This window comes from Shewanella sp. 1CM18E (genome assembly GCF_023161665.1).
Lineage (GTDB): Bacteria > Pseudomonadota > Gammaproteobacteria > Enterobacterales > Shewanellaceae > Shewanella.
On the sequence record NZ_JALNTW010000026.1, the window covers coordinates 1 to 43,270 of the forward strand.

The following is a 43,270-nucleotide window of genomic DNA, read 5'->3' on the forward strand; positions in this document are numbered from 1 at the left end:
CGAACTCAGAAGTGAAACGCAATATCGCCGATGGTAGTGTGGGGTCTCCCCATGTGAGAGTAGGTCATTTCCAGGCGTCAAATACGAGAAAGCCCGCTACGATGTAGCGGGCTTTTTTACGTCTGCAATTTGTGCAAATCCTGCTTTTTATAGACAAACAGCTATCCAAGAAATAGCACTTCGCTATCCCTTGCTGTCATCAGCTCTCAACATTCAACAGGTATTTAAAATACCTTGCTTCAGTTCCATGTGTACGCTGCAGGAACCGAGGGCGATTATATGCTTAGCATAATCGACTCTTCGGACATCCATTTAGGCCATAGGTCATTTTTTATCGTTTGAATATCGATATTGTCCTAATTTTTGTTATTCCTGAGCCATAAAGGCTTTATGATGTCTGTAGGTTGGTGTGTTTAATAGAAGGTTTGCGTGAAACAGTTGGATTTTAACTTACTTAGGGTGTTAGAAGTGTTGCTTGAAGAGCAAAGCGTAACCGCTGCTGCTTCGAGATTGCACTTAAGTCAGTCGGCTGTGAGCAAACAACTGAATAAATTACGAGAAACCTTTGATGACCAACTGTTTGAACGTACAGCTTATGGATTAAAGGCAACACCACGTGCGTTAGAGCTAGCGCCTGATTTACATGAGGTATTGCAGAAGCTAGATCAGTTTACTCGACCTAATACGTTTGAACCTGCTGAAAGCCAAAGGCGGTTTAAAATGCATGTGGTTGAGACTGCATACTCGCTGAGCTACCCACATTTCATGCCTAAATTATTGAAAGACGCACCACTCGTCAGTGTTAATAGCCAGACTTGGTCACATGACAGTATGGATAAGTTATTGCGCTGTGAAATCGATATGGGGATTATTTGCCGTGAATGGGATAATCGCTCTTTGCTGCATATGAACAATTTGCCCGAAGAGCTTGGCTATGCTGAGCTGATCCGCGACTATCCTGTCTGCTTAGTAAGGCGCAATCATCCTTTACTTAAAGAGTCTTGGGATCTCGACACCTTTTTGAAGTATCGTCACTTGCAGGTAACGTTTGGCGGTTTGGAGCATTGGTTGCTAGATGACGTACTTAAATTGCAGCACTTGCAGCGTGATATCGCGGTAAATATGACAGATTTTAATAGTGCATTAGATTTGTGCGGACATAGTGACTTGATCTTATGTGCACCGCGCAAATACGTAATGCAGATGATTGCCGACTATGATTTAGTTTGTCTAGATGTTCCTATAAAGGTTGAACCCGGTGCTTATGTGCTTGTATGGCATAAACACTTTAATCTGGATCCGAGCCATAGCTGGCTTCGTAATCTGATCATTAGTGGTGTACAACCCCATTCTGAAGTAGCGCTATTAAATAGCTTTTAGAAAAGCATTGATAACCGGCTCTTGTTGGCGCTTTACTTTACAGCAGCAGCCGAGTTCAAATGGCGGAATTTCTATTGGTGAGCTTAATAACTGAATGCGGTCACGTACTGGGCTGTTGTTAATTACCACCTCTGGAGTAATGCTCACCCCACATCCAAGTGCGACCATCGAAGCTATCGCTTCCTGCCCTGATACTTGTGCGTAAATATTGGGTATTAAGCCTAATGATTTAAACCAGTTATCAATGCGTTTTCGGCCGGGTCCATGTTCAGGAACAATAAAAGGTAATCGATCCCACGGGATATAAGATTCGGTTAATAACTCTTGTACCTGACACCTAAAAGTCGGTGCGATGATGGATAAAGGAACGTCATCGATTTTGGCAAAATGTAGCGTGTCAGGAAAAGCATCGGGTAGCGCTGCAATCGCGATATCGGCACGATTATTACGAACTTCATTCACTGCGTTTGCGGCATCACCAGTGATCAGGGCAATTTCAACTTGAGGGTGCTCACGACGAAAGCGGTCGAGTAATCCAGGTAAATGACTATAGGCGGCAGTAACCGAACAATAGATATTCAGCTTGCCCCTTAGTACATCTTGCTTGGGATCTAATTTTGTTTTCAATTTGGCCCACTGAGCTAGCGTCACTTCGGCAAAGTTTTTATATTCGATCCCTGCGCTGGTTAAGGTGACACTGCGATTATCGCGTTGAAATAATTGTGCACCAACTTCCTCTTCCAGCCTTTGCATTGCACGACTTAATGTCGATGGACTGACATGCATAGCCTGCGCAGTTCTTGCAAAGTGTAAACTGTCTGCTAGATGCAAATAAAGCTTGATGGTTTTTATATCCACAGTGACTCCGCTATCCCTTTAGCTACTTTGGCATTTCGCATGCAGTAATCTACATTGCATTAAACGCAACGTGATGTTCCGAATATATCATTTTAAGCAATCAAAAGCTTGCGCTATAGTGATCTTAATCACAGCGAGGCTCGGTAAAGAGTCAGCCCGTTTAAATGTCCAGAATCAAGGTGGTATATCAGATGGCTAACTATTTTAACTCTCTGAATTTGCGTCAACAATTAGAACAGCTGGCACAATGCCGCTTTATGGATCGTAGTGAATTTAGCGAAGGCTGTAACTTTATTAAAGGTTGGAACATCGTTATTTTAGGTTGTGGCGCACAAGGTTTAAACCAAGGTTTGAATATGCGTGACTCAGGTCTAAATATCTCTTTTGCATTACGTGAGCAGGCGATTAACGAAAAGCGCGATTCTTACCAAAAAGCTACGGGTAATGGATTCCGTGTAGGCACCATTGAGCAGCTAATTCCAGATGCTGATTTAGTGCTTAACCTTACTCCAGATAAACAACATACCAATGCCGTTAACACCGTTATGCCGTTGATGAAGCAAGGTGCAACCCTGTCTTATTCTCATGGTTTTAATATCGTTGAAGAGGGCATGCAAGTTCGTCCAGATATCACAGTAATCATGGTGGCACCTAAGTGCCCTGGTACAGAAGTACGTGAAGAATATAAGCGTGGCTTTGGTGTACCAACACTGATTGCTGTTCACCCAGAAAATGACCCTAAGGGTGAAGGTTTTGATATCGCTAAGGCTTATGCGAGTGCAACCGGTGGCGATCGTGCTGGCGTTTTACACTCATCGTTTATTGCCGAAGTTAAGTCAGACTTAATGGGCGAGCAAACCATTTTATGCGGCATGCTGCAAACGGGTGCGATTCTTGGTTACGAGAAGATGGTTGCTGACGGTGTTGAGCCAGGATACGCAGCAAAGCTTATTCAGCAAGGCTGGGAAACCACCACTGAAGCACTTAAGCATGGTGGCATCACGCACATGATGGACCGTCTATCAAATCCTGCCAAGATCAAAGCTTATGACATGGCTGAAGAGCTTAAAGTCATTCTTAAACCATTGTTTGAAAAGCATATGGACGACATCATCGGTGGCGAATTCTCTAAAACTATGATGACGGATTGGGCTAACGATGACGCTAATCTACTTAAGTGGCGCAGCGAGACTAACGATACAGGTTTTGAAAATGCCCCCGGTTGTGAAGAGTATATCGATGAGCAAGCTTACTTCGATAAAGGCATCTTCCTAGTAGCAATGATTAAAGCTGGTGTTGAGCTTGCGTTCGATACCATGGTAGCCGCAGGCATTGTTGAAGAGTCGGCTTACTATGAGTCTTTACATGAAACGCCGCTTATCGCTAATACCATCGCACGTAAACGTTTATATGAAATGAACGTAGTGATTTCAGATACGGCTGAGTACGGTTGTTACTTGTTCAACCATGCGGCGCTGCCTCTACTAAGTGACTATGTGGCTAACATGTCTGCCGAGTACTTAGGTGGTGGCTTGCAAGATGCGAGTAACGGCGTCGATAACGTACGCTTAATTGAAGTTAATGCGGCAATTCGTGGCACCGCCGTTGAAGAGATTGGTGCTGAATTGCGCGGTTATATGACCGAAATGAAGCGCATTGTCGAAGAAAGTTAATCACTTTTTTATCAAGAGTCTAAAGGTCAATTTGCTCTAGGCTCTTGATGATTGAAACGTTTGTTAGAGACAAAAAATATTTTAGAAAAAACACTATTGATTAACACGTTAGTGGCAGTAACTCAGTTAGGCAGAACATGATTATTTGTCAGCATATGAGTCGATAAAGAAATAGACTCAACTTGATTAATTTTGATGTTTAAAAGTTTTTTATTGTGTTTTTTATAGGCTTTGTGGTACTTCTTAATGGTCGTCTTTTAAACGACACCGAATTTAAGCAAAGAATCTGATTAGGATACAAGTCGAATATGTTCAAACAAGCTGCCCAGCTGATTATTGTGATTATTACCGTCGTGATTATTAAATCACAGCGGGGGCTGCGCATATCGAATCGACATACCTAACCTAGGTTTAAGATTGCAAAAACCCCCGCTCCGAAAGGAACGGGGGTTTTTTCGTTTAAGGGGTTAAGCAAAAGCTAACTCATTAAGAAATAAAGTTAAATGTAGTGGAGTAAGAGCTGATGGAACAAGGGCAAATGATAAGAGGCGCAGATGCAGTCATAAAAGCGATTGCCGCACATGGTGTAACAACAGTGTTTGGTTACCCTGGCGGAGCGATTATGCCTATTTACGATGCGCTCTATGGTAGCCCGGTAGAGCATCTGCTTAGTCGCCACGAACAAGGCGCCGCATTTGCTGCAGTGGGTTACGCTAGAGCAAGTGGTAAAACTGGAGTTTGCTTTGCTACATCTGGCCCAGGTGCAACGAATTTAGTTACCTCACTTGCCGACGCGCTGCTGGACTCTGTGCCGGTTGTTGCTATCACAGGGCAGGTTTCAACCGCCGTGATTGGTACCGATGCGTTTCAAGAAATCGACGTTCTAGGTATGTCACTGTCATGTACTAAGCACAGTTTTATGGTGACTCATGTCGATGAGCTAGTACCGACGCTTTATAAAGCCTTTGAGATCGCGGCATCAGGTCGTCCGGGCCCGGTATTGGTGGATATTCCTAAAGATGTGCAAATTGCCATGCTGGAATATAAAACGCCTCTGCAAGCTATTAGCGCCGAGCCAGAGCATACCCCAGAGCAAATTAACGATGCGCGTCAGCTTATCGAACAAGCTAAGCAGCCAATGCTGTATGTTGGTGGCGGTGTGGGTATGGCGAGCGCTGTTGAGCAATTACGCGACTTTATTCAAGTTACCGGCATTCCATCAGTGGCAACACTGAAAGGCTTAGGCTCTATCACCATAGATACACCTGGCTATTTGGGTATGTTGGGCATGCATGGCTCTAAGGCGGCGAATTTAGCCGTACAAGAATGTGATTTATTGATTGTGGTTGGTGCGCGTTTCGATGACAGAGTTACCGGCCGTTTAGCTAGCTTTGCTGAAAACGCCAAAGTTATTCACCTTGATATAGACGCTGCAGAGCTTGGCAAATTACGTTTACCTGAAGTGGCTATCGCTGGCGACTTACGCCAAATCCTGCCTGCACTAAGTCAAAATCTAGGCGAGCAGTTTGCGCCATGGCAAGCCAAGATTGATGAGATGAAACAAGCGCATCAGTGGCGTTATGATCGCCCCGGAGAGTTAATCTACGCACCTGCTATGTTAAACCGTTTAGCCAATAAGTTACCGAAAAACAGTGTAGTGGCTTGTGATGTTGGTCAGCACCAAATGTGGGTTGCACAGCATATGTTTTTCAATCGACCGGAAGACCATCTTTCAAGTGCAGGTCTCGGCACTATGGGTTTTGGCTTGCCAGCTGCAATTGGCGCTAAAGTGGCACGCCCAGATGCAACGGTAGTAACCGTATCGGGTGATGGCTCTTTTATGATGAATGTACAAGAGCTAACCACCATTAAGCGTAAACGCTTGCCAGTGAAAATCCTACTTATCGATAACCAAAAGCTTGGTATGGTAAAGCAGTGGCAACAGTTGTTTTTTGAAGAGCGTTATAGCGAAACCGACCTGTCAGATAACCCAGACTTTGTAAAAATGGCTTCGGCATTCGATATCCCAGGGCGCAACATCTTTAAGGCCTGCGAGGTTGAAGCCGGCTTAGATGAGATGCTCAATAGCGAAGGGCCTTTCTTGCTGCACGTGTCGATCGATGATGCTCACAATGTATGGCCGTTAGTGCCGCCGGGAGCCTCCAACCAAGACATGATGGAAGAGATGGATAAGCAAACTTAGTTTGTATCAGGGCTAAACGTATTACGGCATGACTAACTTGAAACAAGTATTAAAACAAAAAGCATTGAAGTAACAGAACGAAGCAAGGTGGAGAGCAAGAATATGAACAATTACTCATTAGCGTTAAACGTGCAGCAAAGACCAGAAGTGCTAGAGCGTGTTTTACGCGTTGCTCGCCATCGTGGTTTTAAGGTCGCCAACTTAAGCATGCAGATTAATAGTAATAACAGCACCAGCATCGACATGTTGGTAGAGAGTGAGCGTGAAATTGGCTTGCTAACTAATCAGATAGATAAGCTTATTGATGTCATTGATTGCCGCGTATTAGTAAGCAATTCAACTACCGCATTAGCAAAATAGAAAGGGTGAGAAAATGGCCGCTAAAACAGCAGAATTAATTTGGTTCAATGGTGAAATGATGCCTTGGGGTGATGCTAAGGTACACGTTATGTCTCACGCACTGCACTATGGCACGTCGGTTTTTGAAGGTATTCGAGTTTACGATACGCCTAATGGTCCAGCGGGGTTTCGGTTAACTGAGCATGTGCAGCGATTATTTGATTCAGCCAAAATCTACCGCATGCCGCTCCCCTATAGTTTCGATGATGCCATGCAAGCTTGCCGCGATGCCGTCTTAGGTAATGGCTTAAGCAGTGCTTATATCCGACCATTGGCTTTTTATGGCGATGTGGGCATGGGTATTACGCCGCCTAAAGATGCTCAGTGCGACTTAATGGTCGCTGCGTTTCCTTGGGGCGCTTACTTAGGTGAAGACAGCATGGATGCGGGTGTTGATGTGGCAGTAACCTCATGGAATCGCTTAGCGCCCAATACTATTCCGACTGGTGCTAAAGCGGGAGGTAATTACCTTTCATCATTACAAATCTCCACCGAAGCTAAACGCAACGGCTTTGATGAAGGTATCGCGCTTGATACTAACGGCTTAGTGAGCGAAGCGGCTGGCGCCAATTTATTTGTGATTAAAAAGAACAAAATCTACACACCGCCAGCAACTGCCGCTATTCTGATGGGACTAACGCGCGACACGATTATCACCTTGGCACGGGATCAAGGTTATGAAGTTGTTGAAGAGCAGATGTCGCGCGAGTTTCTTTACCTTGCCGATGAAATCTTTATGACAGGCACCGCGGCTGAAATCGTACCTGTGCGCAGTGTCGACAGAATTGAAGTAGGCACAGGTAAGCGTGGTGAGATCACTAAACAAATTCAGCAAAGTTTCTTCGGTTTATTTAACGGAGAGACGCAAGATAAATGGGGCTGGCTAGAGGTGTTATAACATCCATAAGCTCCGATTAATTATCTAACGATAAACACATAAAACAAATTGAAGTGGCTTAACTCGGTTGGGTTAAGCAATAAAGAACCAGCATAAATACGTCAATGAATGACGCATTTGATATCAAGGATAAAGCAATGCCAAAACTACGTTCAGCAACCAGTACCGAAGGCCGTAATATGGCAGGAGCACGCGCATTGTGGCGTGCAACAGGCGTGAAGGACAATGATTTTGGTAAGCCAATTATTGCCATTTCAAACTCGTTTACTCAGTTTGTACCTGGGCATGTGCACCTTAAAGATATGGGCTCGTTAGTTGCAGGCGCGATTGAAGAAGCTGGTGGTATCGCTAAAGAATTTAATACTATTGCCGTTGATGACGGCATTGCGATGGGACACGGCGGCATGCTTTATAGCTTACCGTCACGCGAGCTGATTGCCGACAGCGTTGAATACATGGTCAACGCGCATTGCGCCGATGCCTTAGTGTGTATTTCAAACTGCGACAAGATCACTCCGGGCATGTTGATGGCATCGTTACGACTGAATATTCCAGTGATTTTCGTCTCTGGTGGACCGATGGAAGCGGGTAAAACTAAGCTTTCAGATAAACTGATTAAGCTCGATTTGGTTGATGCTATGGTTGCTGGCGCAGACGAGCGTGTATCAGATGAAGACAGTGAAAAGATTGAACGTAGTGCTTGTCCAACATGTGGTTCATGCTCGGGTATGTTTACTGCTAACTCAATGAACTGCCTAACCGAAGCGCTAGGTTTATCATTGCCGGGTAACGGCTCAATGCTAGCGACTCATGCCGATCGTCGTGAACTTTTCTTGGAGGCTGGACGCCGCATTATGGATTTAACGACGCGTTATTATCGCGATGACGATGAGTCTGCATTGCCACGCAATATCGCCAATTTTGCTGCCTTTGAAAATGCGATGACACTTGATATCGCCATGGGCGGGTCAAGTAATACCGTATTGCACTTGTTAGCGGCGGCGCAAGAAGCTGAAGTTGATTTTACTATGGCAGATATCGACCGCCTTTCTCGCCTTGTGCCGCATCTTTGTAAAGTGGCACCAGCAACACCAAAGTATCACATGGAAGATGTGCACCGCGCCGGTGGCGTAATGGGCATTTTAGGTGAGTTAGACCGCGCAGGCTTACTACACAATAACGCCTACCACGTAGTGGGTAAAAACTTGGCGCAAGTATTGGCTAAATACGACATTGCTCAGAGTGACGATGCTGCAGTACGTAAGTTCTTCTCAGCAGGCCCTGCAGGAATTCCAACCACTAAAGCCTTTAGCCAAGATTGTCGCTGGGACAGTGTTGATGATGACCGTCAGGAAGGTTGTATCCGCAGCCGTGAGTTTGCCTTTAGCCAAGAAGGTGGTTTAGCGGTATTAGCAGGTAATGTCGCCGTCGATGGTTGTATCGTTAAAACTGCAGGCGTTGAAGTCGAAAACCATACCTTTATTGGTAGTGCACGTGTGTATGAAAGCCAAGATGACGCAGTTGCTGCGATTTTAGGTGGTGAAGTGGTAGCTGGCGATGTGGTAGTGATCCGCTATGAAGGCCCTAAAGGCGGCCCTGGTATGCAAGAGATGTTGTATCCGACTAGCTATTTAAAATCACGTGGATTAGGCACTAAGTGTGCACTTATTACTGATGGTCGTTTCTCTGGTGGTACATCGGGTTTATCTATTGGCCATGTTTCACCTGAGGCGGCAGCTGGTGGCACCATTGGTTTAGTGCAAACGGGTGATCGTATTGAGATTGATATTCCTGCACGTTCAATCAAATTGGCGATCAGCGATGTTGAATTGGCCGCGCGTCGCACTGCGATGGAAGCGCTAGGCAAAGATGCTTGGAAGCCATTGGGGCGTGTAAGGCAGGTATCACTAGCGCTTAAAGCGTATGCGCTACTTGCGACTAGTGCCGATAAAGGCGCTGTGCGTGATACCAGTAAATTAGTGTAATGGATTTAACGGGTTTAAGAGGTAGTTTATGTTGGCTTTAGCATCACAATCGCAACTGGATTTAGCCCACTATTATTTACAGAAAATCTTACTGTCGTCGGTTTACGATGTCGCTAAAGTTACGCCGCTTTCGAGTATGAACAAACTGTCTGCGCGCTTAGGCTGTCAGGTGTTTTTAAAGCGTGAAGATATGCAACCAGTGCATTCTTTTAAGCTGCGTGGCGCTTATAACAAAATAGCTGAGCTGACGACTGACGAGTGTGCGTGCGGCGTTGTTTGCGCCTCAGCTGGCAATCATGCTCAGGGCGTAGCATTGTCTGCGTCAGCTCGTGGTATTAGTGCGGTGATTGTGATGCCAGAAACCACACCTGATATTAAAGTCGATGCGGTTAGACGTTTAGGTGGTGAAGTGGTGTTGCACGGGCAAGCATTTGATCAAGCGAACGCCTATGCTAAGAGTTTGGCTGAAAATGAAGGCCGGGTGTATGTAGCGCCGTTTGACGATGAAGCTGTTATTGCTGGGCAAGGTACCGTTGCGCAAGAGATGTTGCAGCAGCAGCGAGATCTTGAAGTGGTGTTTGTACCTGTTGGCGGTGGTGGCTTGATTGCCGGGGTTGCGGCTTATTACAAAGCGGTGATGCCACAAGTTAAAATTATTGGCGTAGAGCCAGAGGACTCGGCTTGTTTAAAGGCGGCACTGGATGCTGATGAGCGGGTAGTGTTATCGCAAGTTGGATTATTTGCTGACGGCGTAGCAGTTAAGCAAATTGGTGCAGAGCCTTTTAGACTGGCGCGTGAGTATGTTGATGATGTGATTACGGTGACGTCAGATGAAATCTGCGCCGCGGTAAAAGATATCTTTGAGGATACTCGCGCGATTGCTGAGCCGTCAGGTGCGCTGTCGCTGGCTGGTCTGAAAAAGTATATCGGCACTAACGGCAAAGGTGAAAAGCTTGGCGCGATTTTAAGTGGTGCCAATGTCAATTTTCATAGCTTACGTTATGTGTCTGAACGCTGTGAATTGGGCGAGCAAAAAGAAGCGATTCTAGCGGTAAAAGTACCGGAGCGTCCGGGGATATTTTTGCGCTTTTGTGAGCTGTTAGAACAACGGGCAATGACCGAATTTAACTATCGCTTTAGTAGTCGTGATAAAGCGGTAGTGTTTGCGGGTATTCGCTTGTCTAACGGTCAAGATGAGTTAAATGAGATTATTGCTAAGCTCGAATCTGAAGGCTTTGGTGTGCAGGATTTATCGAATGATGAAACCGCTAAACTGCATGTGCGTTACATGGTCGGTGGTCAACCACCAGAGCCGATAGAAGAGCGCTTGTTTAGTTTTGAGTTTCCGGAGCACCCCGGTGCGCTGTTTAAGTTTTTAACCACCTTACAAAGCAAGTGGAACATCAGTTTATTCCATTATCGTAATCATGGTGCTGCCTACGGTAGAGTGTTGGCGGGTTTTGAAGTGCCTGCGAGTGATAGTTTACCGTTCCAGCAGTTTTTAACTGAATTAGGTTTTGTTTATCAAGAAGAAACAGACAGTCCTGCGTATCAACTGTTCTTAGATAATCGCGATTGATGGAGTTTTTAGGGCATCAAAGGCAGCGGCATTTTACATGTAGCTGCCTTTTTATTTCTGTTAATCGCTATAAATATTTATCAGCTAGGCGGTTGATAGTATTGGAGCTTCTTCTGTAGTATGGTCAGAAAGTCGTCTTTAAATACTAGCACTTTACGCTGTTAAAGATGGAACAATAATAATATTCCACTAAAGACTGACTTCACGTAGGGGCTTAACGGTATTTTTCGTTATAGCAGTATGGCATCAGTCAAACCTTAACCTTATTAAATCGCCAAGTTTTAGAGGAAGTATCATGTTACCTGCACCGTTTATCGAGTCATTTTCACCGCCACGTCGTATTTTAATGGGGCCGGGCCCATCAGATGTTTATCCTGAAGTGTTAGCTGCGCAAGCTAAACCTACTATTGGTCATTTAGACCCTTTGTTTGTTGCTATGATGGATGAGCTTAAAGCGCTGATTCAATATGCTTTTCAAACCACTAACGAGATGACATTAGCGGTTTCAGCGCCAGGTAGTGCAGGCATGGAAACCTGTTTTGTGAATCTGGTTGAACCGGGTGAAAAAGTGATTGTTTGCCGTAATGGTGTGTTTGGTGAGCGCATGCGCCAAAACGTTGAGCGTGTTGGTGGTATTGCGGTCGTGGTTGATAACGAATGGGGCGAAGCGGTTGACGCTGATCTGGTGGCGAGCGCATTAGCTGCCAACCCTGATGCTAAATTCTTAGCCTTTGTGCATGCAGAAACATCAACCGGTGCTCTGTCTGATGCCAAAATATTATGTGCATTAGCTAAGCAACACGATTGTTTGTCGATTGTTGATGCGGTGACCTCATTAGGCGGCGTAGAGTTAAGAGTCGATGAGTGGGGGATTGATGCCATTTATTCCGGCAGTCAAAAGTGTTTATCTTGCGTGCCGGGCTTGTCGCCTGTGTCGTTTTCACCCGCCGCGGTTGAGAAGCTAAAAGCACGTAAAGCGCCGGTGCAGAGCTGGTTTTTAGATCAAACTTTAGTGATGGGTTACTGGGATGCATCGAGTGACGGTAAGCGTAGCTATCATCATACTGCACCTGTAAATGCTCTGTATGCCTTACATGAATCACTGCGTTTATTAGCTGCAGAAGGGTTAGAGCTTGCTTGGCAGCGTCATGCGGATATGCACCAAGTCTTGCGTCATGGGCTACAGCGTTTAGGGCTACGCTTTGTGGTGACAGAAGCTGACCGTTTACCCCAGTTAAATGCAGTGTATATTCCTGAAGGGATTGATGATGCCAAGATCCGTAAGCAACTACTGGAAAATTATAATTTAGAGATTGGTGCTGGCCTGGGCGCACTAGCGGGTAAAGCGTGGCGCATAGGTTTGATGGGTTATGGTGCTCGCCGTGAAAACGTTGCCTTATGCTTGAAAGCATTGGAAGAAGTGCTGGCTTAGCTAATTTGGTATAAGTATTGGTTGTTTATTGAAAAATAAAAGTCCGCTCAGTTGAGCGGACTTTTTCAGTTAATGAGGTAAAGCTTAGAAAGTATAATCCACTTTGACCCAAGCGATGCGACCCGGTTCATTAACTTGGAAAGTGGGTTCGCTGCCGGGAATATCGTTACCCGCTCCAGAGCGACTAATGTGCTCGGCATAGGTAATATCAAATAGGTTTTCAACACCAAAGCTAACCAATAGTGCATCGTTGTGCTTCCAACTTGCGTTGAACGAAAGCGTACCAAAGCCGCTGCTTTCAGCTAAGTCTTGGCCTGAAATATTGCCCTCACCAATAGCGACTCGGTCTTGGGCTGCCACTAGACGCCATAGTAGACCCGCTGCCCATTGATTGTATTGGTAGTCTAAGGTGATACGTCCCTCAAGCGGTGGAATTTGCCCTAGCGGTGTGCCAGCGGTGTCGTTATCTCCATGGCTATAGCTAACGCTTGTTTGCGTTGAAAAGTGCTCAGTGAGTGGAATGGTTGCGGCGATTTCACCACCATAAACTGTTGCATCAATATTGTATGCGCTGGTTTTATCTGTGTTTGCATCAATTAAGATATAGTCACGGATCTCACCGTAAAATAGTGAAGTAGAGATAGCAATGTCAGCTTCGTAGATCCATCCGATATCAAGCTGAGTGGTTTTCTCTGGCGCCAAGTCGAAGGCTTTTTGGCTTGGGTTATTCACATCGGCTTTCATGATCTCCCAGTAATCAGGAATGCGCTGCGCGTGGCCAACACCTGCGTAGTACTGGCTATTGCCTGACGTTAACTCATAGCGACCGTAACCACTGAACAAGTCATCGCTGCGCTCACCTTGTTGACCAACCATAAGCTCAGTTTTCCAATGGTCGTAACGTGCGCCAGCAAGCAATTGCCCGTGGGATAATTCATAAGTGGATTCAACAAATAAGCCACTGGTTTGATAGCGCATATTGTCTTTAAACGGTTTATTGAGCAGATCATCAAGTCCATTATCAACAGCAGGGTTAATGCTGCGGCCTTCATGGATACTGTCCATATGGTCAACACCAGCAGTTAATGTCCAGTCGCTAGCTAAGCTAAAGTCGAGCCATAAATGCCCGCCCGAAGTGGTGCGTCTAACGTTAGTGCCTGAATTTATCCCTTGGTCAAACTGATCCATGATATGGTCATTTTCATTGGTGTAAGCTTGCAGCTCAATGCTGTTTAGCCACTGGCTATCAAATTCGTGTTGCAGTAAAAAGGTTAGGTTTTCATTGCTAATTTCGCGGGCCTTATTGGCACGATCGGCATACTCTGCTTCCCCAGACGAGCTACCATAAGCTAGCTCTAAAACGGTTTGTTCAGTAGGGGTCCAACCAAGTGCAAAGTTGTAGTTAGAGCGGTCGTAGCTTGATTGGACCTTATTGCCGTCACCATCTTTGTAATGGTCGCTTGATGACTGGTTAACATCCATATCGAAGTAATGTTTTTCGTCACCCGCTTTCAGTTCGACCAAGTAATCGGTACGACCAAAACTACCAGCGGTCATACTCGCGCGGCCATCAAGCCCTGGTTCATCAAAGCTGTGACGGTCTTTTTCAAATAGCACAGTACCAGCGCTACCTACAGGGCCGTACTTAACAGTTTGTGGGCCTTTAATTACGGTGATATTGTCATAGGCTTCTGGGTAAATATAGGCTGTTGGTGGATCCATGCGTCCGCCACAGGTTCCTGCGACATGCTGGCCATCATCAACAATACTTAAGCGTGAGCCGCCTAAACCGCGCAGGCTAGGATCGCCCCCGGCGCCACCCTTTCGGCCGATACTAAACCCTGGAATGGTCTTTAAAAAACCTGCGCCATCATATGCAGGTAAAGGTAAGCGTGGTTTTTTGGGGTCGGTATAGGTTTTGGTTGGGTCTTTCATCAATTCGCCAGTGACCACGATGCGCTCTACAGTTTGCGATTCGTCAGTTTTTGTCACAGCTTCACTGGCTAAACAGGGGAGAGAGATTAATCCCAAGGTGACGAAAGGAATCGTCAAAATACTTTTCTTGTTCATCATGGTGTCACTGTCGTTATTTATTTTTCGCCTGTTTTACAGGGCTTTATAAATACAACAAACCAATTTGTCCCAAGGTGCGACAAAGGGTCACAGGTAGGTGTGACAGGCTTCACTTTCTTGAGGGGCGCACATAGAAAAAGGGCGATAATATCGCCCTTACAAAGTTTGCTCAAAATGCGGCTATTTAGCTAATTAGCTGCACAATAATCATGATGATTAAAAGTGGGCAAATGTACTTCACATACCAAGGCCATACTTTCCAGAAAAGACTATTAGCTTGCACACCTTCTTGCTGACTAATCGCTGTTATTAACTGATTTCTGTTCCATACCCAACCTAAGTAGATAGCAATACCTAGGGCGATTAGTGGCTGTGCACGCTCAGTGGTTAGGGTGATCATAAAGCCGAATAGGCTGTCGAAATTAAACACCACAATCATAGATAGCGCTGCAATTAAGCTGCCTACAAGCAAAGTTGCTTTGTCGCGGCTTAAGGTAGTTTTCTCAACTAAGTAGCTGGTGGGCACCTCAACAATTGAGATAGCTGAAGTTAAACCGGCAATGGTCATTAAGATAAAGAACACAATCGCTAATAGGTATTGGCTCACACCGCCAATGGTGTCGAATAGTGCAGGCAGTACAGTAAACACTAAGGTGTCAGAGTTCAGTAAGCTGCCATCTTCTGCAAAAATTTGTACGCCGTTATGCTGCGCCACGTACATAGCTGGGATCACCATTAATGCCGCTAAAAATGCCACAGAGGTGTCGGTCAGGGTGACGTAGGCGGTTAGCTTAGCTAGGTCTTCTTTCTGGCTTAAGTAAGCGCCATAAACCATCATTGCCGCAGTACCAATGGTTAATGAGAAAAAGGTCTGTCCTAGCGCGCCAATCAATACATCAGCATCAAATACCCGAGAAAAGTCTGGTACTAGTAATACTTCTAAACCTTGCATAGCACCAGGTTGAGTCAAGATGTACACCACGCCAGCGACTAAGATTAATAACAGCATTGGCATTAGGCGTTTAGACCAGCGTTCGATCCCTTTTTGCACCCCTTGGCGGATCACTAAAATCACCATGGCGATAAAGATAAGGGTAAACACTAGATTGCGCGACAAACTAAAGTCCATTAACCAATTAGCCGCTTGTGTTTGGCCACTGATCTCGGCAATTGGCGCAATAGCAAAGCTAACAAACCAACCAGATAAAATACTGTAGAAAGTACAGATCAATGTGGCGGTAATGATAGAAATAAAGCCAATAGCCTTACCAATTTTTTTACTCAGCGGGGTGTTGGCGACTTTAGCCATAGCATCTGCAGGGTTGGTTTGGCCGTGGCGACCAATCATGAGTTCGGCCATTAACATTGGATAGCCGAGTACTAAGATCAGAAACAGATAAACCAGCAAGAAAGCACCGCCGCCATGAGTGGCAGCTTGAGTTGGGAAACCCCAAATATTACCTACGCCCACCGCAGAACCTGCCGCGGCCATAATAAAGCCTATTTTTGAGCTAAAGTGCCCTTGTTTTACTGTACTCATTGGAGCTCTCTTTCTGACTATCTTGATCAACTAAGAGCGCGCATATTAGTGGTTTAAAATACCGGGTCAACGCTTTTAAATTTCACTAAAATCTATTTAAAAGCTATATTTTCTTGTTTATAGCGTTATCTAGGATTAAAAAGTTCTTTAATATGATTTCGATTAGTGTTTTTCTGCGTAACGCTAGCTTTGTAAGTTGCTGTGCGCAATAAAATCATTATCGCTTTAAAGACAAAAATGCGAGCGAATGCACAAATTATAGTCGTAAAGAGTTACAACGGCTGGGATGGCGGCAGGTTCTGCCGCTGAACATACTTAGATTGAGATTTATACTTTGAGGAAATTTACAGGGGCAGCGGAATGCTGGTTTGATTTTTAACCTGTTTAAGCACAAAGCTTGAACGCACACCTGCGATATGATCATTGGTGGTGAGTTTATCGAGCAGGAACACTTTAAAGTGTTTCATATCGCTTACTAGCACTTTAATTTGGTAATCAGCATCGCTACCAGTAAGCAAACTACACTCTTGCACTTCATCGTAACTGCTAATTTTTTCTTCAAAGGCATCTAAGATTTCGGTGGAGTGTTTCTCTAAGCGGATCTGAATATATGCAGTAAGCGCCAGATTAAAATGTTCGGCGCTAAGCAGGGTAGCGTAGCCGCTAATATAACCAGACTCTTCCAGTGACTTTACCCTTCTTGAACAAGGAGATGGAGACAGCCCCACTTTTTCTGCTAATTCTTGATTGGACAATTTACCATGCTGTTGCATGAGTTTAAGTATGTGCAGGTCAATTTTGTCTAATTGCAATTCAGCCATCAACGGGCCTCGCTTTTTATTTATTTTATGGCAGGCAGAATACCGGAAATAAAGCTGAGCGCAAGTCAGCCTGCACCCTAGGCTAGCTAGGCTTTTATGTATTTTTGACTCTAGGTTCACGTCTGCTGGTGGTCGTGATTGTTTTGCTCAAAATGTCTGACCATTTTACGTAAGCAATCTGGGTAATATAAATACTTAATGCTGCGATTGCGCCACCTATTGCAGTTGATGCTAGCACATCTTGTGGCCAATGCATTCCCAGTAGCATGCGGCTAAATCCCATTACAAGTGCCCAGCTAAATAACAATACTGGCAGAGCGATATTGCCAGCCAGCAGTAAATAAAAGCTACCCACTAAAGCTAGGGTAACTGCAAATAGGGTGTGCCCTGATGGAAAGGCATAACCCACTTCGTGTTGCCAGTGACCTTTAATTGCATTGCTAAGCTTTAAGTCTGGTCGAGCAATATCAAGTTGATTGATAGCAACACCAATAATCTGCCTTTTTTCTGCTTTGTCATGCTGATAAAAATCATGAGTATTCAGTAAGTATTCTTGTTCTAGTAAAGCAGCATTGGGGCGAGGTTCGGCAAAGTGTGGCTTGAGAAAATGGTTAAGGCTTAATGTGGCTGCCATGCTAATTGAAACAGCTAAAACTAGTTTTAGAAATAGGGCGTTACTCATGCTGCGGTAGCAAACTGCCAGAATGACTAAGCCTGTGATAATGCCATAAGGGGCAGTGCCAGTACTTGTGAGCCAATAAAGCACCGTGGATAGCCAAGAGTCGAGAGCTATGCTGGGAAACAAACTGTTATTTGTAATGTAAATCGTGGCGGGAAATAAGATTAATACCGCCCAAGCAATGAGAGAAATGACTTTGCTGTGTTGAGGCGTTAATGGATTACGGTTATCAATGTCTAGGTTATTCAAAAAAGCCTCGGTGTGTTTGGGGAAATTGAAAAATACGATTAAAAGCCTATCTGTCAAAGCTGCTGCATTCTAGCCCTCGCGCATGAAGTCTAAATTAATCTTATTTTATCGAATACTTAATTGCTTGAAAGGCTTTAGCCATTTTGCAGGTCTACTGCAAAAAATAGGAGTCTTACATGCTAACAATAATAAAATCGTTCTCTGTCGCTCACAGTGTGGTGGTTGCACGCTTCTTGCTCGCGATCTTTTTGTTACTCACGGCAATGCCACGCTTTAGTGCCGCGGATGCCAGTTATTTTACTCAGCAATTAATGGAAGTTGGCTTGCCTGCGTTGCCTTGGCTTGCACCGATTTTAGGGGTTGTACAACTGCTGGTGGCGGTTGCATTGATTGTACCGCAGCAACGGTGGGCGCAAGTGCTGCTTTACCTGTACGCAAGTTTAGCCACAGTGCCATTACTGATGATGTTTACCCATCCGGTTTGGCTCGATAGTTTAGGTGGCTTTCCGGCAATTGGTGCTGGGCAAGGATTGATTAAGTACTTAGGCATTGTTGGCTTAGCCTTGTTTATCGGCTCGTTTTACAGCGGTAACAAAACGATTAACGAGCTTGCTACCAAGCTAATGTTAGCCGGAATTATACTAGTGATGCTGTGGATTGGCGGCATGAAGTTCACCCAATATGAGGCCGATGGTATTGAAAGTTTGATGCGCACCAGTCCGCTATTTAGTTGGATTTACGACTTGTTTAGCGTGCTGCACGGCTCTTATTTTATCGGTGTGATTGAATTGATTGCAGTTGCTGGTATCGCGTTACTGTCTTGGTCTAAAAATGCTTATATTGCTGGGCTCAGTATTGCTGCATTGACGTTTGCCGCCACGCAAACGTTTGTGATTAGCCTACCTGCATACGAAACCAGTATGGGCTTTGCAATGCTAACGGGTAGCGGCCAGTTTATCGTTAAAGATCTCGCTTTGCTGGCTTGTAGCATTATTTTGCTTGCTAAAGCATTAGAGGGAAGTACTAGCGAGGATTGTTAGCAGTTGTGCTTCAATAGCATAAATACAAAAAAGAGCAGCTAATATACTCAGTATTAGCTGCTCTTTTTGATTAAACTTACGAACTTGTTGGAACTAGTCTTCAGCGTTTAATTTAGCTTCAAGTGCATCAACTTGTGCTTGTAATGCTTCTAGCTTTTCACGGGTTTTAATTAAAACGTGTTGCTGCACTTCAAACTCTTCGCGAGATACCACATCTAATTTTTGAAGCTGGTTTTGCAGCACCTGCTTGCTGCGTTCTTCAAATTCGCCTGCAAATTGCTTTAATCCACTAGGAAGGTTTTCGCTTAATTGCTTAGCGACTTCTTCAATTTTTTTCGGGTTAATCATTGTTTGTATCCGCTCAAGTGCATAATGCTGTGTATGTTTTGATTGTACCTTAGGCTATCAGTATTGCCAAAATAATCACCATTGAGTGTGAATCAAAGCTCGATAAACCAATGCATAATAAAAAGCCTGCATTACTGCAGGCTTTTGCTTTGGTTTACAAGTTAAGCGTGGGAAGCTTTGTTCTCTTGCGTATTTAATGTTTCATCAAATACAGGAAGAGGTTCATGTTTTTCTGCCAAGTAGGTGTAAATTACTGGTAGAACGAACAGGGTAAATACGGTACCAATTGCTAGACCCGACACGATTACTAGGCCGATGTTAAAGCGCGCAACGGCACCTGCACCTGAAGCAAACAATAGTGGGATTAGACCCGCTATCATCGCCGCAGTGGTCATTAAGATTGGACGTAAGCGAATCGTCGCGGCGTGCTTAATGGCGTCCATTTTACTCAGGGCATTATGTAGCTGTTCTTCTTTGGCGACTTCACACATTAAAATACCGTGTTTGGTGATAAGGCCTACCAAGGTGATTAAACCGACCTGGGTATAGATGTTCATCGACGATAAACCAAACACATGGGTCCAGCCTAAGGCAACCAAAGCACCACTGATGGCGAGTGGCACAGACACCAAGATAACCAAAGGATCTTTAAGGCTTTCAAATTGACTCGCCAGTACCAAGAAGATAATAGCTAGGGCTAACGCAAAAGTAGCGTATAGCGCTGAACCTTCAGTGACGTATTGACGTGCTTCGCCTAAGAAGTCGTAGCTGTAACCTTTTGGTAGCTCGTTATCACCAATGTTTTTCAAAAATGCGATAGCGTCACCAATAGCAACACCTGGCGCCGCAACGCCACCCACGGTAATCGCATTCATCTGGTTGAAGTGCGGCAATGAGCGTGGCTCAGAGATGATCTCTACATCAACAAGGCTAGACAATGGAATAGAGCGGCCATCAGCTGCTGTTAGGTAGTAACCTGCTAATGCCTCTGGATTGGCGCGCAGTTTACGCTCAACTTGTGGGATCACCTCATAAGAGCGACCGTCCAAGTTAATGCGGTTTACGTAGCCATCGCTCATCATGGTAGTAAGGGTTAGACCGATATCTTGCATGGTAATGCCGTATGCACCTGCTACGTCACGTTTGATATGGATCTTCATCGAACCTGAGTCGAACTTTAAGTTTACCTCTGAATAAACGAATAGCGGGCTTTGCTGCACTTTCTCCAGCACACCAGAACCAATTTGAAATAAGCTCTCAAATGAACTTGAGCTAGTGATAACAAACTGGATAGGTAAACCACTTGAAGCGCCTGGTAGCTCAGGCATCTGGAAGGTGGTTACTGCCATGCCAGGTACGTTTTTCACTTCTTTACCAAAGAACTCCTGCATCTGCTTTTGGCTCTTGTCGCGTTCGCTCCAAGGCACGAGTGGCGCAATACCAAATGCTTGGTTAGCGTTAGGTACACCAACAAAGGCTAATGAAGCCGCAGCTTCTGGTTGAGCGCTGATCATGTCGGTGACTAATGTCATATTAGCTTGCACATAATCAAGGTTAGCGCTCGATGGTGCTGTACCCATCATCATTACCACGCTCTTATCTTCATTCGGTGCCAGTTCTGACGGAATAAAGCTAAATAAGATAGGCAAAGAAGCAAATACGATAAACGCAAAACCAATCACCACTGGGCGCTTATCAAGCACAGCGGTTAGCATGCGATTATAGCGGCTAGTTAACCCTTCTAAGAAGTTTTCAACGCCGCGCTCAAAACGGTTCGGCTCTGAGTGTGCTTTAAGGATTTTTGAGCACATCATAGGTGACAAAGTCAGTGCCACAATACCTGAGATAAATACGGCTCCAGCAAGGGTTAAGGCAAACTCTTTAAACAGTGAGCCGGTAATACCACCCATTAGTGCAATCGGCGCATATACCGCAGCAAGTGTAATGGTCATTGAGATCACCGGAACAGCAATTTCACGGGTACCAATAATCGCTGCTCTAAATGGCGTTTCACCTAGCTTGATATGTCTATCGACGTTTTCTACCACCACGATGGCGTCATCCACCACCAAACCAATGGCGAGTACCATTGCCAGTAGTGTCATCAGGTTGAGGGTAAAACCAAACATCTGCATGATAACGGCCACACCGACAAGCGATAGTGGAATAGTCACAATTGGAATGATGACCGCACGGAACGAACCTAGGAACAGAGTGATAACCACGATAACGATTAATGCTGCTTCGCCAATGGTCTTGATTACTTCGTTAATTGATTCGTCAATTGCCAGTGATGAGTCATAGAGCACACGAGCCTTCATTGAGATAGGCAAGTTACGTTCAATTTGCGGCATCATGGCTCTTGCATCTGCTGCTACAACCAGTGGGTTTGCTGTTGGCGTCACATCTAGGCCAACAACAACGGCTTCTTGGCCGTCAGCTAGCGCGCGGTATACATCATGGCTTTTCTCAAGGTTTACTGTCGCAATATCGCCAAGACGGATCACTAAACCATTCTTACTGCCAATGACTAACTTTTTAAGTTCTGCCACGGTCGCCACTTGAGTATCAGCGGTACCGTTTAACAGGGTAAAAGTATTGTTGGTTTGCCCCACTGCAGACTGGTAGTTATTTGCCTGGAGGACGTTCATCACATCAGTTGCTGATAGATTAAAGGCGCCCATACGAGCCGGATCTAACCATATACGCATGGCGTATTTAATACCGCCATAGAGGTTAACCTTAGCTACACCATCAATGGTGAATAGCTCTGGCTTGACCACACGCTCTAAATAATCGGTGATCTGGCTTGAGTTGATTTGATCACTATAAAACGAGATGTATAGCGCAGAAGTTTGCGCACCTGTCGACATCTCTACTGTTGGGTCTTCAGCCTCTTTTGGTAGCTGGGAACGCACCGAGTTTACCTTGGCCAGAATATCAGCCAAAGCACCATTAGGATCAGTGTTAAGCTTCATATACACAGAGATTTTAGAGCTACCTAAAAAGCTGTCTGACGTCATAAAGTCAACGTTGTCAGCTTGGGCTAGGGCTTGCTCTAAAGGTTGAGTAATAAAGCCTTGAATTAAATTTGAATCAGCACCGTAATAGCTGGTGGTTACCGTTACTACTGTATTGGTCATTTCAGGATATTCGCGTACTTGCATGCTTTTAAGTGCATAAAAGCCCAGTAGCAAAATCAGAAAGCTGATTGAGGCGGCAAGTACCGGCCTGCGGATAAATATATCAGTAAAGCGCATTGGCTAACCCTCCGCTTACAGCTGTGGCAATGTGGCTGGAGGGGTTAATGCATCATCCTCAGTCACTTTGACTTTACTGTTATTACTTAAGCGAACTTGGCCTGAGGTCACTACGCTATCACCTGCTTTAATATCACCGCTGACCAAGGCGTTGAGTTCATCACGCTCAAGTACGGTCACGTTGATTTGTTTGACGCGCTTAACCTGCTCGCCATTTTCAGTTTTCTCTTCGATTAGATAAACAGAGTCACCGTAAAGGGTGAAGCTAATAGCTGTTTGTGGCAGTACCACTTGCTGAGTTAGCTCAGGTAATTGAATGTCGACTTTGGCAAACATACCGCTACGTAGCTTAGCTTCAGTATTAGGGATCTGCGCTTGTACCTGGATTAGGCCACTTTGGTAAAACACCGCTGGTTCAATTGCTGAGATCACGCCTTCAAAAGGCTCGGTTGGGTAGGCATCAACATAAACATGTACTTTTTGGCCAGTCGCAATACGAGGTAACTGAGTTTGCGGAATGGTAAAGCGTATCTTCATAGTGCTGATATCTTCAAGGCGCACGATATCGGTACCCGATTGTAAATATTCACCTAAGTTGACGTTGCGAATACCGACTAAACCAGCAAATGGCGCTTTGATTTCACGGCGGTCAATGGTGGCACTTAAGCTTTCAATGTCAGCCATTAATGCTAGGTATTTAGATTGGCTGTTATCAAGATCTTGTTTCGATACAGAGTTTTGCTTGTAGAGTTTGCTTAAACGTTTAAAGTCAGCTTCAGCAGCGGGGAGCTGTACTTGTTTGCTTTTTAAGTTGGCCTTTTCAACTTTCGAATCAATTTCAACTAGCATCTGACCAGCGGTTACCGGACTACCGTTTTCAAATTTGATTGCGGATACCACACCTGAAAGCTCGTTGGCGATGGTGACGCCTTGATTTGGCTCGACAAAGCCAATGGCATTAATGGTTGGCTGCCAAGTGCTTTGTTTAACATCAATGGCTGTTACAGGAGCCACAGCTTCTGGCATATTGGCAATTGCATCGGCAATTTTTCCTTTAATAAACAGATTAAAGCCAATGACTGAGCCGAAAGCCAGTACTGCGATGATGATCATCACCAGGGTCCACTTTTTCATGTCCTGATAACTCCTTTAGTTTGTCGGTGTTGTTGGAATATAAATTGCTCGCCAGCATAGATCGCAAGCAAGCGTGATATCTTTTTCATCGTACTTAATAAGACCGCGTCGCATGGCGCGAGCCATTGTCATTGATGGCTCCATTGCTACCGCGTAGAGTGCGCGCGGGTGCAAAGGTTGAATACAACCTTGTGTTAGTCCCTCTTCAAATAGGCGATGCAAGGGTTCAAACAACTTCATTTCGAGGGCGCGAATTTCGTCGGTATTACTTTCTGGAAGGTGAGCGTATTGCTCGTAACTTAGATTAGCAGGCGAAGGCTGCTTACCGTAGTTATGCATCTTCATCCATATGCGTTTAAAGCGCTGCTCTAGAGTGCCGACATGGTGATCTTCTAAAATGGCACTCGCAACTTGAGCGAGCACATCTTTTCTAAGCTCTAAAATCAGATCGTCTTTGTCTTTGAAGTAGCGATAAATGGTGCCTGCGGCAACGCCTGCTTCTTTAGCAACAAGCTGCATCGACAAGCCTTGAATACCACCCGAAGCGATAATTTTTTCTGCTGCGCGCAGTATTAGATTACGTTTGCTGTGCATAATAAGATCTAAAGTGAATGAACGTTCATTCATTAAGTGTAGTGTTTGTATAAATTAATGGCAAGTAGTCTGACGGATGAATATGTCGTTTTTGAGTCTTACTAAATGATAAATATAGAAGAAAAATTTTGACTGCGAGATAGTGTCGATAACTTTTCCGTTCGCATCGGCGTTTCTGCTATCATTCGTCTTTTAATGCCTTCCTCAATATCTTGGTTTTAACGTATCCATGAAGCTCAATCCCGGACAAAATGATGCCGTTCACTATGTAAGCGGCCCTTGCTTAGTACTTGCGGGTGCTGGCAGTGGCAAGACCCGAGTAATTATTAATAAGATTGCTTACTTGGTGGAAAAGTGTGGCTATAAAGCGCGCAATATTGCTGCGGTAACCTTCACTAACAAAGCTGCACGCGAGATGAAAGAGCGTGTGTCGCAGTCTATGGGGCGCAAAGAAGCGCGTGGGCTATGGATTTCGACTTTCCATACGTTAGGGCTTGAGATCATTAAGCGTGAACATAAGGTGGTTGGCTTAAAGCCTGGCTTTTCACTGTTTGACGACCAAGATACCTTAGCTTTGCTTAAAGAGCTTACCCAAGATGAGCTTGATGAAGATAAAGATCTGCTAAGGCTGCTAGCGACCACCATTTCAAACTGGAAAGGTGATTTGGTGATCCCTGCTCAAGCAAGAAAGATTGCAAAAGATGAGCAGCAACAGCTGTTCGCCTTGTTATATCAGCGCTATGCCCAGCATATGAAGGCTTATAATGCGCTGGATTTTGATGATTTGATCTTGCTGCCAACATTATTACTTCGTCAAAATGAAGAAGTAAGAACCCGTTGGCAAACCCGCATTCAATATATGCTGGTGGATGAATATCAAGACACCAATACCAGCCAATATGAGATGGTAAAATTGCTGGTGGGTGAGCGTGCACGCTTTACCGTGGTAGGTGATGACGACCAATCTATTTATTCTTGGCGTGGGGCAAAACCGCAAAACCTTGTATTGCTTGGTAAAGATTTCCCTAAGTTAAAATTGATTAAGTTGGAGCAGAACTACCGCTCGAGTCAGCGTATTTTGCGCGCTGCCAACATTTTGATTGCCAATAACCCGCACGTGTATGAAAAAGCGCTATTCAGTGAGCTGGCTTACGGTGAGCCTATTCGGGTGTTAATTGCTGCCAACGAAGAGCAAGAAGCAGAGCGTGTGGTGGCCGAGATGATCCGCCATAAATTCGTAGGCCGCACTAGCTACGGTGATTACGCGATTTTGTATCGCGGTAACCATCAGTCTCGCTTGCTTGAAAGAGCGTTAATGACTAACCGTATTCCCTATAAGCTTAGCGGTGGCACGTCTTTCTTTGGTCGTGCAGAGATTAAAGACATCATGGCTTATTTGCGTTTAATCGTGAACCCGGATGACGATAATGCCTTTTTGCGCATCGTTAACTTACCTAAGCGTGGTATCGGTCCGGCAACACTTGAGCGTTTAGGTAACTTTGCTAATAAAAAGCAGATCTCCATGTTTGCCGCCATCTTTGAAGCGGATTTAAACCATGAGTTACCGCCCGCGGCGATGGCGAGCCTGTATAAGTTTGGCCGTTTTGTGGTTGAAACGGGTGATTTAGCAGAGCGTGGCGATCCAGTTGATGCGGTAAAGCAGTTAATTCGTAACATTAACTACGAAGACTACCTGTACGAAACCAGTACCAGTGCCAAAGCGGCAGAAATGCGCATGAAGAACATTTCTGAACTATATCGCTGGGTGACTGAAATGTTGCAAGGTGACGACTTAGATGAAGGTATGACGCTGCCAGAAGTGGTCACTCGTTTAACGCTGCGCGACATGATGGAGCGCAATAGCGAAGACGAGGGCGGCGATCAGGTGCAGCTAATGACCTTGCACGCTTCTAAAGGTTTGGAGTTCCCATATGTGTTTATGGTGGGCGCTGAAGAGCGGATTTTGCCGCATCAAAGTAGTATTGATGAAGATAACGTAGATGAAGAGCGGCGCTTAGCTTATGTGGGTATTACCCGCGCGCAAAAAGAGCTGTGGTTTGTTATTTGCCGCGAACGTCGTCAGTTTGGTGAAACTATCCGTTGTGAGCCGAGTCGTTTCTTAATGGAACTGCCGCAAGATGATTTGATCTGGGAAAACCGTAAGCCTGTGCAAAGTGCTGAGCAAATGCAGCAGTCAGGGCGTTCAAATATCGCGAACTTAAGAGATATGTTTAAGAATAAATAGCTACAGGTTATTTTAAAGCGTGTGTATAGAGGCGCTATGCACACGCTTGATTAACGATTTTATCCGTTTTTACTTCGGCAGAGCATTCAATAACCTCGCCCAGCACAATCCCTTGGCCAACCTCAAAACCTATATTTTGCAGCACTTGTTGTTGCGACGCGGAATTAACTCCTACAGCAAATACTGCTATTTCCATCGCCTGAGCGGCACTAAAATAAGCTTTTACCAGTTTTAGATGTTGGCTATTTTCAAGGTGGCTACAATAGCTAGAGTCGAGTTTCAGCGCATCTATGGGTAAAAATGTCAGACTGCTAATCGCACTGTGAGCACTGCCATAACCTTCAATACCGAGTTTTACGTTTAGTGGGCTTAAGCTTTCAAAAGCACAAATGTGATTATTGGTGTTTTGGACAAAGGCCTTTTCATTGAAAAATAGCGTGGCTTTACTACTATCAAACTGAAATTGCTTAAGTCTGTTTTTAAAGGCGCGTAACGCATATTTATGATTAAGATGCTGGCTTGAGATTGATAAATGAAGTTTTAACTCATTACCATAAATGCTTTGCATTGTATGAAAGCTGTTATTGACCATCTCAAGCATATAGTTATCAAGTTCAATGATCATATTGCAGTGTTCGGCAATATTATTTAGCTTATCTTGCTTTATTTTGCCTAGCGTCGGGTGATGCCAAAACAGCCTTGGCTCAAGCGCGACAACTTTTTCAGTGTTTAACGCCATTATCGGCAGGTAGCTAATTTGTAGTTGCTTGTCACTTATTGCCGATTTGAGCTCGTTCTCAAGTTTTATATCGGTGATTTGTTGCTTATTAACGTCATTATTGAAAATCACAAAGCAGCCTTTGCCTTGTGACTTAGCTTGATACATGGCGGTGTCTGCATCACGTAAAATCGACTCGCTAGTGTCGGAGCGGTTTTGGCCGCTCATGGAAATTCCGATACTACCACTTGAGTTAAACTGCTGGTTTGCGAGTTGATAAGGTCTAGATAGCTCAGCCAATACTCTTTCCGCAACATCTTCAGCATCTTGAGAGTCACTAATCGAATCAAGCAAGATAACAAACTCATCGCCCCCGAGTCTGGCAAGCATATCGTTGCTTCTAATACATAGCTTTAGGCGTTTAGCGGTTTCAATTAAAAATCTATCCCCTTCCAAGTGGCCTAAGGTATCGTTGAGTAGCTTGAAGCGGTCCATATCGATAAATAATACTGCGAATCGATTTAGAGTATGGCGGCGCACATGCTTAATAGCTTGAGTTAAGCGCTCCATAAACATTGAACGATTTGGTAAGCCAGTTAAATTATCGTGCTTAGCATCGTGGACTAACTGACGTTCAATACGTTTACGTTGGCTGATCTCTTTTTCTAAGTCGTTATTGGCATCGGCTAGCGCTTGGGTGCGCTGGTTTACTTTATCTTCTAGTTGTTCATAACTGAGCTTGAGCGATTCAGCTGAAAGCTTTTTCTCGATTGCTGTGGCTATATGCTGTGAAACGAAAGTCAGTAGCTCGAGATCCTTCTCTTGGTAATTTTGGCTAAAGCTATAGCTGTATATGGTTAATGCACCGCGAACCTGGCCGTGGATAAATAATGGCACAGCAACCCACTGATTGATCTCTTTAGTGTCGTTTAGCTCTGGCGCAGCTTTATAGAGCTCACCAGATGCGATAAGCGCGTTAATATCGGCTTTTTCGAGTAATCGTGGCTTATGGTTAAGCAAAATATATTCGGTAAGGCCATCACTTAATGGGCGCGACTTTGGCGGCTCTAGATCAAACTGAGATACGAAGTAAGGGAAGGTTAGCGTGTTACGCTGTTCATTTAATAGCGAAATAAAACAATTGTTCACCGGCAGAAGGTGGCTAATCACCCGGTGGATCTCGCTGTAAAACTGTTGATTGTCGATATTAGAGTTAGCTAGGTCTGCAATTTCAAACAACGACTTTTGTAGGCGTTCGGCGCGGCGACGTTCATAAACTTCTTGTTTAAGCTTGTTATAGGCGATGCTCAGTTCTTTAGTGCGAGTGTCAATTGCTTGCTCAAGTTGCTCTTGGTTATCTAAACGCTGAATCACACCTGAAATGTGGTGGCTAATAAAGTTCATTAACTCTATTTCTATTTCTGAATAAACAACATTCGGGCTGTAGCTTTGAAATACCAATACGCCTATCGTTTGGTCGGCACTTTTTATTGGTGTGCCTATCCATTGTTGGCAAGTACTACCGCGTAGGCTAATGGCTTTTGACTTGACTAGCTGCTGATATGTTTGGTCATTGCAGATCAATGTTTGCTCTGTTCTGAGCACGTAGCCAGTTAATCCGCTATATAGGGTTTCAGATAAATCTTCATCTGGGTAGCAATCGTCTGGATGGGCATCTTTCTCATCGAGAAAAAAAGGCACTTCAAGTTTGCCGTTGCTGGAGTTTAGCGTTGCAATAAAAAAGTTGTCGGCCGGGATCAGTTCATTGACTGACTTATGCAGTGATGAATAGAATTCTTTTGGTGTGGTAACACTTGCTGCGAAGTTAGAGATCTCTAACAAAGCGTTCTGTGTTATTTCCGCTCGTTTATACTTAACAGCCAGTGCTTTTAAGCGAGCAATCCTTTTATGTAACCTCAGCGTGGTTTTTGACTGAGATGTTTCTTCCCTAAACATGGTGTTCCGCCAATCGCTATTGTTTTAATTTGATTAGGATTTGGACTAATCCATATTGATAGCATGAAAACTGAGCTCATCCAAGTCATAATTTTGACACTGAGTGACAAAAAAGTGTACAAACAACTCAAATCTTGAGCGAACGCACACTAAATCAGTAAAAAAAGCAAAACAAGTGTAGACGGCAGGGCAATTTGGACCTACTATATGCCCCGCTAACAAGGCAAGGCACCCATAGCTCAGCTGGATAGAGCGCACCCCTCCGGAGGGTGAGGCCGAGGGTTCGAATCCTTCTGGGTGCACCAGAATGGAAACGGGGCTTGTTAGTAGGAAATATCAGTGGTGATTGTAGCTCAGTTGGTAGAGTCCCGGATTGTGATTCCGGTTGTCGTGGGTTCGAACCCCATCAGTCACCCCATTTTCCTAACGCTTTAAATGTTGTAAAGACTCGGTGATTAGCGCAGCCCGGTAGCGCATCTGGTTTGGGACCAGAGGGTCAGAGGTTCGAATCCTCTATCACCGACCACATTTTTAAATAGCGAGTTTACTCGATATTTAGCAAGTTAAGTAAGACAAAAGATTTTCGGTGATTAGCGCAGCCCGGTAGCGCATCTGGTTTGGGACCAGAGGGTCAGAGGTTCGAATCCTCTATCACCGACCACTTTTCGAAAAGCCTCTTGAGAAATCAAGAGGCTTTTTTCGTTATATTTGCTAGGAAAGAGCTGGAATCCTCGCTCTTTTGTCATGCGACCACTTTTACATGAAGCCTCTAGAGAAATCTAGAGGCTTTTTTGTACCTAAAAATTGGCAAAGGATTCGAATCCTCTCTTTTTATTAAACCGTGGCCGACCACTTTTCGAAAACCCCCTTGAGAAATTAAGGGGCTTTTTTCGTTTATATTTGCTATGAAAGAGCTGGAATCCTCACTCTTTTGTCATGCGACCACTTTTACATAAAGCCTTTCGAGAAATCGAGAGGCTTTTTTGTATCTGTCATATATCGCCACGGATTCGAACCCTCTCTTTTTATTAAACCGTAGCCGACCACTTTTCGAAAAGCCCCTTGAGAAATCAAGGGGCTTTTTTCGTTTATATTTGCTAGGAAAGAGCTGGAATCCTCACTCTTTTGTCATGCGACCACTTTTACATGAAGCCTTTCGAGAAATCGGGAGGCTTTTTTGTATCTAAGAACTGGCAAAGGATTCGAGTCCGCTTTCTTTATGGAGCATAGCTGGCCACTTTTTCGAAAGTCCTTTGGGAAATAGATAGGATTGAGAGTCTAGTGAGTCTGGATTAGAGAAATTACTAATAGCTTGGTCAATCGAGTATCGATAAAAAAGCCCCTTGATGAACAAGAGGCTTTGTTGTGGCTATTTTGAGCAGTGTTGAACTAGTCTACGTCAACGGGCGGCGAAATATAGCCCATGTATGCATTGGTTTTTAATGGTGTAAAGCGAGCTAATTGCTCTTGCTCTTCTACACCGGTAACAATTACCTCAACATCTAAACCTTTAGCAACGTTAATCAGCGCGCGGCATAACTCACTGCTGTGTTCGCTTTCATCGTAGTAAGCAAATGATTGGTCGAGCTTTACATAGCTCGGACGTAGGTTTTGTAAGTAAGACATTGAGCCAAATTGGCGGCCGAAATGGTCGATACCAAAGTGCGAACCGTTGTCTCTAATAATGGCGCAAAGTGCCTGACACGCTTCAGGGTCACTATATACAGCAGCTTCAGGAATATCGAAGCACAGTCTTTCTCTAAGCGCTGATGAGCGTAAAAACTTATTAAGCCATTGATGGAATTCAGTATCGCCCATACTTTGATACGTTAAGTTCACTGCAATAGGCTCAAAATTTCGCTCGAGTAATTGCTTATTGTGTAGACTTTCAATTAAGCATTTATCTAACAAGGTACCTAAAGAAAGCAACTCAACATATGGCATAAACTGTCCAGCTTGAACCATCTTGTTGTGAATTTCTAATTGGCAATACAGTTCTCTTTGCAAGATTGAGTTTGAGTCATTGAGCAATATGGGTTGCCACTTAAATTTGAATTTACCTTCAGTAATGGCTGCACTTAAATGCTCACGCCATTGTTCTCGGGTAAATAGTTGCTTTTCATTGCTCTCAAACCAGTGGAAAACTTGATTGCCTTGAATCGCTTTTTGCAGCGCGTTGTCAGCTTGTGCAAGAATGTCAGTAACTGACATTTGTCCTATACGTTCAGCGATACCTATTGCGAAACCTTCGTTGGGTTTACAACCTGCTTTTGACATCTCCTGATTAATCGTACGGATCAGTGTTTGCAGGTATTTGCTCGTTTGATCATGCTCTGAGCTTGTAATTAAGAAAGCGAATTCGTACGCAGCAATACGGGCAATCACTGATCCGGTTACACCATCTAAGTGCTGCTTCATTTTATCTGATAGTAATTTGATGGTCTCGTCGCGAACTTGATAACCGTATTTACTGTGTACTTCTTCAAGCCAGTCAAACTTAGCCATCATCAGTGCACCACTTTTAGGTTCGCTTAACCAGCTGTTAAGACGTCCCATCATATATTGGCGGTTTGGCAAACCAGAAACTTGGTCAACCAGGTTTTTCTTTCTTAATTCGCCGACTTCTTCATCGAGAGAATTGAAGATTTGTTTGAGCTGCTCTGACATGCTGTTGAATGCAAGCACGACTGACTTGAGTTCTACGGTTTTAGGCACTGTCATATCGGGGCCGAATTTGCGGTTAGCCACTTCTTTAGCATGCTCGGCGATCTCGTGGAGAGGTTTTAAAATCCAAGTTAAACCTATGCGCGCAAAAATGATGGCAATAAGAAACAATATTGAAAATACCAAGATGGCATTGGTCATGGTGCGCCAGAGCTCATGGTAACCAAACCCTGGGTGGGCGGTAACTTCAAGACGTGCAAGCTGGATCCAACCTGAAGTAATAGTGCTTTCTCGCTTAATTGTTTTGAAGAGCCCTAGATCAATAAACCACTGTGGCACACCCTCAATTGTCATAGGGTTTTGCCATACTTGTTGTTTACCATCTACTAACCAGGTGAGTTTTACCTGTTGGTAGTAACCTCCTTCAAAAATGACATTAATCAGTGTTTCGGCACCGACTATGTCACCCGCCTCAAGATCAGGTACCAGCATAATTCCCAGCGAGTTACTGGTATTATTAAGGTCTGACTCCATTTGCTTGGTTAGAAAGCTCTGTGTTTCAGTAAACTGCACATAGCTTAAGCTTGCTACAACCAGCAAAAAGAGTACAAATAGTAATGTGTATATCTGTCGAAACAGTGTCATCTTGTTTACTACTCCAGTTTTATCTTGGGTTGGTTGAGTCGCTCAACACCCAAACGGTGCTTCAGGTCATTCCATTTCGCTAGCTTAGATGAAGAGCCAGCTAGAACACCTCGTCCTTTTTCTTTATTTAACCAAAGCTGTCGACCATTAAAACTGTAAACAGGTAATAGATCAGTTCTTTGGGTCGCCGGTTTTATTTGCTTATCAAGATTATCTAAAACGAGAGGGATAGAAGAGGGGGTTTCATAATACGCCAACACCATATGGTACTGATTGACACTAGTGGCTTTGACCATAGTGATACGTAATTTATCTTCTGAAACACCGAGTTGGAGCAGGGTAAAATACTTGGCGATTGAAAAGTCTTCACAATCACCACCGCTAACTCCGATAAACTCCATGGGCGTTGCCCAATAATTCTTATTTCCCCAAAGCTTTATATCGTCGACAAAATGAAATAGGTTGAAAAAATTATTCACCATTAGGATTTTGTCGCTATCTTGCAAGTCCTTTGCATCATCTAAAATTTTAAACCAAGCTCTAATTCTTTTACCCGCACGTTCACCATACTGTGACTCAATCGTTTGGGTTATATGAACTGAATCGAGCTGTTTTAACGGAGCAGCATAAAGACAGGAGACAGACACAGCTAAAACCGTCAATTTAAATTGGCAGACTTTTTGTAATTTTTTTAATTTATAAAGCCGGCCAATCATGATGCTCCGTTATAACTCCTATTTTACTTCTTCGTCTACGGTATAAATATGCCACTTCATGTCGGCTGTTGTGTCATCACCAGTTAGTTCAGCGATTACTCGACGGTTAACTTTGTGAGCCGCAGCAGTGTGCGTAGAGTCGATAGGTCTATCGAAGCTATAACCTATAGCACTGAGCCTATCAGAATCAATACCAAAGCGTTCAGAAAGCAAAGAACTCACTGCATTAGCTCGATTTTTCGATAAGATTTGATTGTGCTCATGGGTGCCAGTTTTACTACAATGCCCCTCAATAACAGCTTGAGTGTTTGGAAATTCGCGCATAAAAGTAGCGATAACTTCCACTTGAGAGTAATACACAGGATCGATGTAGTATGAGTCGTTGGCGAAGAGGATTTTTAACTCTTGGCGCTCATTAATAGGCTTAATTTGCCCGCAACCGTAATTATCAATGCTGGCACCTAATACTGTGTCAGTGCAGCGTTCTCTAGCAACGATTACACCATCATGGTCTATGTCACTTAGGTCATTAACTTGTACAGTAGGTTCGTCCATTGTTGCTATATCACGCATTGAGCAGCCGCCCAGTATGGCGATGCTTAATAGAATTAGTAAGGTTCTCATTGTGGGACTCCTCCTTCATAGTCTCGCTCACCTTGCCAAACATCAGGTCTGGTCACACGTAAAGAATCAAGTAATTGGCCAGTGGCGTTAAGTACGCGGTATTGGGCAATAATTTCATCGTACTCAGATTCTAAATAGTCTTTTCGAGCTTCAAAAAGCTCATTTTCGGTATCGAGTAAATCCAATAAGCTACGTTGGCCCAAATTAAATTGCTGACTGTAGGCAACTTGGGTGTCTTTGGCTGCAATAACGTGGTCGCGAATATACATTTTTTGCGGTGTAAGCAGCTCGTAGGCATTCCACGCTAAATTTGCACCTTCAACGACTTGTCTGTGAGCACGTTGGCGGATCTCTTTGGCTTCGCCAATCTTGTATGCCGCTTCCTTTTCGCGGGCGAGATCGCGACCACCTGAGAATAAGTTGTACTTTAACCGAACCATAGCAACGAGATCGTTATTGTGTCCGCCAACATCTCGTTGGAAGGTGCCAGTTCCAGAAATACCATCTTCACCATCAAGATTATTGTTCCAGTTACCATCAAGTTCTAGAGTCAATTTTGGATAATAGTTTGATTGGGCTGAATCTTTTTCGTTTTCAGCTGCATTGATGTCGCTAGAAGCTGATTTAAGAATTGGATGATTTTCTTGGGCTAAGATTATGCTGGTACTGAGATCGGCCGGAAGCATATCTGCATCAGGAACCGGTACAATCATATCTTCCGGCTCTTGCTCTACCACACGAATGAACTGCGATTTAGCATCGTAAAAGTTATTACGGGCAGAAATGACATTGGCATTTGCTCGAGCTAAACGGCCGGTAATTTGCGATAAATCAGCTGTTGAGCCTAGACCAGAGTCTGTGCGTTGCTTAATTTGATCATAAATCTCTTTATGGCTTTCAAGATTTTTCTCGGCTAACACGAGCACTTGCTCGCTACGAATGTAATTAATATAAACATTGACTACATCGAGTGCCATATCTTCAGCTGCGGCAAATAGCGCCCATTGCTCTGCACTCGCTTCAAAACTATAGCGGTCAACTTCACTGCTGGTATAAAAACCATCAAACAGCATTTGTTTGATACTAAAACCAGCTTCGCCACGCTCAAGTTCAATTACGCCTTTATCGTCCACTTCACCTTGCCCTGCACGACGTCTGGTAGATGGACTATTTGTTTGCTCCCAGCCATAACCAGCGTTGATATCAACAGTTGGCATATAACCAGCTATCGCTTGATTAACTTGTTCTTCACGGGCTTTAAAGCGGTTAAAAGCGATGCGTATTTCTGGATTGGTATCCAAAGTGTGTGCAACAGCCTGCTCTAGTGTTTGGCTATAAGCGGTAGCCGGTATTATCAGCGTGCTAATCGCTAGTGCAAGTGCACTGCGTTTGAGCTGCCGTATTTTACTGCTATCCATTGTTAACCCCTCCTGGTCTTTTTATTGGGCCTAGCGCTCTCTCAGCGCAGTGTCTTTTGCCCGCAATATTGGATTAAGTATGTACTCTAAAACGGATCTTTGCCCTGTAATCACATCAACAGAGGTTAGCATGCCAGGTATTATTGGCATTTCGGTACCGTCATCTTTAGTTAAGCTAGAAAATTCTGTCCTAACTTTTACGATATAAAAACTGTTACCTTCTTCGTCCTGAGTGGTATCAGCACTGATGTGTTCAACCACACCATTTAGGCCCCCATAGCGAGTAAAGTCATAAGCAGTGACCTTAACAACTGCGGGGAGTCCAGGATGGAGGAAGGCGATATCTTTGGGGATAATTTTGGTTTCGATAAGCAGCTTATCTTCTGATGGCACAATTTCGATGATATCGACACCGGGTTGCACAACTCCACCGAGAGTGTTGATATGTACTGTTTTGACAGTGCCATTAACCGGAGAAGTTATCTCCGCTTTACTGACTTTATCTTGAGCGCCCACTTGCGCTTCATTCATACGCGCAAGTTTGGTTTGCATTTCATTAAGTTGTGCGCGGCTGTCTGCTGCGTAAATTAGCACTGATTCTCGGCGTTTTAGAATGGCTTCATCCATGGTGGATTTTACTTTAGGCCGAAGTAAACGAAGTGAAGCAAGTTCACCTTGAATATCGTTAACTACTCGCTGAAGTTTAAGTAATTCAACTTCGGGAACAATGCCTTTTTCAGCTAATGGACGAGTCAGCTCTAATTCTCTAGAGACTAATTGGTAACTTGTGGTTAAGGTTTTTATTTTAGAAGCTAACTCTTGGATCTCTTGATTACGTTGCTGGATCTGCCTAGCTTGGATTTCAAGTTGGTTGCTTAGATTATCTAAACGGCCGACATACTCCTCTCGCTGACGACGAGTGAGTTCAGGGTCTGTTTCTTCCAATGCCGTAGGAAATACTAGCGTTTGTGGGGCAATTTTTACTTGCTCACGCCAGTCGTTGGTGATGCTTGAAATAGTAATACTATTGAGTTCACTTCTTAGACGAATAACGTTGGCTTGCAAGCTATTTACTTCTTGTTCTTGCTGCGCAAAATCAGATTGAAAGCGAGTGGCATCAATGCGAACAAGAGGCTGGCCTTTGGTTACGATAAGGCCTTCTTGAACATACATCTCTTGCAAGATCCCACCATCAAGACTTTGAATTACTTGTACTTGAGATGAAGGGATCACTTTGCCCATACCGGTGGTAACTTGATCTAGCTCTGCAAAATAAGCCCAAAGCAAAAAGGTAATGACCAGTGCAGACAGCGCCCATATGGTTAATCGATGGCTTGCAGGGGCATCGGTCATCATCGCTCCGTACACATCATCAACCATCTCTAAATCATGGGTAGTTAAATGCTTACTCATTTTTTAGCAGCTCCTGCTAACAAACCTTCGTTGAGTTTTTTCAGCACATCAGCTTTAGGGCCATCTGCAACTATGTGTCCTCGGTCGAGCACTATAATGCGGTCAACAAGGTTAAGTAAATGCATCTTATGGGTGATAAGTAGCAAGGTTCTATCTTTGCTAACATTCTGCATTGCATTAATAAATTGCTTTTCTGCACGTGCATCTAAGCTCGCTGTAGGTTCATCCATCAAGAGTACAGGCGGATCATTTAAGGTCGCGCGGGCTAGTGAGATAGTTTGCCTTTGGCCGCGAGATAATGCTCTGCCACCTTCACCTACTTGTTGGTCCAACCCTTCTGCTTCTAAGTTAGTAAATAGGTTTACCCCTGAAAGCTGCACTGCTCTAATAAGTTGGTGCTCAGTGACTTGGCGCGTACCAAATAAAATATTGTCACGGATGGTGCCATGAAACAGGGTGATATCTTGCGGCAAATAGCCAAAGTTTCTGCGAAGATCGCTTGGATGGATCTGTGCAGAATCAAGCCCATCGTAGGTTAAGCTGCCTTTGGTTGGCTGGTATAAACCAACGAGCAGTTTAGCTAAGGTACTTTTACCTGAACCGTTACGACCAATAATCGCAACCCGCTCACCTGGCGCTATATCCATAGATAGTGGATGTAATATTGGTCGCTCTGAATCTGGGTAGCTAAAACTCACATGATGGGCTGAGATTTGCCCGAGCAAACGCTGACGGCTCACCAAATGACCTTTGTTTTCAAACTCGTCTTCTTGGGTCATTAGTTCATCAAGTTGCTTAAGCGCGCTTGCTGTTTGATTGCCGCGGGTCATTAAGCCTGCAAGCTGAGCCATAGGTGATATGGCGCGGCTTGATAGAATTACCGCTGCAATAATTCCGCCCATAGATATTTCGTTTTCTGATACACGATAGACCCCTAATATCACGACAAAGATTACCGAGGTTTGCACCACAAAGGTCGCCATATTAGTTACCGAGGTGGTGATTTTTTTGCTTTTTAGCTGCCAGTTTGCTGTATGGCCGATCATTTGCTGCCAGCTCTTTTGTACTAAGCCTTCAGCACCGCTCGACTTGATTGATTCAATAGAGGCGAGTGACTCAATTAAATGACCATGTTTGAGGCCGGAAAACTTATTACTCTCGTCAATTGCGGCTTTTAGTTTTGGCTGCATAATCAAAGTGTAGCCAATGATGATGATACTGCCGACAAAAGGTATTAGAGCCAAATCACCTGCAACTATGTAGATGATGAGTAAGAAAAATAGTGCGAAAGGCAGGTCGACTAAAGTGGTGATGGTCGCCGAAGTAAGAATATCTCGAATACTATCGAATTCGCCAAGTTGTTTCGCCATGCCGCCAACGCTGGGTGAGCGCTTCTCAAGTGGGATGCCGATGGCTTTGGCAAATAGTTTAGAGGACACTATGATGTCGACTTTCTTGCCTGCGACATCGATCAAGTAGCTTCTTAGTTGCCGCATTACTAAGTCAAAAATGTAGGCTATGCCTGCACCAATAGCTAGCACCCACAGCGAGTCAAAGGCAAGATTAGGTACGACCTTGTCGTAGACATTCATGATAAATAGCGGCGAGACTAAGGCAAAGAGATTGACGATTACCGAAGCAATTAGCGCATCTCTATAGATAGGGGCAGAATCTTTAACAGTTTGCCATAGCCAATGAGTTTTACTTTCATGCAAATGGATATCAAGGCCCATGTCGCCACGGTATTCTTGTTTGACTAAGAATAGATAACCAACATACAGCGCTTCTAAGGCCTCAATAGATAAGGTTTCTTCACCACCAGTTTCTGGTAGTTGAATAACTGCGCGATCTTTTTCTATATCGAGCTCGCGCAATAAGCATGCTTTCTGATCTTTTAACAGTAAAATGCAAGGCAGCATGATTGCTGAGATTTCATCTAATCCCTTGCGTGATAGTTTAGCTGCAAGCCCGGCACGGCTGGCAGCTTGAGGTAATAACTCTGGAGTTAGGACATTACCTTGCATAGGCAAGCCTGCTGCAAGTGAATCACAAGAGCAAGGGCTACCGAAGTATTCGGTAAGTAAGACCAAACAATCTAGCAGCGGATCGACCTTCACGCGTTGCGAGGCCGAAATCGTCCACTGCTCAGTCTTTTGAGATTCTGAAGCAGACACTTTAGAGTCTTATCCTTAAGATTTTATTATTGATATTATTGAAGTATCGGACAAAGTGACCTGTTTTGCTACAGATCACTTGTATCTTCTTTGTTATGGTATGTTTAGTCCATTTTGATTTATTAGTTCATCCACTGGATCTGGAGTGTTAACAGATTGAACTAAAGGCTCACCGGAAGCAGTACTTACTATCAGTGGACCGTCACCATTATTACCTAGTAGACCAGAGATAATGTCTGACTCGCTATTACCAAATTGAGCGAATAGATCGACACCATCGAGCACAATGTGTTGATCGAAACTACCATTTTGGTCAGTATCAATATTGATACTGGTTGAGCCGTTTATATCGGTAAACTCTATGAATGGTAGTAGTTCACTTACTGAGTCACCTTGCAAAATATCGCTCAAATCCAGTTTGTCTTCCGCTAAGTTGAAGTCAGTAATATGATCTGTCATGTCAGAGCCATCAACAGAGGTTGCTGTCCAGATGAATGTATCGGCATCTGCGCCACCCGTTAAGGTGTCATCACCCAAACCACCAATTAAGGTATCTGAACCATCTCCACCAATAAGCAGGTCGTTACCTCCTTGACCAAACAGAATGTCATTACCTTCACCTCCGGTTAAGGTATCCGCACCATCATTAATATTGGCGATATCAAACATTTCTGGGTTCGCTGTAATGAAAGCGTGAATATCTTGAACAGATACATTGGCTTCATTTGTATTGGTTTCTTGGGCTACCAAAGCTTGTAATGCAGTGAAGCCCTGTCCATCAATACCTGTAAACTGGGTTAAGTCACCAAAGATTATGTCGTTACCTTGAGCACCGTTTGATTGGTCATCTCCTGGGATCAAACTGGTTTCTGAACCCAAAATTACGCTGGATAAGTTGCTGACATCAACTTTAGCTCTAACAAGACCGTCACTGTCGTAAGCGGTTAAGTCAGAGCTGTTTAATGTATTTTGAACTCCTACAGCTTCTACCTCTGAAACAGCATTCAATAAGCTAAATGCATTGCTGACATTTCCGCCTTCATTGTGTCTTCCATCTGTAATAAAGTAGGTCAGATTATTACCTTGGTTATTTGTAACTAATTCGCTAGAGAACCAGTTGGTTGCTTCATTAAATCCATCTATGTAGTCGGTTCTTCCGCCGCTTGTAATATCGTTCCATGCAGCTACGTTGCCGTTTTCTAGTGCACTGATATCTAGATTATTTATATTGATAGATATGCTAGTAGTTGCGTCGCCAGAAAAGTCAATCACCGCAATATTAACGATACCTGAGTGTTGACCCGATGCTGCTGCTTGTAGCGTTTTAAATACTTCGATTAATTGCTCTTTTGCGGTATCAACGGCAGGAGATCCCATACTGCCTGATGAGTCTAAAATAAAGGCAATGTTATAGTTTTCACCTTGGACGATTTGAATACCTGAGGTATCGCTGACAATGATGTCGTGGTTGTCGCTACCACCGATATTATTGTCACCATTGGTGCCTGTATCAAAGCTGTAGTCGCGCAGTGAGACTTCTAAGGTGGTTGAAGATGTTGCGCTGTCATTGTTACTTGATTCAGTAGCAGTTACGTGAATATTAAGCGCGAACTCTTTATCTCCAGTGTAATCTTCAGCGACCCTAATTTTTAGATCCGTTAACTCTTGCGGAGTGACAGACCAAGTGCCATTTCCTAAGTAATTACCTGCAGATAAATAAACGCCATCAGGTACGCCTTCAATGGTGATATTCGATAGCAATTCACTGCCATCTGTATCGACAAGAGAGGCTTGAATATCAAGCTCAATTTCTTGAACTTGTACTTGGGTCAGGCTGCCATCAGGATTAACGGTATAGATCCCGTCAGCAAACACTAGGCGTTCAACTTCATATAAGTGATCACCAGCATCAAGCTCCGCTGCGTTAACTGAGCTGGCATCTCTATTCAAGCTGTCATTGATCAATAGGTATGGGGTTACAGAATGATCATCATGGTAAGTAATGGTGTATTCAGCAAAGTTACCTTGATAAATTGCCGTATCAATACCTTCGCCGCCATAAATCGAGTCATTTTCGCCACCACCAAAGAACACGTCGTTACCGCCATTTCCATGTAATGTATCAATCAGGTTACCACCGACTAAAACATCATCCCCAGAATTACCATTAAGTGCATTACCTAGAGTTTCAGATCCTTGAAGGTAAGTGTTTACATCGGTAGCAACTAGGGTTCGACCAGTCATAACGTTTTCAATGTTAACATCAAATACATTATCTCCAGTTGAAACACTGCTATTTGGTAGCTGGTTATCAATAACGCTATTTACCCACTCCACATTACCTGTGCTTGCAGTTAATGTTGGCTCGTCAGCTTTTGCGTCAATATTGATAGTGATTGTTGAGTTATCACTTGTTGACGTACCGTCTGTGACAACAAACTCAAATTCAGCTAATGCATCGCCTTGGTTTCCGATGCCTGAAGCTGCATCATCGCCATCTGCTTGGTTGTTCGCTGGAGTAAAGCGCACTTGATTGGCATCAAACATGGCTGCAGTCAGTAAGGTGTTTACAGTAACGGCAGTCCAATTTGTGCCATTAAAGTATTCTAGTAGACCATTTTGTGCGTTCGGAAGTTGAGTTACGTTGATTGCTAATTCAGCGTTAGAGGTATCCGCATCAGTAACATTAAAGTCACTCCATTGCAGGAATAGCACAGTATCTTCAACGCCACTTACACTGCCGTCTGATGTTGTTGGAGGAATATCTAAACCTACAATATTGATAGTGACTGTGGCGGTGTCAGTTGCGCCATGTTCATCGGTAATAGTGTAGGTAAACTCGAGTGTCTCAAGCTCTCCTTGGCTCAAGTGATCATAGGCACCATTAGTATTAAATGTGTAACTACCATCAGCATTAACCGTTATTGTTGCACCATTAGTAAAAGTGATATTCACACTTGAGTTTTGGCCAAAATCAGTGCCATTTACACTGGTAATTGCAAAGTCATGGTCTTGTTGATCACTGTCGTTTGCTAATAAGCCTTCAGCTGCAGTTGCTGATAGGGATTCGCCTTCATTGACAACAAGTGCGTCTCCCCCAAGAGCTGGCCCAGATACTTCAATTGATGTTAGATAGTAGTCTGAAGAGTCCTCACCGAGACCGACTCCTGACGCTTCATCTACTGTATATGTAGCTTCAAAGACTAAAGTATCGAATACAAGGTTGCCTGTATTAATCGTAAATGTGCCACTATTGCTACCTTCAGTTTTAAAGGTATCCATTGCCACAAGTTGACCTTGATAATAGGCTTTCCAAACGCCTTGTTCGCCACCACTCTCTTCGTAAAACATATTACTTACATCGAAAGTTGCTTCGTTACATAGCCCGTTAAAGTTGAAGATCAGAGCTTCTGATTGACCTGTAGAGGAGTCAAACTGAATTTGTCCTACGCCACTACTGTTATCGCTTCTTGGGTTGCCAGATACACCAAGCTTGTTACTATCTCCTAGCTCATAATTTACGCTGCCAGTACTACCATCGGCATTTCTTGCTGAAATTGTGAATAATGGATTTACTTGTGTGCCATTCTCAGTTCCCCAGTTATCAGCAGAACTCGCACTTGCACTAAATGAGGTGCCTTGAGCATCATCAACAGCATTAACCGTTGTCACTGCTGCAGTATCATTTCCAGTAGTTGAGCTGTTGCCTGCTTCATCTGTCTGTGTTGCACTAACCGAAATTTCTTGGCCTTCATTAGGCGTATTTTCGCTCCAAGTAATAACACCGTTATCATAGGAGAAATTAGAGCTTGCCGTGCTTGATGAGCCATCAACAACTAGATCACCGTCACTATTGAGACTTAACGTTACTGTGGATACAGTATTACCATTAGTGATAGTTAATATAACAAAACCACCATCATCTAATTCTGCATGATCTACATTTACCTGAAGTTGAACGCCGCTGCCGCCAGAGGCTATTTCGTCTGCATTTAGCCAGCCGTCATTAACGTATTCATTTGCACCTATTACTGCATTGTCATCAAGAATAGTTACCGTCGGTGCATTTGGCGCCGTTGTATCTAAGTTGTCGGTAGCTTCATCATTAACGGTGTTGCCGTTGCGATCTTCTGCGCTAGCGTTAACCGTGATATCACCATCAACCAGACCTGAGATATCCACGCCATCAATCGAGTAAGTGCCGTCATCATTAACGGTGACACCTGTGACGATTTGTACTTTGCCGGCGCTATCGGTGAGCGTGAGAGTCACTGTTGTACCTGGTGCCACGTCTGTGGTGGTGCCTGAGATGTTGGCGGTTTCAGCGTTATCATCCACAGTCAGTGCAACAGTGAGGGCGCCATCAGTGGCGTCCATGTTGTCGGTGGCTTCATCGTTAACGGTGTTGCCATTGCGATCTTCCGCGCTAGCTTCGACTTTGATATCACCATCAACTAGGCCTGAAATATCCACACCATCAATCGAGTAAGTGCCATCATCATTAACGGTGACACCTGTGACGATTTGTACTTTGCCGGCGCTATCGGTGAGC

Annotated in this window: 27 protein-coding genes and 4 tRNA genes; 14 read left to right on the plus strand and 17 right to left on the minus strand. The window is 44.2% G+C overall.

What is annotated here, in order from left to right:
• The first annotated feature begins 429 nt into the window (after positions 1-429).
• A complete protein-coding gene (locus MSG37_RS20665; RefSeq protein WP_248472613.1) occupies positions 430-1,380 on the plus strand; it encodes a LysR family transcriptional regulator in 951 nt (316 codons plus the stop codon).
• Here the strand turns inward: MSG37_RS20665 and ilvY are convergent.
• Entirely contained in the window at positions 1,366-2,238 is an 873-nt protein-coding gene (gene ilvY, locus MSG37_RS20670) for an HTH-type transcriptional activator IlvY (protein ID WP_248472615.1), read from the minus strand. The genes MSG37_RS20665 and ilvY overlap by 15 nt on opposite strands.
• Before the next feature lie 191 nt (positions 2,239-2,429).
• Here ilvY and ilvC point away from each other — a divergent pair, with 191 nt between their 5' ends.
• From ilvC to MSG37_RS20705, 7 genes are all read left to right on the plus strand, one after another.
• Positions 2,430-3,911, plus strand: a complete 1,482-nt coding sequence (ilvC, locus tag MSG37_RS20675) for a ketol-acid reductoisomerase (protein ID WP_248472617.1) — start codon at positions 2,430-2,432, stop codon at positions 3,909-3,911.
• 523 nt (positions 3,912-4,434) lie between these two features.
• Entirely contained in the window at positions 4,435-6,114 is a 1,680-nt protein-coding gene (gene ilvG / locus MSG37_RS20680; RefSeq protein WP_248472619.1) for an acetolactate synthase 2 catalytic subunit, read from the plus strand.
• 102 nt (positions 6,115-6,216) lie between these two features.
• Positions 6,217-6,474: an acetolactate synthase 2 small subunit gene (gene ilvM, locus MSG37_RS20685; protein WP_248472621.1), complete on the plus strand. Its 258-nt coding sequence runs from the start codon at positions 6,217-6,219 to the stop codon at positions 6,472-6,474.
• A 13-nt stretch (positions 6,475-6,487) separates the two neighbouring features.
• A complete protein-coding gene (locus MSG37_RS20690; protein WP_248472623.1) occupies positions 6,488-7,411 on the plus strand; it encodes a branched-chain amino acid transaminase in 924 nt (307 codons plus the stop codon).
• Positions 7,412-7,548: 137 nt separating this feature from the next.
• Positions 7,549-9,396 (plus strand): dihydroxy-acid dehydratase, encoded by a 1,848-nt coding sequence (gene ilvD, locus MSG37_RS20695; RefSeq protein ID WP_248472625.1) that lies wholly within the window; start codon positions 7,549-7,551, stop codon positions 9,394-9,396.
• 28 nt (positions 9,397-9,424) lie between these two features.
• Positions 9,425-10,975 carry a threonine ammonia-lyase, biosynthetic gene (gene ilvA, locus MSG37_RS20700; RefSeq protein ID WP_248472627.1) on the plus strand — a complete coding sequence of 517 codons (1,551 nt, stop codon included), beginning with the start codon at positions 9,425-9,427 and terminating at the stop codon, positions 10,973-10,975.
• A gap of 295 nt (positions 10,976-11,270) precedes the next feature.
• Positions 11,271-12,407: an alanine--glyoxylate aminotransferase family protein gene (locus MSG37_RS20705; protein ID WP_248472628.1), complete on the plus strand. Its 1,137-nt coding sequence runs from the start codon at positions 11,271-11,273 to the stop codon at positions 12,405-12,407.
• Between the two features lie 84 nt (positions 12,408-12,491).
• Here the strand turns inward: MSG37_RS20705 and MSG37_RS20710 are convergent, their stop codons facing one another.
• The 4 genes from MSG37_RS20710 to MSG37_RS20725 all read right to left on the minus strand — a co-directional run bounded on the left by MSG37_RS20710 (position 12,492) and on the right by MSG37_RS20725 (position 17,769).
• Complete coding sequence (locus MSG37_RS20710; RefSeq protein WP_248472630.1) at positions 12,492-14,480, minus strand: TonB-dependent copper receptor; 1,989 nt, start codon at positions 14,478-14,480, stop codon at positions 12,492-12,494.
• Positions 14,481-14,664: 184 nt separating this feature from the next.
• Complete coding sequence (locus MSG37_RS20715) at positions 14,665-16,020, minus strand: sodium-dependent transporter (protein ID WP_248472632.1); 1,356 nt, start codon at positions 16,018-16,020, stop codon at positions 14,665-14,667.
• 344 nt (positions 16,021-16,364) lie between these two features.
• Complete coding sequence (locus MSG37_RS20720; protein WP_248472634.1) at positions 16,365-16,841, minus strand: Lrp/AsnC family transcriptional regulator; 477 nt, start codon at positions 16,839-16,841, stop codon at positions 16,365-16,367.
• A 94-nt stretch (positions 16,842-16,935) separates the two neighbouring features.
• Positions 16,936-17,769, minus strand: coding sequence for a phosphatase PAP2 family protein (locus MSG37_RS20725; protein ID WP_248472636.1), 834 nt, complete (start codon positions 17,767-17,769; stop codon positions 16,936-16,938).
• Between the two features lie 176 nt (positions 17,770-17,945).
• Between MSG37_RS20725 and MSG37_RS20730 the strand changes: the two genes are divergently transcribed.
• Positions 17,946-18,809, plus strand: a complete 864-nt coding sequence (locus tag MSG37_RS20730; RefSeq protein WP_248472638.1) for a DUF417 family protein — start codon at positions 17,946-17,948, stop codon at positions 18,807-18,809.
• A gap of 93 nt (positions 18,810-18,902) precedes the next feature.
• Here MSG37_RS20730 and MSG37_RS20735 read toward each other — a convergent pair whose 3' ends face one another.
• The 4 genes from MSG37_RS20735 to MSG37_RS20750 form a co-directional block, all read right to left on the minus strand.
• Positions 18,903-19,157 carry an accessory factor UbiK family protein gene (locus tag MSG37_RS20735; RefSeq protein WP_028767932.1) on the minus strand — a complete coding sequence of 85 codons (255 nt, stop codon included), beginning with the start codon at positions 19,155-19,157 and terminating at the stop codon, positions 18,903-18,905.
• A gap of 161 nt (positions 19,158-19,318) precedes the next feature.
• The gene (locus MSG37_RS20740; RefSeq protein WP_248472640.1) at positions 19,319-22,417 is read right to left on the minus strand and encodes a multidrug efflux RND transporter permease subunit; all 3,099 of its coding nucleotides are present in this window, start codon (positions 22,415-22,417) and stop codon (positions 19,319-19,321) included.
• A 15-nt stretch (positions 22,418-22,432) separates the two neighbouring features.
• Positions 22,433-23,551, minus strand: coding sequence for an efflux RND transporter periplasmic adaptor subunit (locus MSG37_RS20745; protein WP_248472641.1), 1,119 nt, complete (start codon positions 23,549-23,551; stop codon positions 22,433-22,435).
• Positions 23,552-23,566: 15 nt separating this feature from the next.
• Positions 23,567-24,178, minus strand: coding sequence for a TetR/AcrR family transcriptional regulator (locus MSG37_RS20750; protein WP_248472643.1), 612 nt, complete (start codon positions 24,176-24,178; stop codon positions 23,567-23,569).
• 196 nt (positions 24,179-24,374) lie between these two features.
• Between MSG37_RS20750 and rep the strand changes: the two genes are divergently transcribed.
• On the plus strand, positions 24,375-26,390 hold the full coding sequence (gene rep, locus MSG37_RS20755; protein WP_248472645.1) for a DNA helicase Rep: 2,016 nt from the start codon (positions 24,375-24,377) through the stop codon (positions 26,388-26,390).
• 34 nt (positions 26,391-26,424) lie between these two features.
• On the opposite strand, the gene MSG37_RS20760 is transcribed toward rep, so the two are convergent.
• Positions 26,425-29,064 (minus strand): diguanylate cyclase, encoded by a 2,640-nt coding sequence (locus MSG37_RS20760; RefSeq protein ID WP_248472647.1) that lies wholly within the window; start codon positions 29,062-29,064, stop codon positions 26,425-26,427.
• 228 nt (positions 29,065-29,292) lie between these two features.
• Between MSG37_RS20760 and MSG37_RS20765 the strand changes: the two genes are divergently transcribed.
• The 4 genes from MSG37_RS20765 (at position 29,293) to MSG37_RS20780 (ending at position 29,725) form a co-directional block, all read left to right on the plus strand.
• A tRNA-Arg gene (locus MSG37_RS20765) sits at positions 29,293-29,369 on the plus strand.
• A 37-nt stretch (positions 29,370-29,406) separates the two neighbouring features.
• Positions 29,407-29,482: transfer RNA gene (locus tag MSG37_RS20770), tRNA-His, on the plus strand.
• A gap of 31 nt (positions 29,483-29,513) precedes the next feature.
• Positions 29,514-29,590: transfer RNA gene (locus tag MSG37_RS20775), tRNA-Pro, on the plus strand.
• A gap of 58 nt (positions 29,591-29,648) precedes the next feature.
• Positions 29,649-29,725 (plus strand) — tRNA-Pro (locus MSG37_RS20780).
• A 728-nt stretch (positions 29,726-30,453) separates the two neighbouring features.
• On the opposite strand, the gene MSG37_RS20785 is transcribed toward MSG37_RS20780, so the two are convergent.
• The 7 genes from MSG37_RS20785 to MSG37_RS20815 all read right to left on the minus strand — a co-directional run.
• Positions 30,454-32,373: an EAL domain-containing protein gene (locus MSG37_RS20785; RefSeq protein WP_248472649.1), complete on the minus strand. Its 1,920-nt coding sequence runs from the start codon at positions 32,371-32,373 to the stop codon at positions 30,454-30,456.
• A gap of 8 nt (positions 32,374-32,381) precedes the next feature.
• The gene (locus MSG37_RS20790; protein WP_248472651.1) at positions 32,382-33,089 is read right to left on the minus strand and encodes a transglutaminase-like cysteine peptidase; all 708 of its coding nucleotides are present in this window, start codon (positions 33,087-33,089) and stop codon (positions 32,382-32,384) included.
• Between the two features lie 18 nt (positions 33,090-33,107).
• Positions 33,108-33,713: an OmpA family protein gene (locus MSG37_RS20795; protein ID WP_248472653.1), complete on the minus strand. Its 606-nt coding sequence runs from the start codon at positions 33,711-33,713 to the stop codon at positions 33,108-33,110.
• A complete protein-coding gene (locus tag MSG37_RS20800) occupies positions 33,710-35,131 on the minus strand; it encodes a TolC family outer membrane protein (protein WP_248472654.1) in 1,422 nt (473 codons plus the stop codon). Before MSG37_RS20800 ends, MSG37_RS20795 begins: the two co-directional genes overlap by 4 nt.
• A gap of 30 nt (positions 35,132-35,161) precedes the next feature.
• Positions 35,162-36,544 carry an HlyD family type I secretion periplasmic adaptor subunit gene (locus MSG37_RS20805; RefSeq protein ID WP_248472656.1) on the minus strand — a complete coding sequence of 461 codons (1,383 nt, stop codon included), beginning with the start codon at positions 36,542-36,544 and terminating at the stop codon, positions 35,162-35,164.
• The gene (locus tag MSG37_RS20810) at positions 36,541-38,718 is read right to left on the minus strand and encodes a type I secretion system permease/ATPase (RefSeq protein WP_248472657.1); all 2,178 of its coding nucleotides are present in this window, start codon (positions 38,716-38,718) and stop codon (positions 36,541-36,543) included. Before MSG37_RS20810 ends, MSG37_RS20805 begins: the two co-directional genes overlap by 4 nt.
• 93 nt (positions 38,719-38,811) lie before the next feature.
• Positions 38,812-43,270 (minus strand): type I secretion C-terminal target domain-containing protein (locus tag MSG37_RS20815; RefSeq protein ID WP_248472659.1); only part of this gene is annotated, 4,459 nt, incomplete at its 5' end.

Bases quoted from the DNA above. Each gene is read 5' to 3' on its own strand.
- ilvC (WP_248472617.1), top strand. From the start codon at position 2,430: ATGGCTAACTATTTTAACTCTCTGAATTTGCGTCAACAATTAGAACAG.
- MSG37_RS20740 (WP_248472640.1), bottom strand. From the start codon at position 22,417: ATGCGCTTTACTGATATATTTATCCGCAGGCCGGTACTTGCCGCCTCA.
- MSG37_RS20690 (WP_248472623.1), top strand. From the start codon at position 6,488: ATGGCCGCTAAAACAGCAGAATTAATTTGGTTCAATGGTGAAATGATG.
- MSG37_RS20745 (WP_248472641.1), bottom strand. From the start codon at position 23,551: ATGAAAAAGTGGACCCTGGTGATGATCATCATCGCAGTACTGGCTTTC.
- MSG37_RS20750 (WP_248472643.1), bottom strand. From the start codon at position 24,178: ATGAATGAACGTTCATTCACTTTAGATCTTATTATGCACAGCAAACGT.
- MSG37_RS20720 (WP_248472634.1), bottom strand. From the start codon at position 16,841: ATGGCTGAATTGCAATTAGACAAAATTGACCTGCACATACTTAAACTC.
- MSG37_RS20760 (WP_248472647.1), bottom strand. From the start codon at position 29,064: ATGTTTAGGGAAGAAACATCTCAGTCAAAAACCACGCTGAGGTTACAT.
- MSG37_RS20710 (WP_248472630.1), bottom strand. From the start codon at position 14,480: ATGATGAACAAGAAAAGTATTTTGACGATTCCTTTCGTCACCTTGGGA.
- ilvD (WP_248472625.1), top strand. From the start codon at position 7,549: ATGCCAAAACTACGTTCAGCAACCAGTACCGAAGGCCGTAATATGGCA.
- MSG37_RS20730 (WP_248472638.1), top strand. From the start codon at position 17,946: ATGCTAACAATAATAAAATCGTTCTCTGTCGCTCACAGTGTGGTGGTT.
- ilvA (WP_248472627.1), top strand. From the start codon at position 9,425: ATGTTGGCTTTAGCATCACAATCGCAACTGGATTTAGCCCACTATTAT.
- MSG37_RS20705 (WP_248472628.1), top strand. From the start codon at position 11,271: ATGTTACCTGCACCGTTTATCGAGTCATTTTCACCGCCACGTCGTATT.
- rep (WP_248472645.1), top strand. From the start codon at position 24,375: ATGAAGCTCAATCCCGGACAAAATGATGCCGTTCACTATGTAAGCGGC.
- MSG37_RS20715 (WP_248472632.1), bottom strand. From the start codon at position 16,020: ATGAGTACAGTAAAACAAGGGCACTTTAGCTCAAAAATAGGCTTTATT.
- ilvG (WP_248472619.1), top strand. From the start codon at position 4,435: ATGGAACAAGGGCAAATGATAAGAGGCGCAGATGCAGTCATAAAAGCG.
- MSG37_RS20805 (WP_248472656.1), bottom strand. From the start codon at position 36,544: ATGAGTAAGCATTTAACTACCCATGATTTAGAGATGGTTGATGATGTG.
- MSG37_RS20800 (WP_248472654.1), bottom strand. From the start codon at position 35,131: ATGGATAGCAGTAAAATACGGCAGCTCAAACGCAGTGCACTTGCACTA.
- MSG37_RS20790 (WP_248472651.1), bottom strand. From the start codon at position 33,089: ATGATTGGCCGGCTTTATAAATTAAAAAAATTACAAAAAGTCTGCCAA.
- MSG37_RS20735 (WP_028767932.1), bottom strand. From the start codon at position 19,157: ATGATTAACCCGAAAAAAATTGAAGAAGTCGCTAAGCAATTAAGCGAA.
- MSG37_RS20795 (WP_248472653.1), bottom strand. From the start codon at position 33,713: ATGAGAACCTTACTAATTCTATTAAGCATCGCCATACTGGGCGGCTGC.
- ilvM (WP_248472621.1), top strand. From the start codon at position 6,217: ATGAACAATTACTCATTAGCGTTAAACGTGCAGCAAAGACCAGAAGTG.
- MSG37_RS20785 (WP_248472649.1), bottom strand. From the start codon at position 32,373: ATGACACTGTTTCGACAGATATACACATTACTATTTGTACTCTTTTTG.